Source organism: Streptomyces sp. PKA51 (assembly GCF_057552455.1).
Map to the genome: position 1 here is coordinate 220,727 of NZ_BAAJPZ010000007.1, position 47,432 is coordinate 268,158.

Consider the following 47,432-nt stretch of genomic DNA (forward strand, 5'->3'; position numbering starts at 1 on the left):
CAGCATGGTGGCGGGGCCGCCTTGCGAGAAGCCGCTGACCTGGACCTTCCGCTTCAGCTCGCGGCCGTGGCGGTGGGCGACGGTACGGGCCGCGCGCAGGCCGTCCACCGAGGCGGCGACCGTGGCCCGGGGGTCGCCGTAGGGGTGGAAGCCCTCGCCCGAGCCGAGGCCGACGTAGTCGGGCGCCGAAACGGCGCGTCCGGTCGAGGCGAAGAGCAGCGCGGTGAGCCGGTCGGTCGACTTCGGGTTCTCCGAGGCGACGTCCTTGCGGTAGGCGGTGGTGCCGTGCAGCCAGGAGACGGGGGACAGGTGGCGTGCCCCGTTCTTGGGCAGGACGACGAGCTGGCTCGCGGTCGTGGGGGCGCCCGTGCTGTCGGTGGTGCGGTAGGTGACCCGATAGGCGGTCACGCCGTAGCGGACCGAGGACGTGTCGATCTGTCCCCGGAGTTGCCCGGCCACTTCTTCCGCCGTCAGGTCGGTCGCCCGTTCGACGGAGACGACGGCCCCGCCCTGTGCCGACCCGCCGCGGGAGCCGGCCGCCGACGCCGACGCCGGAGCGACCAGGGCGGACACGCTGCCCAGGACCGCCGCACCAGCCGCAATGCGCCGCATTCTCGTTCGTCGTGAAGTCATGGGTGGATCATGCTCGTTGGCCGCGTCGCCGGGGTATGGAGCGACCCCCCGGGCCGCGAAGGGGGAAAACCCCCGGGGGCCGTGGGCAGGGCCGCGCGGAGGCGGTCGAGCAGGGCGCGGGCTGCAGGGCTCGTGGGGCCGGTGGCGCGCCAGGCGAGGGCGATGCGGGCGCGGATCGCGGGGCGGACGATGGTCAGGGTCCGCAGGGCTCCGTCGCCGTCCGGCGCGGGGCCGTCGTCCTCGCCGGCCGGGAGTACGGCGACGCCCAGGCCCCGGGCGGCGAGCTGGGCGAGCACGGGGGGTGCCGCCGCCTCGAAGGCGACGTGGGGGCGGAAGCCGGCCCGGGTGCAGGCGCGTTCGAGTGCCGCGCGTACCCCGGTGCCGCGTGGCAGGCAGATCAGCGCGCGGTCGCGCAGTTCGGCGAGGGGGACGCTCGTACGGTCGCCGGGGGTGAGGAGCGGGTCCCCGGGTGCGGCGACGACGGCCAGCGGGACGTCGATGACGGTGTGGAGGGACAGGCCGGGCGGGGGCACTTCGTCGGTGGGTCCGAGGAGGGCGATGTCGAGCTCGCCGGCCAGGATTGCGGCCTGCATCCGCTCCGAGGTGTCCTCGGTGAGGGCGACCTCCAGGGCGGGGTGGGCGTCGTGGAAGTCGGCGAGGAGCGAGGCGATGTCGAAGGCGTGGCCCGTGGCTCCGGAGACCAGGCCGAGGGAGACGCGGCCGCGCAGGAGCCCCGTGTACGCGTCGGCGGTCTGCCGTACCGCATCGGCGGCGGCCAGCGCGGCCCGGGCGTACGGCAGGACGGCCCGGCCCGTCTCGGTGAGCGTCACCGAGCGGCGGGAGCGGTCGAGGAGGGGCTGCCCCAGCTCCTGTTCCAGCTGGCGGATCTGGGCGCTCAGGCCGGGCTGGGCGAGGTGCAGACGGGCGGCTGCGCGCGTGAAGCCGCCTTCTTCGACGACGGTCACGAAGTAGCGCAGCTGGCGAAGTTCCATAAGCGGCAATGCTAGGTAGCAGCACAACTGTCTATTGGAAATATGGATCGGCCGCCCGCACGCTTGATCCCATGCACCACAAAGCGACGGGCGGCAATGCGACGGGCCGCAACGCGACGGATGGCGACGCGATGGACGGCACCGCGACGGATGACGACGTGACGGGCCGCAACGCGACGGATGCCTCGGTCGTCAGGGCCGCCATCGCGGCGGAACGCCGGGAACTGGCCGACCTCTTCGACAGCCTGCCGGCCGAGGCGTGGGACGTGCCCAGCCTGTGCGAGGGATGGCGGGTGCGCGAGGTCGTCGCCCACATGTCGATGGGGTTCCGGCTCTCCCTGCCCGTCACCCTGGGCGAACTGGCCAAGGCCCGCGGCAACCTGCACCGCATGACCGACCGCGTCGCCCGCAGGGACGCGGCCGCCCACTCCCCGGCCGAGCTCAGCGCCTTTCTGCGCGACAACGCCCGCCATCCCTGGACGCCGCCGGTCGGCGGGTTCGTGGCGGCGCTCGGCCATGACGTGGTGCACGGCCTGGACGTCACCGTCGCCCTCGGGCTCGGCCGACGGGTCCCTGAAGACCGGTTGCGGGTCCTGCTCGACGACATCAGGCCCCGTGGCCTGAAGTTCTTCGGCGTCGACCTTCGCGGGGTGCGGCTGTGCGCCGAGGACATGGACTGGTCCTACGGTTCCGGGGCCCCCGTGTACGGCGCCGCCCAGGACCTCCTCCTGCTCGCCTTCGGCCGCAGGCTCCCGTACGGCCGTCTCCACGGCGAGCCGAGCGGCCGCTTCACGGCCACCGGCCGGTGAGCGCCATGACGACGAGCGCCATGACGACCAGCGCCATGACGACGGTCACGGCTCGGCGCACCCGGCTCCTGCGGGCGCTCTCGCTGTTCTCCACCGGCCTGTTGGCGGGCGCCTTCGGCTACGGCGCCGCCAATCTCGTCCCGACGTTCGATGTCGTGCCGATCGCCATGAGGCTCGATTTCCACACGGCCCTCATGGCGAAGAACGGCATCACCATGCAGGGCGCAATGGCCGTCTCGGCCCTGAGCACCCTCGCCCTGGCCGTCGTGGAACGCGGCCGGGGCCGCGTCCTCGCCGGCGTGGCGGGAGCCCTGGTGGTCGCGTCGTTCCTGATCACGCGGTTCGGGAACGTCCCCATCAACGGCCGTATCAAGCAGTGGGCCGCGACCGCGCCCCCGGCCGGGTACGCGGACGTCCTGCGGCGTTGGGAGCTGTTCAACGACGCCCGCACGCTGTCCGCGGCCGTCGCCTTCGGGCTGCTGGTCCTTCTCGCCCTCCCGGCGGTGACCGGGCGCCCCGCCGGGGCGCCGGCCGCGTAGCGCCAAGACTGCCCGGACTGCCCGGACTGCCCGGACCATCGGGATCACCCGGATCGCCCGGGTCAGGCGTCCACCGGGCGCCAGGCCGGGCCGGTGCCGTCCTGCCGGACGTGGCCGAAGACCACGTCGGCGAAGTGGACGCCGAAGCCGATCGTGCCGGGCTCCGCCAGTTCGGCGACGAGGCGGTGGCGGTGGTCGGCGGTGCGGGTGGTGTCGTGGTCGAAGGCCACGGACCAGCCGGGGTGGTCGACCTGGATCGGGGTGTGCATGGCGTCGCCGAAGGCGATCAGTCGCCGGCCGCCCCCGGTGATGACGTACTCGGCGTGCCCGACGGTGTGGCCGGGAGCGACCCGCACCTGGACGCCGGGGAAGATCTCCTGCCTGTCGGTGATCGTGCGGACGTGCGGGGCGAGGGCCGCGACCTGCTCGGCCATGCCCTGGGCCGCCAGGGCGTCGCGCCCGGCCCACTCCTGCTCGGAGATCAGGTAGTCGGCGTGGGCGAACGTGGGCTCGCAGGCCCAGCCCAGGTGGTCGGCGTGGAGGTGGGTGAAGGCCACCGCCTCGATGTCCTCGGGGGCGCGGCCGAGCGCGGCCAGGTTCTGCGGGAGCGCGCCGCCGTGGATCGTGTCGAGCGGGCCGTCGGGGGCCGTGAGCGTCCGGGGGCCGAAGCCGGTGTCGATCAGCAGGGCGCGGTCGTCGTGCTCGACGAGCAGGGCGCCGACGCTGCCGACGAGGCGGCCGTCGGCGTCCAGGTACTCGGGGTGCGCGGCCCACACCTCGTCGGTGGTGTCCTGGAGCAGTTCCAGGGGCCGGAGCCGTACGTCGCCGTCCGGGATGTACGACACCTTCGTGTCGCCCAGCCGGATCGAGCGGATTCCGGCGGGGCGGCGCAGTCGTTCGTCCTGAGCCACGGTCACGTCAGCCATGTTTCTCCTTCGTCGGGTCCCTGCGGCGACGTTGATCACGATAAGCATCAAGCTCGAATCATTCAAGCTGTAAATATGTGCGCTTGATGCAGTTGGTAGGCTGGCGGTATGACGACCTCACCGGAGTCGCGGGCGATGGCCGAGCGGCAGCTGTGCTCTCTGGTGAACGGGCTGGCCCAACGGCTCGGGGACCACGTACGCGAGCGCGCCGCCGTCCTCGGCCTCACCGCGCCCCAGGCGACCGCGCTGCGGGAGATGAGCGGGCCGATGACCATGCGCGAGCTCGCCGAGCGCATGTGCTGCGAGCCCTCCAACACCACCTTCGTCGTCGACAAGCTGGAGAAGCAGAAGCTGGTCGAGCGCCACCCGCACCCCGTCGACCGCCGCGCGAAGCACCTCGTCCTCACCGCCGAAGGCACTGCACTGCGCGCACGCCTCCTCGAACTCCTCGCCGTGGACTCCCCGTTGTCCGGCCTCTCCGCGGAGGAGCAGGGCGTCCTGCGCGGCCTGGTGGAGCGGGCCATCGCCGGTCGCGGCTGACCGTTTCGCAGGCCGAAGCGGCAGGGGGCGCGCTCACCCCTTGGCGCGCAGGATGTCGACGGCATCACGTGGCGCCACATGGCGCCACACACGGCCGTCAGGCCGCCGGCTGTCCCAGCAGCATCACCGGTGCCCCCGCGGCGCGGGTGAGGATGATGACGCAGGAGTGGGGGCCGTCGAGCTTGAGCTTCCTGCGGAGTTCCTCGGGCTCGACGGCGGAGCCGCGCTTCTTGATGACGGCGACGCCGATGCCGCGTTCGCGGACGAGGGCCTTGAGCTTCTTGAGGTTGAAGGGCAGGACGTCCGTGATCTCGTACGCCGTGGCGTACGGCGTCGGGCGCAGTTCGTCGCTGGTGACGTAGGCGATGGTGCCGTCGATCAGGCCGGCGTCGTCGGACAGCGCTGCCGCCACGTCCGCGACGAGGTGGGCGCGGATGACGGCGCCGTCGGGTTCGTAGAGGTAGCGGCCCACGGGGCGCACGGCGGGGTCGGGAAGGCCCGCGCCGGTGAGGTGGGCGCCGGCGGGCAGGAGGGTGGCGCGCCGGGTGCCGGGCTCGGTGCCGAACCACAGGACGGCCTCCTTGACGTCGCCGCCGTCGGAGATCCACTCGGCCTCGGCATCGTCCGGGACGGCCTCGTGGGGGACGCCGGGAGCGATCTTCAGGGCGGCGTGCGGGGCGCTGCGGGCGGCGTCGATCGCCCAGGACAGGGGCGGGGAGTACGCCTCCGGGTCGAAGATGCGGCCGCGGCCGCCGCGGCGGGCGGGGTCGACGAAGACGGCGTCGTAGCCGGAGGTGTCGACGTCGGTGACGTCGGCGCAGCGGACCTCGATGAGGTCGGCGAGGCCGAGCGCCTCGGCGTTGGCGCGGGCGACCGCGGCCGTGAGCGGGTCGCGGTCGACGGCCAGGACGGCGATGCCGGCGCGGGCCAGGGCGATGGCGTCTCCGCCGTTGCCGCAGCACAGGTCGGCGAGGCGGCGTACGCCGAGGGCGGCGAAGCGGCGGGCGCGGTGGGCGGCGACGGAGGCGCGGGTGGCCTGTTCGACGCCGTTGGGCGTGAAGAACATGCGGTGCGCGTCGGCCGCGCCGAACTTTGCGACCGCCCGCTGCCGCAGACGCGCCTGTCCGAGGGCGGCGGAGACCAGCTCGGCGGGGTGCTCGCGGCGCAGCCGGGTGGCGGTGGCGAGCTCCCGGGCGGGGTCGTAGTCCCGCAGGTCGTCCAGCAGACGGCGGCCCTCGTCGGTGAGGAGGGCGGCGAAGGCGTCGGCCTCGGGGGTCGTCTCGGGGTTGGTCTCGGCGTTCGGTGCGGGCACGTGCTCCAACGTACCCCGGCGCTCTGTGCAGGTCGCGCGCCTGATCGCGGCCGCGGGAGCGGCGGGGGCCGGTGCCCGGGGACGCCCCGCTCGCAGTGATCGAACTCGTGGACAAGAATCGTCAGCGTGAGCCCCTTCTTTTCCGGCCGCCGACGTGCTGCCGCCGCTGCCGCCGCCGCTGGTTCCGCCGCTTTGATGCTGATAGCCGGGTGTTCCTCGGCGGGGTCGGGGAGTGCGGCGCATTCGTCGGGCTCCCCCTCCTCCCCCTCCTCGGCTCCCTCGGCCGTCGCCGGGACGCCGCACCCGGGGAAGGGCGAGCCGGCGCCCGACGCCGCCGCGTACCGCCGCTGGGGGCTGGACCGGCCGCCGGCCGCGCCCCCGGCGCCGCCCGCGAAGAAGATCACGGACGGGATGAGGGACGGGGACGCGCCGAAGATCGTGCGGCGCGTCCCCACGCAGGACAAGGTCGTCTTCCTGACCTTCGACGACGGGGCCGAGAAGGACCCGCAGTTCGTGAAGATGGCCAAGGACCTGAAGCTGCCGTTCACGATGTTCCTGACGGACAGCGTCGCCCACACGGGTCAGGGCTACGGCTATTTCGAGCAGCTGCGCGACGCGCCGGGCGGGGGCGTGCGCAACGGCGTGGACAACCACACGATCGACCACCCGAACCTGCGCACGCTGTCGGCGGAGGCGCAGAAGAAGGAGATCTGCAGGCAGCAGGAGACGCTGCAGAAACGATTCGGCGAGCGACCCGCGCTGTTCCGGCCGCCGTACGGCAACTACAACGACGCCACGCTCGCGGCGGCGGGGGCGTGCGGGGTGCGGGCGGTCGTCCTGTGGGAGGCCACGATGCAGATCAACGACATGCGCTACGCGGAGGGGGACGGCCTGCGCCCGGGCGACATCGTGCTGGCGCACTTCCGGGGGCCGCAGGAGCTCAAGGGGACGACGATGACGCAGATGGTCACGAACATGCTGCGCAGCATCGAGCGCCAGGGCTACACGGTGGGCCGCCTGGAGGACTACGTCTGAGGCGCGGTCCCCGAGGGACGTACGAGGAGTGCGCCCGCGCCCCGGTGGGTAGGGCCTCGGGCGGCCCCCGTCGTCGCCTGCGCGTGCGGCTCGCCGCGGGTGTGAATTGGCACTCCGCTTGACCGAGTGCTAACCGCGTCATAGTCTCGGCTCCGTTGGCACTCTCCCCCGGTGAGTGCCAAACGCAGCGACGGGCAGGTCCGGCACCCGCGACGACGGATCGACCTGGTCGCCACCTCAGACAGTTAACCCCGTGAGATCTCCGAAGGGGGAGGTCGGATCGTGACGACCGCCAGCTCCAAGGTTGCCATCAAGCCGCTCGAGGACCGCATCGTGGTCCAGCCGCTCGACGCCGAGCAGACCACGGCCTCCGGCCTGGTCATTCCGGACACCGCCAAGGAGAAGCCCCAGGAGGGCGCCGTCCTGGCCGTGGGCCCGGGCCGCTTCGAGAACGGCGAGCGCCTCCCGCTCGACGTGAAGGTCGGCGACGTCGTTCTGTACAGCAAGTACGGCGGCACCGAGGTGAAGTACAACGGCGACGAGTACCTCGTCCTCTCGGCTCGCGACGTGCTCGCGATCATCGAGAAGTAATTCACCGGCAACACGTCTGCGCCCCTGGCTCCCGCGCCCATTCAGCCGGGCGCCCGGGGCGCAGTTCGTTGAGAGATCGCGAGGATACGTAACCCATGGCCAAGACCCTGAAGTTCGACGAGGACGCGCGTCGCGCGCTCGAGCGCGGCGTCAACAAGCTCGCCGACACCGTGAAGGTGACGATCGGCCCCAAGGGCCGCAACGTCGTCATCGACAAGAAGTTCGGCGCCCCGACCATCACCAACGACGGCGTCACCATCGCCCGTGAGGTCGAGCTCGAGGACGCCTACGAGAACCTGGGCGCCCAGCTGGTCAAGGAGGTGGCGACCAAGACCAACGACATCGCGGGCGACGGCACCACCACCGCCACCGTGCTGGCCCAGGCGCTGGTCCGCGAGGGCCTGCGCAACGTCGCCGCCGGCGCCTCCCCGGCCTCCCTGAAGAAGGGCATCGACGCCGCGGTCAAGGCCGTCTCGGACGACCTGCTGGCCACCGCGCGCCCGATCGACGAGAAGTCCGACATCGCCGCCGTCGCCGCGCTGTCCGCCCAGGACAAGCAGGTCGGCGAGCTCATCGCCGAGGCGATGGACAAGGTCGGCAAGGACGGTGTCATCACCGTCGAGGAGTCCAACACCTTCGGCCTGGAGCTCGACTTCACCGAGGGTATGGCGTTCGACAAGGGCTACCTGTCGCCCTACATGGTCACCGACCAGGAGCGCATGGAGGCCGTCCTCGAGGACCCGTACATCCTCATCCACCAGGGCAAGATCTCCTCCATCCAGGACCTGCTCCCGCTGCTGGAGAAGATCATCCAGGGTGGTGGCTCCAAGCCGCTGCTGATCATCGCCGAGGACGTCGAGGGCGAGGCCCTGTCCACGCTGGTCGTCAACAAGATCCGCGGCACGTTCAACGCCGTCGCGGTCAAGGCCCCCGGCTTCGGCGACCGCCGCAAGGCGATGCTGGGCGACATGGCCACCCTCACCGGTGCCACGGTCATCGCCGAGGAGGTCGGCCTCAAGCTCGACCAGGCCGGTCTGGACGTGCTCGGCACGGCCCGCCGCGTGACCGTCACCAAGGACGACACCACCATCGTCGACGGCGGCGGCAACAGCGAGGACGTCGCCGGTCGCGTGGCCCAGATCAAGGCCGAGATCGAGACCACCGACTCCGACTGGGACCGCGAGAAGCTGCAGGAGCGCCTGGCCAAGCTGGCCGGCGGCGTCTGCGTCATCCGCGTGGGCGCGGCCACCGAGGTCGAGCTCAAGGAGAAGAAGCACCGTCTGGAGGACGCCATCTCCGCGACCCGCGCCGCGGTCGAGGAGGGCATCGTCTCCGGTGGTGGCTCCGCCCTGGTCCACGCCGCCAAGGTGCTGGAGGACGGCCTGGGCAAGGAGGGCGACGAGGCCACCGGTGTCGCCGTCGTCCGCCGCGCCGTCGTCGAGCCGCTGCGCTGGATCGCCGAGAACGCCGGCCTCGAGGGCTACGTCATCACCTCGAAGGTGGCCGAGCTGGAGAAGGGCCACGGCTTCAACGCCGCGACCGGCGAGTACGGCGACCTGGTGAAGGCCGGCGTCATCGACCCGGTCAAGGTCACCCGCTCCGCCCTGGAGAACGCCGCCTCCATCGCCTCCCTGCTGCTGACGACCGAGACCCTGGTCGTCGAGAAGAAGGAAGAGGAGAAGGCGGAGGCCGGCCACGGTCACGGCCACGCCCACTGATCCCTGCGGATCGGATCCGCTCGCGCCGGGGCCCGGCCTCCCCTCGGGAGGCCGGGCCCCGGCCGCGTTTCCCGGCCCCCGGCCGGTACGTCTCAGCCCTCGGCCGGTACGTGGCGCTGGAGGTTCACCCCGCCCAGCTGCCGCAGCAGGCCCAGCAGGTCGTAGGTCCACCAGCCCTCGGCGATCTTGCCGTCCTCCAGCCGGAAGACGGTGCTGCCGGTCATCCGCACCTCCTGGCCGGTGGGCTGCAGGCCCATGAAGTCGCCCTGGTGGCTGCCGTGCCAGGTCCAGCGGACGGCGACCCGGTCGCCCTCGGCCAGCTCGTCGTGCAGGTCGAAGCGGAAGTCGAAGGCGTCGCGCCAGTCGGTGACGTTCTGCTTCATCGCCTCGTGGCCCACGATCGGCTCGGCCCTGCCGATGTCGTGGTCGCGGTAGCCGTCGGCGAAGAGCTCGTCCACGAGTGCGAGGTCGCCGCCGACCGCCACCTCCTCGAAGAACCGCCGCACGGTCGACTTGCCCAGCTGCTCGTCGCGGACGACGTCGAGGTCGGTGAAGGACGGCAGGCCCTCGCAGAGGGAGACGATCTCCTGGAAGACCCGGTCGGTCTCCGGGAGGTTCGAGTTCTCCATCGCCTTCTCGAACGAGGGGAACTCGATGATCTCGATGTAGTGATCCCTGTCGGAGTGGTCCCGGCCGACGACGGAGTGGGTGGCGGTGCGCTTTCCCTCGGTGAGCGCGATCCAGTCGTCCATCAGCCGGTTCATCTTGTCGAAGTGACGGGTCCTGCAGTCGACTACTTGCACGAAAGTCATGGCACGCCTCCCCGGTCCCGGGTGATATGTCCAGGTTAGCCCTGGCGGATCACCCGGGAGGAGCGGAGCGGCGGCGCCGGGGTCAGTTCGGCCCGTAGCGGCGGCCCGTCGTGGAGCCGGCGCGCGAGACGGCCCGGCGCGGGGCCAGCTTCAGCAGCCCGGTCAGCGCCTTGTACCGCGGGTCGGGAATGGACAGCGCCTTGCCGCGCGCCAGGTCCTTCAGCGCCGCGTCCACCAGTTTGTCGGCGTCCAGCCAGAGCCAGCCGGGGATGTTCTCCGTGCCCATGCCGGCCCGCTGGTGGAACTCCGTCCGTACGAACCCGGGGCACAGCGCCATCAGCCGCACCCCGCTGCCGGCCAGGTCGCGCGCGGCACCCTGGGTGAACTGCACGACCCACGCCTTGCTCGCCCCGTACGTGCCGCGCGGCACGAAGGCCGCCACCGAGGCCACGTTGATCACGCCACCGCGCCGGCGCTCGCGCATGCTCGCCGTGGCGGCCGAGGTCAGGCGCAGCACCGCCTCGCAGTGCACCTTCAGCATCGTCAGCTCGTCGGCCATGGGCACTTCGAGGTAGCGGCCCTTGTTGCCGAAGCCGGCGTTGTTGACCAGCAGGTCCACCGGGTTCTTGCGGTCGGACAGCCGTGCCTCGACCGCCTCGATGCCCGCGTCCTGCGACAGGTCGGCGCGGAGCACCTCCACCTCGACGCGGTGGCGGTCGTGCAGCTCGGTCGCCTGCTCGCCCAGCCGCTTCTCGTCGCGGGCCACGATGACCAGGTTGTGTCCGTCGGCCGCCAGCCGGCGTGCGAAGGCCGCGCCGATGCCGGCGGTGGCTCCCGTGATCAGTGCAGTCGTCATACAGGAACGTTAGTGCTCGCGCCGCCCTCCCGGCTGCCCGCCCGGGGGCGCCGTCGCCCCTCCGGGCGCCCCGCGGCGGCCGCCTGACGACCCGTGCGTCACATTCGCGCCATTGTTTCCCTTGTTTCCGCGGGCGCGGAAGCCGGCACCGGTGCCGGGCCGTACGCCAGCGCCTTCTCGCGCAGGTGCGGGGGCAGTGCCTCGCCGGCCGCCGGCAGGCCGGGCAGCAGGGACCGCTCCGTGGTCAGGGCGCGGAAGGCGTACGCGATCGTCACCTGGTGGTCGGGGCGGTGCTCGACGGTCACGGGGTCGCCCGCCCGTACCGTGCCGGGCACCAGGACGCGCAGGTACGCCCCCGGCGCGGCCTGCCGGGTGAACCGGCGCACCCAGCCCGCCTCGTTCAACCAGTCGGCGAACTTCCGGCAGGGGATGCGCGGGGCGGAGACCTCCAGCAGCAGATCCGTACCTATGCGCCAACGCTCTCCGATGCGCGCTCCGTTGACGTCCAGCCCCCGGGTCGTCAGGTTCTCCCCGAACGAGCCCGCCGGCAGCGGGCGGCCGAGCTCGCGCTCCCAGCCGTCGAGGTCCTCGCGGGCGAAGGCGTACACCGCCTGGTGGTCGCCGCCGTGGTAGCGCAGGTCGGCGATCGCGTCCCCGGCGAGGCCGCTGCCGCCGACGCCCCGCGGGCCGGGCGCGGCGACGGCCACGGGCCCGTCGATGGGCCGCTTGTCGATGCCGCTGGGCAGGCCGGGGGTGAAGGCGCCCTCGTGGCCGGGGCGGTCGTGCGTGCCGTTCCGGCCGATGTTCACGGAGATCACGTACATGGCCGAAGCCTAGGGGGTGCGGCTCAAAGCGTCGAACGGATATTTCCCACCTGATCCAAGGTGGCCTTATGCTCGAAATATGATCGAGGCTCGTCACCTGAGGGTGCTGCGTGCGGTGGCCACCACCGGTTCCTTCTCCGCCGCCGCCCGTGAGCTCGGCTGCACCCAGCCCGCCGTCAGCCAGCAGATGAAGGCCCTGGAGCAGTCGGCCGGCACCGCGCTGCTGATCCGCACCGGCCGGGAGATGCGCCTGACCGAGGCCGGCCAGGCCCTGGTGCGCCACGCCTCCGGCATCCTGGCCGGGCTGACCGCGGCCGAGGAGGAGATCGCGGCGATCGCGGGGCTGCGGGCCGGCCGGGTGCGCCTGGTGTCCTTCCCCAGCGGCAGTTCCACGCTCGTGCCCACCGCGCTCGCGGAGATGCGCGCCGCCCACCCGGGCACCCGCGTCTCCCTGGTCGAGGCGGAGCCGCCGCGCTCGGTGCAGATGCTCCGGGAGGGCGACTGCGAGATCGCGCTGGCCTTCCGCTACCCCCAGGTGCCCGGGGCCGACCCGGCGGCCGGTGCCGAGTGGGACGACCTCGTCGTACGGCCCCTGCTCAGCGACCGCCTCATCGGCGTGGTGCCCGAGGGGCACCGCCTGGCGGGCGCGGAGCGCATCGGGATGCAGGAGCTGGAGCGCGAGCCGTGGATCGCCGGCTGCCCGCGGTGCCGCCGGCACCTGGTGGAGGTCTGCGAGGAGTCGGGCTTCACGCCGCGCATCGACTTCGCGACGGACGACTACCCGGCGGTCTTCGGGCTGGTGGGCGCCGGCCTGGGCGTGGCGGTCATGCCGGAGCTGGCCCTGGAGTCGGTCCGGCCCAAGGGCATTCGCACGGTGCCGGTCGAGCCCGTCGTGCACCGCGAGATCGTCGCCCTGACGCTGCCGGACCTCGCGCGGGTGCCGGCGGTCGGGGCCATGCTCGACCGTCTGGTGGCCGCGGCGGGGCGCTGAGTCCTACGCCGAGGTGGGCGCCGGGCCGTGCGCCGGGCTGGGCGCCGGGCCGTACGCCGGGCCGGGCGCGCCGGGCCGCGTGCCGCGACGGGTATGTGCGGGGGCGCTCGGAGGGGGCGCTCAGGCGGTCATCGCGCCCGCGCCCGCGCCGCTCGCGTTGATGGGGCGGTGCCGTGCGCGCCCCATGAGCTCCTCGCGCTCGTCCTCCGTCAGGCCGCCCCACACGCCGTAGGGCTCCCGGACCGCCAGCGCGTGCGCCGCGCACTCGGCGCGTACCGGACAGCGCATACAGACCTCCTTGGCGGAGTTCTCCCGGGCGCTGCGGGCTGCTCCCCGCTCGCCTTCGGGATGGAAGAAGAGCGAGCTGTCCACTCCTCGGCAGGCCGCCAGGAGCTGCCAGTCCCACAGGTCGGCGTTGGGGCCGGGGAGGCGGGAGAAATCTGCCATGGCTTGTCCCCTCGAAGCGATCGTCGAATCCGCCGAAGCGATCCGCAGCGAACCGTGCAGGTACCTGCCTCTCCATCTGCCGTGTGAGCAGATGAAAATATGACTCATTGCGAATCTAGCCACAGACGCTGGCAAATGGGAAGAAAAACAGGTCCGACCGGGCAAATGGGGCATAGCTTGGCCCGTGAGCAGGGCGCCCCCCGTGCGCCCTGCTCCGTGTCCGCGCCCTCACGTAGAGTGCCGAACACGGCCGACCGAGCCCGTAACTCTTTCGGGTGACCGTCGTTGAGAGGGCGGAGGCGGTTGACGCATGAAGCAGCCGGGCGGGTGGCAGGGCCCGGCGCCGTCGACCGCACAAGGTGACGACCAATACCAGCCTCTGGAGGCTCAAGGTGACGCGCATCAGCTGCGGAGGGCGGCCATGACATCCGTCCTCGTCTGCGACGACTCCCCGCTTGCCCGTGAAGCGCTCCGGCGCGCGGTGGCGACCGTGCCCGGCGTCGAGCGCGTGACGACGGCGGCCAACGGCGAGGAAGTCCTCCGCCGCTGGGGCGCCGATCGCTCGGACCTCATTCTCATGGACGTACGCATGCCCGGGCTCGGCGGTGTGGAGACCGTGCGCCGGCTGCTGTCCGCCGACCCCGGCGCCCGGATCATCATGCTCACGGTCGCCGAGGACCTCGACGGCGTCGCGCTCGCGGTCGCCGCCGGCGCCCGCGGCTACCTGCACAAGGACGCCTCGCGCGCCGAGCTGCGGGCCACCGTGACCCAGGCGCTCGCCGACCCCACCTGGCGGCTGGCCCCGCGCCGGCTGCGCTCCGCCGAGATGGGCGCCGCGCCCACCCTCACCGCGCGCGAGATCCAGGTGCTGGAGGGCATGAGCCACGGCCGCTCCAACGCCGAGATCGGCCGCGAGCTGTTCCTCTCGGAGGACACCGTCAAGACCCACGCCCGGCGTCTGTTCAAGAAGCTGGGTGCCTCGGACCGTGCGCACGCCGTGGCGCTCGGCTTCCGCTGGGGACTGGTCCGGTAGGCGTGAGCCGGACCGTTCCGGTGGGCGAGCGGGCGGGGCGGGGCGCCGTGCGCTCCGCCCCCGAGGCCCCGGCCACCCGGCCCGCTGCACGTTTCCCGCGCGCTGCCGCATCCTTGAGGTATGGAGTTCCTCGGGGACGGCTCGGGCAGGCGTGATGGGAAGGTGCGGGAGATGACCGCCGGCGCACCCGCTCATAACGCTTCGGTGCACAACTATGGATGCGGTGCCACGGAGAATCCGGCTTCACGGCACCATGGACCGATGCGCGACGACGACACGACAGCCATTGGCGCGCTCGTCGCCCGCGCAGCCGAGGGCGACCGGCGGGCCACGCACGACCTGCTCGCCCTGGTGCACCCGCTCGCGCTGCGCTACTGCCGCACGCGGCTCTCCCGCCTGCCGGGCGACGCCCGGCACTTCGTCGACGACCTGGCCCAGGAGGTCTGCCTCGCGGTGCTGTGCGCCCTGCCGCGCTACCGCGACACGGGCCGCCCCTTCGAGGCGTTCGTGGTGGCCATCGCCGCCCACAAGGTCGCCGACCTGCAGCGCGCCGCGATGCGCCACCCGGGCAGCACGGCCGTGCCCTCCGACGAGATGCCGGAGCAGCCGGACGACTCGCTCGGCCCGGAGGAGAGGGCCCTGCTCAGCAGCGATGCCGAGTGGGCCAAGAAACTGCTCGCCAACCTCCCGGAGAACCAGCGGGAGCTCGTGCTGCTGCGCGTCGCCGTGGGGCTGACGGCCGAGGAGACGGGACAGATGCTGGGCATGTCGCCCGGTGCCGTGCGCGTCGCCCAGCACCGGGCGCTGAGCAGGCTGCGGGCGCTCGCCGAACAGTGAGCCGCCCGCATCACGCGGTGTCTTCGTACGGCATCCTGTACGAAGCTCCAAGTGATGCGGGCCTCACTCCTCGTGGAATGGGACACCCTGCGACGGCCGTTAGCATGGGAGTCCTCGCTGGGGCAAGACCATTTGGGAAGGTGTCATGACTGACAACGTCGACGGACTGCCCGGGAAATTCGCGATGCTCGGTCTGACATACGACGACGTCCTGCTGCTGCCGGGCGCCTCAGAGGTCCTGCCGAACACCGTGGACACCTCCTCCCGGGTCTCGCGCAACGTGCGGGTCAACATCCCGCTGATGTCCGCCGCCATGGACAAGGTCACCGAGGCCCGCATGGCCATCGCCATGGCCCGCCAGGGCGGCGTGGGCGTCCTGCACCGCAACCTCTCCATCGAGGACCAGGCCAACCAGGTCGACCTGGTCAAGCGCTCGGAGTCCGGCATGGTCTCCGACCCGATCACCGTCCGCCCGGACGCCACGCTCGCCGAGGCCGACGCCCTGTGCGCCCGCTTCCGCATCAGCGGCGTCCCGGTGACCGACGAGGCCGGCAAGCTGCTGGGCATCGTCACCAACCGCGACATGGCCTTCGAGACCGACCGCGCCCGCGCCGTGCGCGAGGTCATGACGCCGATGCCGCTGGTCACCGGCAAGGTCGGCATCTCCGGCGAGGACGCCATCGAGCTGCTGCGCCGCCACAAGATCGAGAAGCTGCCGCTGGTCGACGACAACGGCGTGCTCAAGGGCCTGATCACGGTCAAGGACTTCGTCAAGGCCGAGAAGTACCCGAACGCCGCCAAGGACGCGGGCGGCCGCCTGATCGTCGGCGCCGCGGTGGGCGTGGGCGACGAGGCGTACGAGCGCGCCCAGGCGCTGGTCGAGGCCGGCGTGGACTTCCTCGTCGTGGACAGCGCCCACGGCCACAGCCGCGGCATCCTCGACATGATCGCCAAGGTCAAGTCCAACATCAACGTCGACGTCGTCGGCGGCAACGTCGCCACCCGCGACGGCGCCCGGGCGCTCATCGACGCCGGTGCGGACGGCGTCAAGGTCGGCGTCGGCCCCGGCTCGATCTGCACCACCCGCGTCGTCGCCGGCATCGGCGTCCCGCAGGTCACCGCGATCTACGAGGCCGCCCAGGCCTGCCACGCGGCCGGCGTGCCGCTCATCGGCGACGGCGGCCTGCAGTACTCCGGCGACATCGCCAAGGCGATCGCCGCCGGTGCCGACGCCGTGATGCTGGGCTCGCTGCTGGCCGGCTGCGAGGAGTCGCCGGGCGAGATGGTCTTCATCAACGGCAAGCAGTTCAAGTCGTACCGCGGCATGGGCTCGCTGGGCGCGATGCAGTCCCGCGGCCAGGCCCGGTCGTACTCCAAGGACCGCTACTTCCAGGACAACGTCCTCTCCGAGGACAAGCTGGTGCCCGAGGGCATCGAGGGCCAGGTGCCCTACCGCGGCCCGCTGGCCTCGGTGGCCCACCAGCTCGTCGGCGGCCTGCGCGCCTCCATGGGCTACGTCGGCTCCGCCACCGTGCCCGAGCTCAAGGACAAGGGCCGCTTCGTGCGGATCACGTCCGCGGGCCTGAAGGAGAGCCACCCGCACGACATCCAGATGACCGTCGAGGCGCCGAACTACTCCCGCCGGTAGTAGTGCCGTAGCTTCCTACAGTGCCGCAGGAGCCCGCGACCGCCAGGCCGCGGGCTCCGCCGCTTCGGGGATACTGGATGCGGCAGACGGAGCGCCAGAGCAATTGGAAAGGCCACAGACGTGACTGAGATCGAGATCGGGCGCGGCAAGCGCGGGCGCCGGGCGTACGCGTTCGACGACATCGCCGTCGTCCCCAGTCGCCGTACCCGCGACCCGAAGGAGGTCTCGATCGCCTGGCAGATCGACGCCTACCGCTTCGAGCTGCCGTTCATGGCCGCCCCCATGGACTCGGTCGTCTCCCCCGAGACCGCCATCCGCATCGGCGAGCTGGGCGGCCTGGGCGTGCTCAACCTCGAGGGCCTGTGGACCCGCTACGAGGACCCCGAGCCGCTGCTGGCCGAGATCGCCGAGCTGGACGAGCGCACCGCCACCCGCCGCCTGCAGGAGATCTACGCCGCCCCGATCAAGGAGGAGCTGATCGGGCAGCGCATCAAGGAGGTCCGCGACTCCGGCGTCGTGACCGCCGCCGCGCTCTCCCCGCAGCGCACCGCGCAGTTCTCCAAGGCCGTCGTCGACGCCGGCGTGGACATCTTCGTCATCCGCGGCACGACCGTCTCCGCCGAGCACGTCTCGTCCGCCGCCGAGCCGCTGAACCTCAAGCAGTTCATCTACGAGCTCGACGTCCCGGTCATCGTCGGCGGCTGCGCCACCTACACCGCCGCCCTGCACCTGATGCGCACCGGCGCCGCGGGCGTGCTCGTCGGCTTCGGTGGCGGCGCCGCCCACACCACCCGCAACGTCCTGGGCATCCAGGTGCCGATGGCCACCGCCGTCGCGGACGTGGCCGCCGCCCGCCGCGACTACATGGACGAGTCCGGCGGCCGCTACGTGCACGTCATCGCCGACGGCGGCGTGGGCTGGTCCGGCGACCTGCCCAAGGCGATTGCCTGCGGTGCCGACGCCGTGATGATGGGCTCCCCGCTCGCCCGCGCCACCGACGCGCCGGGCCGCGGCCACCACTGGGGCATGGAGGCCGTCCACGAGGACGTGCCGCGCGGCAAGCGCATGAACCTGGGCGTGGTCGGCAGCACCGAGGAGATCCTGCTCGGCCCCTCGCACACCCCCGACGGCTCGATGAACTTCTTCGGTGCCCTGCGCCGCGCGATGGCCACCACCGGCTACAGCGAGCTCAAGGAGTTCCAGCGCGTCGAGGTGACGGTCGCCCCGTCGCAGCACGACAACCGCTGATTGCCCTCCGGCTCCGAACGGGCCCGTACCGCCACGGCGCGGTGCGGGCCCTTCGTCTTGCCTGAACTGTTCGTCAGCCGTTCGTCAGCGCCATATAAAGGTTCGATCATAGGGAATACTGGCGACTTATGGCGCAAAGCAAGTCGTTCAGCGGCAGGGACATGGGCATCGACCTCGGCACCGCGAACACGCTGGTGTATGTGCGGGGCAAGGGAGTGGTGCTCAACGAGCCCTCGGTCGTCGCCGTCAACGCCGAAGACGGCAGTGTGCTCTCCGTCGGCTCGGAAGCCAAGGAGACCATCGGTCGGACCCCCTCCAACATCGTCGCCATACGCCCCCTGCGGGACGGCGTCATAGCCGACTTCGAGGTGGCCGAGCGGATGCTGCGGCACTTCATCAAGAAAGTGATGGGCAACCGCTTCTTCTCGCGGCCGCGGGTCGTGGTGTGCGTGCCCTCCGGCATCACCGGCGTCGAGCGGCGCGCGGTCATCGAGGCCGCCTCCCAGGCCGGGGCCCGGGCGGTGCACCTGGTGGAGGAGCCCATGGCGGCGGCGATCGGCGCGGGACTGCCGGTCAGCGAGCCGACCGGCTGCATGGTCGTCGACATCGGCGGCGGCACCACCGAGGTCGCCGTCATCTCGCTGGGCGGCATCGTCACCGCCCGCTCGGTGCGCACGGCGGGCGACGCGATGGACGCGGCCATCATGTCGTACGTCAAGAAGGAGTACGCCCTCGCGATCGGTGAACGCACCGCCGAGGAGCTCAAGATGACGATCGGCTCGGCCTCGCCGGTCTACTGGGCCCCCGCGAACGGCGCGATCGGCGACTCCGAGGAGACCCAGGGCCTCGCGCCCTCGGACCGCACCACCATCCGCGGCCGCGACCAGGTCAGCGGCCTGCCCAAGACACTGGAACTGACGGCCGACGAGATCCGCCACGCGCTCACCGAGCCGGTGGACGCCATCGTGATGGCCGTGCGCCAGACCCTCGACGAGACGCCGCCGGAGCTCTCCGGCGACATCATGGACCGGGGCATCGTCCTGACCGGCGGCGGTGCGCTGCTGCGCGGGCTGGACGTGCGCCTGAGCCGAGAGCTGGACATCCCGGTGCTCATCGCCGACGACCCGCTGGACTGCGTCGCCGTGGGCACGGGCCGCTGCGTGGAGAACTTCGCCTCCCTGCGGACGGTGCTCGACGCCCAGCCGCGCATGCTCTCCACCGGCCGCCTCTAGGGCCTGCCGGGCGGCCCGGGCCTGGGGGTGGCGCGTTCGACTGCGGGCCGTCGGTGGCCGATCGCGCAGTTCCCCGCGCCCCTGACGGGGCGCCCCGTCAGGGGCGCGGGGAACAGCGCGACAAGCCACGACGCGCCCGCAGGCGGGGGGGCCGTGTCGCACCCACGCGGCGGCAGCCGCATAGGCGCCTGCCGGCGCGGTCGCGCTACAGGCGGTGCGCCGAGCCGGCGGGGCTCGCGCCCCGGGTGTCCAGCAGCAGCTGGGCCTTGACCGCGAGCCCCTGCAGGTCGTACGTGCGGTGGTGCTGCAGAAGCACCGTCAGGTCGGCCTCGGCCGCGGCCTCGTAGAGGCAGTCCGCCCGCGGCACGGGCCGGTCCAGCACGTGCCAGTGGGCGGCGTAGGGGTCGTGGTAGCTCAGCAGGGCGCCCATCTTCATCAGCCGGACCGCGATCTCGTGGGCCGGCGAGCCCTCCTGGTCGGCGACGTCGGGCTTGTAGCTGACGCCCAGCAGCAGGACGCGGGCGCCGCGCACGGACTTGCCGTGCTCGTTGAGGAGCGCGGCGCAGCGCTGGATGACGTAGCGCGGCATGCGCCCGTTGATCTCCTGGGCCATTTCCACCAGGCGCAGCGGGTCGCCGAGGCCGCGGCTGCGGTACGAGGGCAGGGCGCCGGGGTCGATGGGCACGCCGTGGCCGCCGACGCCCGGGCCGGGGCGGAAGGCCTGGAAGCCGAACGGCTTGGTCTCGGCGCAGCGCAGGACGTCCCACAGGTCGACGCCGATGTCGTGGCAGAAGACGGCCATCTCGTTCGCCAGCGCGATGTTGACGTGCCGGTAGTTGCTCTCCAGCATCTTGACGGCCTCCGCCTCGCGCGGGCCGCGGGCCCGGACGACCTTTTCGCAGATCCGCCCGTAGAAGGCGGCGGCGGCCTCGGTGCAGGCGGGGGTCAGGCCGCCGATGACCTTGGGGGTGTTGGCCAGGCCGTGGCGGCGGTTGCCCGGGTCCAGGCGGCCGGGGGAGTAGGCCAGGTGGAAGTCGCGGCCGGCGCGCAGCCCGGAGCCGTTTTCGAGGATGGGACGCAGGTATTCCTCCGTGGCGCCCGGGTAGACGGTGGATTCCAGAACAACAGTGGTGTTCGGCCGCAGCCGGGGCGCCAGGGCGCGGGCGGCGTCGCCGACGGCGCCGAGATCCAGTGCCCGGTCCTCGCCCAGCCGGGTCGGTGCGCAGATCACGGCCGTGCGGACCCTGCCGAGCTCGGCGTCCTCGGTGGTGGCGCGGAAGCCGGCGGCGACCATGCGGCGCACGACACCCGCCGTGAAGCCGTCGGCGCCGCCGGAGGGCACCCGGCCCGCGCGCAGCTCGGCGACCGTGCGGGCGTCGGTGTCGTATCCGACGGTGGGGATGGCGGCGTCGGTCGCGGCCCGGGCGAGCGGGAGGCCGAGGTGGCCTAGGCCGATGACGGCGAGGTCTGCGGGCATGGCGACGGGCATGGGGCGATGCGGTCCTTCCCGGAAGGGGGACGTCCGGCGGGGCTCGGCCGTTACATCAGGTTAGGCGGATATATGACTGATATCCGGTATTGCCCAGGTGTGCCGGGTGTGGTGTCCGGGGCCCCGGCCGGCGGCTCGCGCACGGCCCGGGCGGCCGATCTGGGGCAGCATCGAAGAGAGGACGGGTACTCGCCCGCGCGGCGGGTACGCGGAAGCGGCCAGGCGGGAGGCAGTGGTGAGGACAGCGACACTCGGGCCGGCCGAGCGCGGCGAGGCGCTCGCCCGGATGGCGGAGCGGGAACTGGACATCCTGGTGGTCGGCGGCGGCGTCGTGGGCGCCGGGACCGCGCTGGACGCGGCCACCCGCGGGCTCGCGACCGGCCTCGTCGAGGCGCGGGACTGGGCCGCGGGCACCTCCAGCCGCTCCAGCAAGCTCATCCACGGCGGCCTGCGCTACCTGGAGATGCTCGACTTCGCCCTGGTGCGCGAGGCGCTCAAGGAGCGCGGCCTGCTGCTGCAGCGCCTGGCCCCGCACCTGGTCAAGCCGGTGCCCTTCCTCTACCCGCTGCAGCACAGAGGATGGGAGCGCCTGTACGCCGGCTCGGGCGTGGCGCTGTACGACGCGATGTCGCTGTCGTCCGGGCACGGCCGCGGGCTGCCGGTGCACCGCCACCTCAGCCGCCGCAAGGCGCTGCGGGTGGCGCCCTGCCTGCGCAAGGACGCCCTGGTGGGCGCCCTGCAGTACTACGACGCGCAGATGGACGACGCCCGCTACGTCACCACCCTCGTGCGCACCGCCGCCGCCTACGGCGCCGATGCCGCCAACCGCGCGCGGGTGGTGGGCTTCCTGCGCGAGGGCGAGCGGGTGGTCGGCGCCCGCGTGCGCGACCTCGAACAGGGCGGCGAGTTCGAGATCCGTGCCCGGCAGGTCGTCAACGCCACGGGCGTGTGGACGGACGACACCCAGCAGCTCATCGCCGAGCGCGGGCAGTTCCACGTACGGGCGTCCAAGGGCATCCATCTGGTGGTGCCCAAGGACCGCATCCACTCCACCAGCGGGCTGATCCTGCGTACCGAGAAGAGCGTGCTCTTCGTCATCCCCTGGGGCAGGCACTGGATCATCGGTACGACGGACACCGACTGGGACCTGGACAAGGCCCACCCGGCCGCCTCCAGCGCCGACATCGACTACCTGCTCGAACACGTCAACTCGGTGCTGGGCGTGCCGCTCACCCGCGACGACGTGCAGGGCGTCTACGCGGGCCTGCGCCCGCTACTGGCCGGCGAGTCGGACGCGACGAGCAAGCTCTCGCGCGAGCACACGGTCGCCCACCCGGTGCCGGGGCTGGTGGTCGTGGCGGGCGGCAAGTACACCACGTACCGCGTGATGGCCAAGGACGCCGTGGACGAAGCCGTGCACGGGCTCTCCCAGCGGGTCGCCGACTGCGTCACCGAGGACGTGCCGCTCGTGGGCGCCGAGGGCTACCGGGCCCTGTGGAACGGCCGGGCACGCCTCGCGGTGCGCACGGGCCTGCACGTGGCCCGCGTCGAACACCTGCTCAACCGCTACGGGTCGCTGGTCGACGAGGTGCTCGCCTACGTCACCGCCGATCCGTCGCTGGGCGAACCGCTGACGGGTGCCGACGACTACCTGCGGGCGGAGGTCGTCTACGCGGCCTCGCACGAGGGGGCGCGGCACCTGGACGACGTGCTGACCCGGCGCACGCGGATCTCGATCGAGACCTTCGACCGCGGCACGCGCTGCGCCCGCGAGGTCGCCGAGCTCATCGCGCCGGTGCTGGGCTGGGACGCGTCCCAGGTCGACAGGGAGGTCGAGCACTACGAGAAGCGTGTGGAGGCCGAACGCGAGTCGCAGCGCCAGCCGGACGACCTGACGGCGGACGCGGCCCGGCTGGGGGCGCCGGACATCCAGCCGGTGTGAGTGGCGCGTAAGGGCTGCCGGTGACCGTCTTGTGACAGGGCGGCAGCAACGGGAACCGGACGTTCCGGAAGGAAGTCCTCACAAAGGGAGCCGCGGAGGCGCCACCGTGCCCCTCGGCATGCACTCGTCACCGGGGCTCTCGGACCCTGGCCTTCCACCGGTCCGCGGATGAGAGACAATGGTCGCTCTGCCAGGGTCGGTTGGTCGCAGAGCTGATTGCCAGAGGGGACGCATGTCGGAGGCGGAGCAGACGCAGGGCACGACAGGGCGCCTCCTCGCCGGGCGTTATCGCCTCGGAGGCGTCCTCGGGCGTGGTGGCATGGGCACCGTCTGGCGTGCCACGGACGAGACCCTGGGCCGGGTCGTCGCGGTGAAGGAGCTGCGTTTTCCGGCCAACATCGACGAGGACGAGAAGCGACGCCTCATCACGCGCACGCTGCGCGAGGCCAAGGCCATCGCCCGCATCCGCAGCGCCGGCGCCGTCACGGTCTACGACGTCGTCCACGAGGACGACCGGCCGTGGATCGTCATGGAGCTCATCGAGGGCCGCTCGCTCGCCGACGTCATCCGCGAGGACGGCCCGCTGCACTGGCGCAGAGCCGCCGAAGTCGGCCTCGCCGTCCTCGACGTGCTGCGCGCCGCCCACCGCGAGGGCATCCTGCACCGCGACGTGAAGCCGTCCAACGTGCTCATCGCCGACGACGGCCGGGTCGTCCTCACCGACTTCGGCATCGCCCAGGTCGAGGGCGACCCCTCCGTCACCTCCACCGGCATGCTGGTGGGCGCCCCCTCCTACATCTCCCCCGAGCGCGCCCGCGGCCAGAAGCCGGGCCCGCCGGCCGACCTGTGGTCGCTGGGCGGCCTGCTCTACGCGGCCGTCGAGGGCGCGCCGCCGTACGACAAGGGGTCGGCCATAGCGACCCTGACCGCCGTGATGACCGAGCCGCTGGGCCCGCCGAAGAACGCCGGGCCGCTGGCCGAGGTCATGTACGGCCTGCTGGCCAAGGACGCCCACAAGCGCCTGGACGAGGCCGGTGCCCGCGCCCTGCTGACGGACGCGGTCAACGCCCCCGACGAGTACCTGGCGAAGAAGCCGAAGCGCGACCCGGACCTGGAGGCGACGCAGGCGATCGCCATACCGTCGATACCGGACAAGCCGGCCCGCGCCGCGGGCGGCGCGTCCGCCGCCCCGGTGAAGGCGGGCAAGCGGGAGTCCGGCGGGGAGCGCACGCAGCGCACGCCGTCCTCCGCGCCCTCCCTGCCGCAGGGCGGGGCGGGTTCCTCCACGGCGGCCGGCCCGGCCGGGCGCACGGGCGCCGCCGGCTCCGCCGCGCGCTCCGGCACCGGCACCGGCCAGCGCCACCGCGGCGCCTTCCGGCCCCTGCAGGACATCGACGCGGTGAGCGCGTCGTCCGCCCGCTCGGAGGAGTCCGGGCAGCCCGTGAAGCTGCGCGTGGGCAGCGTCGCCGCCGGCGCCCGGGGCGCCCGTGGCCTGCGCGGCGGCACGACGTACGGCCGGGCCTCCCTCACCGACGTCGTCCCGCGCAAGGTCCTGCTCGCGGCGGCGGTCGTCGTCGTGCTCGTCGTCATCGGCACCGTGCTCGCCATCTCCCTGAGCGGCGGCAAGGACGACGACAAGGGCGGCTCCCCCGCGCCGCACAAGAAGGCCGCGCACGTGCTGACCACCCCGGGCACTCCGGCCGCCGGCGGCCCGGCCGGGACGTACTGAGCCGTACGGGCCCTGAGGGGCCGGTCCGGCACGTATCGTGAAGGACCGGGGACCGTACGCATCCGTACGGGACCGCGAGGCGTCCGTCAAAGCGTTGCGCGCCGAACGCCTTTGACGGTCGTTCGGGGCAGTGCCGGGCCGCACGGTGGGCACGAGGGGATCGCACGATCGGGGAGGCGTCGTGGACGACTACGCGGGCCGGGTGCTCGCCGACCGCTACCGTCTGCCGCAGCCCCCGTCCGATGCGTACGAGTTCGTCGAGACGAGAGCCTTCGACACCTACAGCGGCCAGGAGGTCCTCGTCCGGCAGGTACCGCTGCCGGAGGTCGTCGACGCGGAGGTCGTGGGCGAGGACACCCCGCGCCGTGGCGCGCGCCGGGGCCGGGGCGCCGACGACCCCGCGGTGCGCCGGGCCCTGACGGCCGCCACCGCCGCCGCGCAGATCCCCGACCACCCCCGGCTCGACCAGGTCTTCCACGTCTTCGCCGAGGCCGGCAGCCTCTGGGTCGTCAGCGAACTGGTCTCCGCGCGCCCGCTGGCCGCCGTGCTCGCCGAGCGCACTTTGAGCCCGCACCGGGCGGCCGAGGTGGCCGCAGACGTCCTGACGGCCTTGCGGACCCTGCACAACCAGGGCTGGACACACCGCAACATCACCGCCCGCACCGTCCTCATCTGCGACGACGGCCGCGCCATCCTCACCGGTCTGGCCGCGGGCGCGGCCGAGGAGGCCCTCTGCGGCTACGACCCCGTCCCCCGCCCCCGCACGCCGCAGGCGACCGCGGCACCTCCGAGCCCGGCGGGGAACCATGGCGGGACGGCCGGCGCGACGGCCGGCGGCGGGGCTGCCGCCGTGCCGCGGCAGGGCGGGCCGGCCTACCGCGACCAGGGACCCGCCGGCGGGACCGCGCGCACCGGCGGGCTCGACCCCCGCGCCGTGCGGTCCGGGGCCATCGCCGCCTATCACGCGGCCGCCCGTGCCGCCGCCGCGAAGGCGGCGGCACGGGCCGGAGCCGCACCGGCCACCGGGGCCTCGACCTGGGGCGGCGGCAGCGCCGCCAGCGGCACCGCCCCCGCGCCCGAGAGCACCCCACCGGGCCGGCCGGACGCCCTGCTGCCCGGCCCGGCGCCGGAGCCGGGCCGCAAGGACGCCGCCCCGCAGCCGGGCACGTCGCCCGGGACGGCGGCCCGGGGCGGCTGGGACCTGCCGGCCGGACCGGCCGACGCCCTCGCCGCCGAACGGGCCCGCCAGGCCCGCATGCTGGTCGTGGGCGCCGTCACCGAGCGCTGGGCGCCCGAACAGGCCTGGCCCGTGCAGGAGAACTGGCAGCTCGCCCCGCCCGTCGGTCCCGCCGCCGACCTGTGGGCGCTGGGAGCCCTGCTCTTCCGCGCCGTGCAGGGGCACGCCCCCTACCCGGAGGACAGCACGGCCGAGCTCGTCCAGGTCGTGTGCGCCGAGCCGCCCGCGTACGCCGAGGAGTGCGGCGCACTGCGGCCCGTCGTGGAGTCCCTCATGCGCAAGGACCCGGCGGAGCGCCCCGACTTCGAGGAACTGCGCGGCTGGCTGCGCTCCCTGATCCGCTCGGCCCCCGAGCCCGACCTGGGGAGCCGTACGGTCACGGTGCCCTCGATCGGCGCGCCCGCGGCCGAGGCGCGCCGGCTGCCGGTCGTGCGGCGCCGCGGCGAGCTCGTCCGGCGCCGCCGCGGCCGGGCCCCGGCCGGGACCGCCGGCCGGACCGTGGCGCACGGGCGCCACAAGCGCACCGTGCGCGAGGCGGAGCACGGTCCTGCGGAGACCACCGGTCACCTGCGCCAGGAGGACGTGCGCACCGCCCCGGCCCCCTACCGCCTCGGCCGGCTGCTCGTGGGCCTCATCCTGCTCACGCTCATCGGCGCCGTCGTCTACGCCCTGCTGTTCATGCCGCGCGCGGACGACAGTGCCGACCGGGCGCCGACCGACCGTACGGGCTCGGCCGGTGCCGTGAGCGCGGCGCCGGGGAGCAGCGCCGCGGCGGACACCTTCGACCAGGCGTCCGCGGGCGGCGCGGCGGCCGGCGCCCCGGCCAAGGGCTTCGGCCTGCGCACGGACCCGGAGGGCTTCTCCGTCTCCGTCGCCCGGGACTGGCAGCGCCGCGGCGCCAACGAGCGCGGACAGGTCGTCTACGTCGGCGGCGACTACGAGCTGATCGTGGTGCCGGGCAGGGACAAGGCGGCGGAGTTCGGCCGCGACCCCATGGCCTACCAGCAGGACAAGGAGCCGGAGCTGGCCCCCTACCGCTCGTCCTCGTGGTCGGGAGCCTCGGGCCTCAAGCGCGTCGACGTCGGCACGACGGCGGCGGCCGAGGGCGCGTTCAACTGGAACGACAGCAGTGGCCGTCAGGTGTACGTGCGCAACGCGGCCGTGCTGATGGGGGACCGCTACCACATCATCCAGGTGCGCGGGCCGATCGACGAACAGCGCTCGGTGGACACCTTCTTCGAGCAGGCCCGCTCCAGCTACCGCGCCGGCGGCTGAGCCGAGAACCGCTCGCGCAGCGGCTGCTTGAGCACCTTGCGCAGGGTCTCGCTGCGCGGCAACTCCTCGACGATCTCCAGCTGCTCGGGCAGCTTGTGGACGGCCAGCCCGGCGGCGCGCAGGTGGGCCGTGACGTCCTGGAGGGTCAGCGGCCGGGCCCCGGCCGGCTGCTGGACGACGGCGCACACGCGCTCGCCGCGTTCGGCGTCCGGCAGGCCGATGACGGCGCAGTCCCCGACGCCCGGGTGGCGGTGGAGGAGTTGTTCGACCTCCTGCGCGGAGACGTTCTCTCCTTTGCGGATGATGACGTCCTTCAGGCGCCCGGTCAGAACGAGGAAACCGTCGTCGGTGAGGTGCCCGCGGTCGCCGGTGTGCAGGAAGCCGTCGGCGTCGAACGCCTCGGCCGTGTGGGCGGGGTCGAGGTAGCCCCGGCACACGGCGTCCCCGCGCAGGCACACCTCCCCGTCGGTGCCGGCGGGTGCCGGGGTGCCGTCCGGCGCGGCGATGCGGATCTCCATGCCGGACCGCGGCGGCCGGCCCTCGGTGCCGGCCAGCCGCTCCTGCGGGTCGTCCGGGCGGCCCATGGTGATGGTGGGGGCCTCGGTCATGCCGTAGCCGTGCAGGAGCCGGCACCCCAGCTCGCGGACCACCTCGCCGTACAGCTGCGGCGGCCTGGGCGCTCCGCCGCCCGCCAGCATTCTGAGGGTGGGGATGATCCGGCGGCCGGGTTCCTTGCGCTGCTCGGCAAGGAACATCGAGTAGAACGCGGTGGAGCCGCCGGCCAGCGTCACCCCGTGGCGACGGTAGGCGCCCAGCGACCCGGGCAGCGAGAAATGCTCGAAGAGCACCACCGGGAAGCCGCGCAGCAGCGCCATGACCGTGTAGTCCGGGCCCGCCACGTGGGCGTACGGGAAGGCCATGGACCCGACGTCGGTGGCCGTCGTGCCGAGCGCGTCGGCGAGGTGGGCCCCGGCGGCGATCAGGCTCCGGTCGGAGTGCAGGACGCCTTTGGGGTCGGCCGTGGTGCCGGAGGTCCAGTGGACCCAGCGCACCTCCGTGCCGTCGGCGGGCGGGGGCGGCAGCGGCGCGGGGTCCGCCTCCGGCAGGGCGTCGTAGGCGGTCACGACGAGCGGGGGCACGGGCAGGGTGCGGGCCAGGCGGCGGGCCATCGCCGTGTGGTCGAAGCCGCGCAGCACCCCGGGCACCGCGAGGAAAGCGGCACCCGTCGCCCGCAGCGCGTGCCCGGCCTCGCGGTCGCGGCAGGCGGGGACGAGGGGCGACTGGATCGCCCCGAGCCGCGTCAGCGCGAAGCTGAGGACGACGGTCTCGATGCGGGTGGGCAGCTGCCAGACGAACCGGCTGCCCTCTCGCACGCCCAGCATGTACAGCCAGGCGGCGACCGCCTCGGCCCGGGTGCGCAGGGCGCCGAAGGTGATCCGCCGGTCGCCGGCCGGGCCGTCGGCGGCAGGGGAGTCCGCCTGGACGAAGGCGGGCGCGTCCGGGGTGAGGGCGGCACGCCGGGTCAGGAGTTCCCACAGGGTGGGGGAGCGGTCGAGGTCCCCGGCGGGCTCCCCGGCGGTGATGACGCGCTGCACGGCGACCCCCAAGACGTCGGTCCCGAACCTGATGGAGCGTCAGTAATGTCGTGGAGCGTAGGTCGTCGCGCCTTGCCGGTCCAGGGGGCGCGGGCTAGCCTCCGCATTAACTGACGGAACGTCAGATTTCGAGGTGTGCTCATGGACCTGCCGCGCATCATCAGCGTCGACGACCACGTCATCGAACCGGCGCATCTCTTCGCCACCTGGCTGCCGGCCAAGTACCGCGAGCGGGGGCCGAAACCGCTGACCGCCGGAATCGGCGAGCTCGCATATGTGGGGGGCCGCTACCGCTTCACCACCGACCCGGAGGGCGAGCCCACGGACTGGTGGCAGTACGAGGGGAGCCTGTTCCCGTACAAGCGGGTGATCGCGGCGGTGGGCTTCGACCGGGACGCGATGACGCTGGAGGGCATCACCCGCGCGGACATGCGCCCCGGCTGCTGGGACCCGGGCGAGCGCCTGAAGGACATGGACGTGGGACACGTGGAGGCGTCGTTGTGCTTCCCGACGTTCCCGCGGTTCTGCGGGCAGACCTTCGCCGAGGCCGCGGACAAGGAGGTCGCGCTCGCCTGCGTGCGCGCCTACAACGACTGGATGGTCCAGGAGTGGTGCGGCGACAGCGGCGGCCGGCTGATCCCCCTGTGCCTGATCCCGCTGTGGGACGTCCGCCTGGCGGTGGCGGAGATCGAGCGCAACGCCGCGCGGGGGGTGCGCGCGGTCACCTTCAGCGAGCTGCCCACCCACCTGGGTCTGCCCAGCATCCACACCGGCTACTGGGATCCCTTCTTCGCCGCCTGCCAGGACACCGGCACGGTGGTGTGCATGCACATCGGCTCCTCCTCGCAGATGCCGGCCGCCTCCCCCGACGCACCTCCTGCCGTGCAGGCCACGCTGTCCTTCAACAACGCCATGGCCTCGCTCGCCGACTTCCTCTTCAGCGGCGTCCTCGTCCGCTTCCCCCGCCTCAAGCTCGCCTACAGCGAGGGACAGATGGGCTGGATCCCCTACGCCCTGGAGCGCGCCGACGACGTCTGGCGCGAGCACCGGGCCTGGGGCGGGGTGCGCGACCTGGTGCCCGAACCACCCTCCAGCTACTACTACCGCCAGGTCTTCTGCTGCTTCTTCCGCGACAAGCACGGCGTCGCCTCACTGGATGCCGTCGGACGCGACAACGCCACCTTCGAGACCGACTACCCCCACGTCGACTCCACCTGGCCCCACACCCGCCAGGTCGCCCTCGACCACGTCCGCGGCCTCGACGACGTCACCGTCCACAAGATCCTGCGCGGCAACGCCATCCGCATGCTCGGCCTCGACCTCGACCGCGGCCCCGACGGCGCGGGGACCTGAGTGCCGTGGACCTCACCGGCACCCCACAGGAGGAGGCGTTCCGGGCGCGGCTGCGGCGCTGGCTGCGCGAGACGCTGCCCACCCTGCCCGCCCCGCCGGACCCGGCCGACTGGCCCGCCCGCCGCGCCTACGACTGCGCCTGGCAGCGGACGTTGTACGACGCGGGGTACGCCGGACTGCACTGGCCGGCCGACGCGGGCGGCGGCGGTGCCGGACCCACCCGGCACCTGATCTTCCTGGAGGAGACCGAACGAGCCGGCGCCCCCTATGTCGGAGCGAACTTCGTCGGGCTGCTCCACGCCGGCCCCACCCTCGCCGCCGAGGGCACGGCCGCGCAGAAGGCGCGCTGGCTGCCACCGATCCTGCGCGGCGAGGAGGTGTGGTGCCAGGGCTTCTCCGAACCCGAGGCCGGCTCGGACCTCGCCTCCCTGCGCACGCGAGCGGTGCGCGACGGCGACGCGTACGTCGTCACCGGCAACAAGGTGTGGACCTCCCACGCCCAGGTGGCCGACTGGTGCGAACTGCTGGTGCGCACCGACCCGGACGCCCCCGGTCACAAGGGCCTGTCCTGGCTGGTGATGCCGATGGACGCCCCCGGCATCACCGTCCGCCCGCTGCGCACCCTCACGGGGACGGCCGAGTTCGCCGAGGTCTTCCTCGACGGGGTGCGGGTGCCCGTCGCCAACCGGGTGGGCGCCGAGAACGACGGCTGGCGCGTGTGCATGGTCACCCTCGCCTTCGAGCGCGGCACCGCGTTCGCCGGCGAGGTGGTCGCCTGCCGGCGGACCCTGGCCCGGCTCGCCCGGGAAGCACACGGCAACGGCCGGTGGCAGGACGCCGTCCTGCGGCGCAGGCTGGGCAGGCTCAACGCCGAGTTCTCCGCCCTGTGGCGCCTGGTGCAGTGGAACGTCAGCGAGGCCGAGGCGAGTCTGCGGCAGGGCGGCAGCGGGGCACCGGGAGTGGGCGGCTCCGTCTTCAAGCTGCGCTACTCGCAGGCGCGCCAGGAGCTGTACGACGCGGCTGCCGAGGTGCTCGGTCCCCGGGCGCTGGACGCCGGGCACGAGTGGACGGCGGGACGGCTGTCGTCCCTCTCCTACACCATCGCCGCGGGCACCTCGCAGATCCAGCAGAACATCATCGCCGAGCGCGTCCTCGGCCTGCCCCGGGGACGGTGAGCGGCCTTGCACTTCCGGCTGAACGACGACCAGCGCTCCGTGCAGTCGGCCGCCCGGGCCCTGCTGGCGGCCCGGTTCCCCCGCGAACGGCTGCGCGCAGCCGTGGACACCGCTGCACCGCAGGACGGACCGGACCGGGCCCTGTGGCAGCAGTTGGGCGAGGCCGGCTTCTTCTCCCTGCGGCTGCCGGCGGCTGCTGGCGGGGCCGGCCTGGGGCTTGTGGAGGCCGTCCTCGTCCTGGAGGAGGCGGGGCGCTGCCTTCTGCCCGGCCCCCTGGTGGCCACGCAACTGGCAGCCGGGCTGGTGCCCGGTGCGGCCGAGGGACGAGCCGTCGTGACGGCACCCGACGGCTCCGGAACGGTCGAACACCTTGCCGCAGCCGACGCCGTCCTGCTCCTCGACGACGCCGCGGTCCGGGTGCTGCCGACCGCAGACGGGAGGGGACCGGGGGTGCTTTCCGCGCGGCCGCTGCACTCCGTCGATCCGACGACCCCTTTGCACCTGGTGGAGCGCCCCCTGCCGGGCCCGGGGGCGCCGGCCGTGGAAGTGGCCGGGGATCCGGCCCGTACGAGGGCGGAAGCAGCCCTGCTCACCGCGGCGCTCCAACTGGGCAATGCGGCCAGGACCCTGGAGATGGCGGTCACCCATGTGACGCGCAGGCGACAGTTCGGGCGCCCTGTCGGCGCCTTCCAAGCCGTGCAGCACCTGTGCGCACAGATGCTCGTGCGTACGGAAATCGCACGCAGTAGCGTCTATGCGGCCGCCCTGACCACTACTCATGGTGAGGTTGCTGCAGCCAAATTGCTCGCTGACGAGGCCGCTGTCCGCAATGCCCGTGACTGTTTGCAACTGCATGGCGGTATCGGGTTCACCTGGGAGGCGGACGTCCATCCGTACCTGAAACGGGCCTGGCTGCGGGCCGTCCAATGGCAGTCGGCCCGGGACGCCGAGGAGCGGCTGGCCGGTGAGCTCCTCGCCGAGGCCGGGAATTGCGGGCAGGAAATCGCGAATGACCCAAATGATGCCTTGTGAAGGATGTGAGTGAATTGCCGCTCTTGACCCGATCGCTGGTCACTCAGCGTCGATATCTCGTGGATTTTTTCCAGTAACTCGTCACTGTGTGGAGTCGTTGCACCTCTCGGGTACTCTCCGTGAGGTGCGAGTGGTTCAGAGGCGCAATAAAAACGGTGTCGCCACAGTGGTGACAGTCGGTGCGGGAGTGTCCTTCGCGCAGTGCGTTCCGAGGCGGAGGGCGCCTCGATGTTCGACCCCTCATCATGTGCGCCGCACAGTATGCCGGACGCATACGCCGTTGCGTCGGAATATGCCGGAAGCGCTTGTTGAGGTAACCGTACGTCAACCATGCTGTGTCGACGGGGGGTCACTGACCGTGATCTCGTCGAGGCGTGAGGCGTTGGGTCCGCCGGTTCGGGTGGTGTGAGCGGTGCAGGTGCTTCAGGTGCAGATGGAGGTCGGGGCCGATCCCGCGGAAGTGGGGCGGGCTCGCAGGTGGGCGCGGTCGCGGCTCGCGGGATCGGGCATAGGGGCCGACGAGCCCCTGGCCGAGACGCTGATCCTGCTGATCTCGGAGCTGGTCACCAATGCCGTGGTGCACACGGGGTGTCCGGCGGTCCTGCGGATGCTCCTGCCCGGCGCCGGTCCGGTGCGGGTCGAGGTGGCCGACGCCAGTGCCCGCCCGCCCAGGCGCCGGCACGCCGAGGGCGAGGACACCGGCGGCAGGGGGCTGGAGCTCGTCGACGGTCTCGCCGACCGCTGGGGTTGGCAGCGGGACGGGGCCGGCAAGCGCATCTGGTGCGAGGTGGACCGCCGCGCCGCCTGCTGGACTGGTGCTTTCGAGCCACAACACGCCGCGACAAATCGGGCGTAGTCGACAAAGTCCAGACCAGGTGTTGACGTGAAGTGTTCGGGTGATCACCCTTGGATGCAGCGATTCGCTGCGAGGGGACGTCGAGAGGCCCGGCTGTGCGGGGCTGCCTTGGCGAGTGCGGGTCGCGGCCGGCGCGACGACAGGGCTTAAGGCGCCGGAGCTGGGTGGCGGCGCACAGGTGCCGTGCTCGGGGTGCGCATCGGTGCGCCGCCGCCCGCCCGTCTCTTCGCCTGCCGCGCTCTGATGCCCGTACCGGCTCGGCGTCGCGTGCCCGTGCTCACAGGACGGCGACCGGTGCCACCGGCGTGCCCGTCCCGCCCACGAACGGTTCCGGCATCGCTGCCAGCAGGAACGCGTAACGCCGTTGCTCGGCGCAGGTCTCCGACAGCGCCTCCAGGTTCCAGTTCTGGCCCTGCGGCATGCCCATCTCCACCAGGTCCAGGGCGTGCACCGGCATCCACAGGTTCTCGATCTCCGGCGGGAAGATCTCGAAGGTCAGGGTGTCGTTGGCGACGGCGGCGACGTCGCGGGCGTGGAACCATTGGGGTGCGCGGATCGAAAAGCCGGGCGAGGGATAGGCGTACGCCTGCTTGTCGCCGCCGAGGTAGAGCTGGATCTGGCCAGTGCGCACCAGCACGATGTCGCCGGATCGCACCCGGACCCCGGCAAGCTCCTCCGCGGCTTCCAGATCCTGCGGCGTCACTGCGTGCCCGCCGTCGAGCCGGTCCACCCCCAGGGCGCGGGCCACGTCGAGCAGGACGCCCCGCGAGACGATGTGGCCGGCCTTCTCCACGCCGCTGAACGCGGCGCGGCCTTGGGCGGTCACCGAGTCCGCCGGACGGCCGTTGTACAGCCGCCCGCTGTGGGAGACGTGCGCGAGCCCGTCCCAGTGGGTGCCCGCCTGCAGGCCCATGGTGACGACGTCGTCGCTGGTGGCGACGGTCCCCGGGCCGAAGATCTCGGCATTGATGGCCACCATCGTGTGCAGCGGGTTGACGCGGCCCGGAATGACTCCCGTCTGCACCCCGTCCTGCTGCAGGGGCAGCGCCAGCGGGATGCGGCGCCCGCTGATGACGGTCGCCGCCGCCTCGCGTACGACGGCGTCCGTGATGAGGTTGAGGGTTCCGATCTCGTCCTCCCGGCCCCAGCGCCCCCAGTTGTTCACGCGCTTGGCCAGCTCGTGGAACTCGCTCGGCAGCGGCATGGGTTCCCCTCCCGATCGCGGCCGCGCATCCCCGCGGAGGGTGCGGTGCCGGGTCTTGTGCTCGTGCCCGCGCTGCCCAAAAATCTAACGGACCGTCAGGAACTGCGGGAAGGGGCAGTGCCGTGGCGAACTTCCTCAACGACAAGGTGGTCGCGGTCACCGGCGCCGGGCGGGGCATCGGCAGGGCCGTCGCCCTGGCCTGCGCCGCCGAGGGCGCCAAGGTCGTGGTGAACGACTACGGCGTCTCCGTCGCCGGCGACGAACCCACGAGCGAGATCGCCACCGCCGTGGCCAAGGAGATCGAGGCGGCGGGCGGGGAGGCCACCGCCGTCGCGGACGACGTGTCGACCATGACCGGCGGGCAGCGGATCGTCGACACCGCGCTCGCCCGCTACGGCCGGCTCGACGGCGTCGTGTGCGGCGCCGGCATCCTGCGCGAGCGCATGATCTTCAATATGACCGAGGAGGAGTGGGACTCGGTCCTCGCCACCCACCTCAAGGGCACCTTCACCGTCTTCCGCGCCGCCTCCGGCGTGATGCGCCGGCAGGGCAGCGGCACGCTCATCGGCTTCACCAGCGGCAATCACCAAGGAAGCGTCGCCCAGGCCAACTACGCCGCCGCCAAGGGCGGAGTCATCTCCCTCGTCCGCAGCGCCGCCCTCGGCCTCGCCAAGTACGGCGTCACCGCCAACTGCGTGGCCCCGGTGGCCCGCACCAGGATGTCCGCCAACGTCCCCATGGAGCTCAAGGACCTCGGCGACCCCGAGGACGTGGCCGCCTTCGTGGTCTACCTTCTCAGTGACCACGCCCGCCACGCGGGCATCACCGGGCAGGTCTACACCGTCGCCGGACGGAAGATCGCCCTGTGGGCACAGCCGCGGGAGGTGCGCGCCGCCTACGCCGAGGAGCCCTGGACGCCCCAGCGCATCGCGGATCTCTTCCCGGGCACCGTCGGCACCGACCCCATGCCGCTGCTCGGCCAGGTGCAGGCCATGGCCGACGCTGCCGCCGCCGGCCGGCGGCCCAACGCCTGAAGGACACGGCGCCGCCACGAGGAAAGGCGCACAGCATGGACTTCGCATTCGGTCCCGAGGACGAGGAACTGCGCCACCGCGCCCGCGCCTGGCTGACCGAACACCTCGCGGACGGCACACCCCGGCTCGCCGGCCGTGCCTGGGAACGGGAACTGGGTGCGGACGGCTGGATCGGCCTCGGCTGGAGCACCGCACGCGGCACGTACGGCAACCGCACGGCGAGCCCTACCGGGCAGGTCGTGTGGGCCGAGGAGTACGCCCGGGCGGGCGGCCCGCCGCGCCTGGGGCACATGGGCGAGCACCTCCTCGCGCCGACCCTGCTCGCCCACGGCGACGATGCGCAATGCGCCCGCTTCCTGCCCGCCGTCGCCCGGGGCGAGGAGATCTGGTGCCAGGGCTACAGCGAACCCGGTGCCGGCTCCGACCTCGCCGCCCTGCGCACCACCGCCGTTCCCGCCGACGGCGGCCGCACGTACCGGATCAGCGGGCAGAAGGTGTGGACCTCCCACGCCCACGAGGCCGACTGGTGTTTCCTGCTGGCCCGCACCACCGAGGGTTCCCGGCGCCATCACGGTCTCTCCTTCCTCCTCGTGCCGATGGACCAGCCGGGCCGGATCGAGGTCCGCCCCATCCGGCAACTGACGGGCGCCGCCGAGTTCAACGAGGTCTTCTTCGACGGCGCGAAGGCCCGGGCCGAGCACCTCGTGGGCGGCGAGGGCGCCGGCTGGCGGGTCGCCATGAGCCTGCTCGCCCGGGAACGCGGCGTGGCCACCCTCGCCCTGCAGGCCGGTTTCGCGACCGAGCTGGGCCGGGTGATCCGCCTCGCCCTGCGGACCGGAGCCGCAGCGGAGCCGGTGGTACGGGACCGGCTCGTACGGCAGTGGGCCGACCTTCAGGTCATGCGCTGGAACGCCCTGCGCACCCTGGGGGAAGCCGCGGACCCCGGGGCGCCCAGCGTCGCCAAGCTGCTGTGGGGCACCTGGCACAAGCGGCTCGGTGAACTGGCGATGCAGGTGCGCGGCGCGTCGGCCGCCCTGGGACCGGACGACTGGCGCGCCGGCCGCCCGTACCGGCTCGACGACCTGCAACACCTGTTCCTCTTCAGCCGAGCCGACACCGTCTACGGCGGCTCGGACGAGATCCAGCGCAACCTCATAGCCGAGCGCGTGCTCGGCCTGCCGAAGGAGGCCCGGCCATGACGGCGTACGGCCACTGGATCGCCGGCGCCTGGCGTGCGCCGGAAAAGGGGCATTATCCAGTTGTCAATCCGGCGACCGAAGAGGTCGTCGGGGAGGCCCCGGAGTCGACTCCCGCCGAAGTGGCCGACGCCGTGGCCGCCGCGCGGGCCGCGCAGGACGGCTGGTCCCGTACGGCTCGGCGCGAGCGCGCGGCCGTACTGGACCGGATCGCTGATCTCCTGGTGGAACGCGGGAAGGAGCTCGTGCCCCTTCTCCAGGCCGAGACGGGCGCGACGATGCGCGTCGCCTCGACGATGCAGGTGCCGGTCGCCGCGGACCGCTTCCGGCGCTATGCGCGCGGCGCGGTGGAACCGGACGTCATCCCCCTGGTCCCGCGGGCCGTCGGGGCGAGCGCGCTCGCCCCGGGCGGTCTGCTCGGCGCCGCGGCGGTCCGTCGTCCCGTGGGTGTCGTCGCGTGCATCACCTCCTACAACTTCCCGATCGTCAATCTCGCCGGCAAGGCCGCCCCGGCCCTGGCCATGGGCAACACGGTCGTGGCCAAGCCGGCCCCGCAGGATCCCCTCTGCTGCCTCGAACTGGGCCCGATCCTGCGCGAGGCCGGGCTGCCCGACGGGGTGTTCAACGTGGTGACCGGTTCGGGCCCGGCGGCCGGGGAGGCACTCGTGGCCCACCCCGGTGTGGACATGGTCAGCTTCACCGGGTCCTCTGCCGTGGGAAAGAAGATCGCCGAAACCGCGGGGAGGTCGCTCAAGCGCACCCTCATGGAGCTGGGCGGCAAGGGAGCGGCCGTCATTCTCGAGGACGCCGACGACAAGGTGATCAGGTCGGCGATCGGGGCGGTCGGTTCGGTCTGGTCCTTCCACAGCGGGCAGGTGTGCACGGCTCCGACCCGTGTGCTCGTCCATCGATCGCTGTACGAGCGGGTCGTCGCCGGGTTGAAACACTACGCCGAGTCACTGACGGTCGGGGACCCTGTGGATAACTCCACGATCGTCGGCCCGTTGATCTCGGCGGCGCAGCGCGATCGCGTCGAGGCGTACGTGGCCGCAGCCCGTGCCGAAGGGGCCCGCATCGTCACGGGAGGCATCCGTCCCCCCGTCCGCCCCGGCTTCTACGTCGCCCCCACGCTCATCGCCGACGCCACCCCGTCGATGATCGTCGCGCGCGAGGAGCTGTTCGGCCCGGTCGTGGTGGCCATGCCCTTCGACAGCGACGACGAGGCCGTCCGCATCGCCAACGGCACCGCGTACGGCCTGTACGACTACGTCTTCAGCGGCGACACCGCCCGGGCCTGGGCCCTGGCCGCCCGGCTGCGCAGCGGCAACGTCGGCATCAACACCGCCCAGCGCCACCCCGAGACGCCCTTCGGCGGTTTCAAGGAGAGCGGGACCGGCCGCGACGGCGGTTCCTTCGGCCTCGCCGCGTACAGCGAACTGCAGTCGGTTGTCTGGCCCTCCTGACCGTCGCCCCCACCCGTCGGCCCAACTGCCGCTGCCGAGAGGACAACCACCCCATGAGAGGCGTCATCTTCGACGGCAAGCGCCCGCGGTTCGTGGACGACCTCGCCGTCCGGGACCCGGGGCCCGGCGAGGTGCTGGTCGAGGTCACGGCCGCCGGCCTGTGCCACAGCGACCTCTCGGTCATCGACGGCACCATCGCCCACCCCGTCCCCGTGGTCCTGGGACACGAGGGCACCGGCATCGTCCGCAGTGTGGGCCCCGGCGTCACTCACGTCTCACCAGGCGATCATGTCGCCCTGGCCACCCTGGCGAGCTGTGGCACCTGCCCCGACTGCGCGCTGGGCAGGCCGGCGATGTGCCGGACCTCCATCGGCCGGCCGGGCCGGCCCTTCTCCCTCCGCGGGGAGTCCCTCTTCCAGTTCGCGTCCACCTCGGCCTTCGCCGAGCGGACCGTGGTCACGGCCGTCCAGGCCGTCAGGATCCCGACCGGTATCCCGCCGGCCTCCGCCGCACTTCTGGGGTGCGGCGTCGTCACCGGAGTCGGTGCGGTCCTCAACCGCGCACGCGTCGCCCACGGCGAATCCGTCCTGGTCATCGGAGCCGGCGGCGTCGGGCTCAACGTCCTGCAGGGGGCCCGGCTCGCCGGCGCCTCCGTCGTCGTGGCCGCCGACGCCAACCCGGGGAAGGAGGCCGTGGCGCGCACCTTCGGGGCCACCCACTTCGTCCACGTCTCCGCCGCCGACGAGGTGCCGGCCGCCGTGCGCAGGATCGTTTCTGCAGGGGTCGACCACGCCTTCGAGTGCGTCGGTGACACCGGGCTCGTCCGGCAGGCGGTGGACGCGCTGGGCCGGCACGGCCGAGCCGTACTGCTCGGCGTGCCGCCCGCCGGGGCCGAGGCCGCGATCCCGGTCGCGTCCCTGTACATGGACAAGTCGGTGCTCGGCTGCCGGTACGGCTCCTCGCGGCCCCAGCACGACGTGGCCCTTTACGCGCGGCTGTACGAGGAGGGACGGCTGCTGCTCGACGAGCTGGTCACCGAGGTCTACCCCGTCGAGGACTTCGAGCGGGCCGTGGCCGACGCGAACAACCGTAGGGTCGCGCGCGGCGTCCTTTCCTTCGGCCCGATCGGTCCGCATCGTGAGCCGCTCACGGCCGCCCTGTGATCTGTCGTGCGTTCCGGGCGGGAGGTCTTGCGCGGCCGGGCATGTCCGTGTGAGGTGGGTCCGTCCTTCCTGGTCCCTCCTTGCTGCCTCTGACCGGACCTCGCCCGAGCCTCATGCGGACCAAGCGGGATGAATCGGTGAAATCTTGGGCCGATCCGACGCAACCTCTCGGCCTTCGGGGGAATCTCTCATGGTGAGAGGGGCTGATATGACACAGCAGGCTGAGCCGCACGCGATACCGGACGGGGCGACGGACGCCACGTCCGCGCCGTGCTGTGCCGCGTCGCAGCGTCCGGCGCGCGACGACGGCTTCGGTGCCGCGTTCTGCGCCTCCATGGCGGCGCTGTGCGCGGAGACGGTCGTCGCCCTCACCACCGGGGTCTTCGTCCTGCTCGCGCGCGAGCACGACGGCCTGCCCAAGGCCCCGATGCTCGCCGCCGTGGCCGCGCTGGCCGCCCTGCTTCTCACCGTTCTGATCAGCGGCTTCGTCACCGCGGCCGCCGTGATGCCCGCGCTGACGCTGGGCCGGCGGGCCGCCCGCCGCCGCTACCGCGAGGAGCGCGCCTGGTGGACGGCGGCAGCCGTGCCCGCGGTCTCCGCGGCCGTGGTCCTTCTCTTCGGCGCGGTGGCCGCGCTCGGCAGTCACAACGTCGCGAACCCGCTCAACTACCTCATCTGGTGGGGCGGTCTCACCGTCGTCCTGCTGCCCGCCGCGCTGGCCGGCCGGGCGGCGGCACGCCGCGTGCGCACCGGTCGCGCCGGCAGCGTGACCCGCCGCGTCGTGCGCGACGGCCTGGTCGCCTGGCTCGTCGTCGGTGCCCTCGGCACGGGAGCGTACGCCTCCGGCCTGGTGAGCGTGTACCAGCCGCCGCGGCTGACCAAGCAGGACCTCGCCGGCACCTGGAGCGACGGCCGGGGCGGCACCGTCCGGCTCACCGACGACGGCGCCGCCGTTGCCGACGGCCTGGACAACTTCACCTGGGACGGCACGGGCAAGGACCGGGCCCGGGACTGCGACGGCTCGGGCACTTGGACGCCGGTCAAGGACAGCGGACGCGTCCAGGGCGTCTCCCTGCGCATCAGTGCGTGCGAGCTCTCCCGCGACTGGAGCCTCATCGGCACGAAGCGCGAGCCGCGGATCTACCACGAGATCGGCAAGCCCGGTTCGGGCAAGCGCTATGTGCTCACCAAGGTCGTCAAGCACGGCAAGGGCGGCAGCAGGGACAAGCACGGGAAGCACTAGCGGAAACGGTTATCCGTCGTAGCTGCCGAAGGCGTCGAACGTGCCGAAGGCCCCGCGGTGGAAGAGCAGCGGGCCGGCGCTCGCGGCGGCCTCGTCCGCCCCCAGTGCCACCACGCGCCCCACGACCACCAGATGGTCCCCGGCGGTGTGCACCGCGTGCACCGCGCAGTCGATCCACGCCGGCACCTCCCGCAGCCGCGGCGAGCCGGACACCGGTGCGGGGTCGTAGGCAACCCCGGCGAACTTGTCGGCAGTTCGCGCGCCACTGACGGCGAAACCCCTGCACAGGGTGCCGTGTCCGGACCCCAGGATGTTGACGCAGAAGACGCCCGCACGGGCGATGCGGGGCCACGTCGTGGAGGTACGGGCCACCATGAAGACGACCAGCGGCGGGTCGAGGGAGAGGGACGAGAACGACTGACAGGCGAAGCCGGCCGGAGGCTCCCCTTCCGCGCCGGGGGCCGTGATCACCGTGACGCCGCTGGCGAAGTGACCCAGAACGGAGCGGAACACCTCCGGCGACGGTGGAGGACGCTCGTCCGGTCCGACGGCCCGCAGGACCGGGCGGGCCCGCGGGGCGGGATACGGGGCGACCGGGGCGGTGTTCCCCTCCGACCGCAGGAAGCGTATGGCGACGGCCGCCATACCGGCGTGTCCCATCATGCGCACATTGAATCCGAAGCCCCGTGAGATCGGAAGGCTCACGCGCGGCGCGCGCGGTCAGCACCCCCGGAAGACAGGGTTGCGGCGCTCCCGGAAGGAAGCGATGCCCTCGGCCGCGTCCGCCGTGGTCACGTTGATCTCCTGAGCCGCCGCCTCGGCGGCGAACGCGCCTGCACGAGTGCTCTCCAAGGAGGCGTTGACCAACTGCTTCGTCAGCGCCAGGGCACGGGTCGGACCGTCTGCCAGTCGCGACGCCCACGCCATCGCGGCCGCGGCCAGCTCGGCGTCCGGCACCACACGGTTCACCAGCCCCATCCGGTGCGCCTCCGTCGCGGGCACCGCATCGCCGAAGAACATCAGCTCCTTGGCGCGTTGCGGGCCGACCAGCCGGGCCAGCAGGTACGCGCCGCCGCCGTCGGGCACCAGCCCGCGCCGGACGAACACCTCCAGGAACCGCGCGCTCTGCGCGGCCAGGACCAGGTCGCAGGCCAGCGCCAGGTGCACCCCCAGGCCGGCGGCCGTGCCGTTGACGGCGGCGATCACGGGCTTCTCGCAGTCCAGCACCGCGCCGACCAGTCGCTGCGCCCCCTCCCGTAGCAGGCGCGCCACGTCGCCGGGCACCCGCTCGCGCGGGGGCGCCCCGGCGCCCGTACGCAGGTCGGCACCCGTGCAGAATCCCGTGCCGGCGCCGGTGAGGACGACGGCCCGCACGGCCGGGTCGGCGGAGGCCCGGGCGAAGCCGGAAATCAGCTGTTCGCGCAGGTCAGGTGTGATGGCGTTGAGGGAATCGGGGCGGTTGAGGGTCAGCCGGACCACCCCGTTGTCAGTGGTGTGCGCAACCAATGAACCAGCGGAGGGGTTCTCCTGGGGGGAGGGATTCATGAGCGGACTCCTTGGGGCCGCGGGATCAGCGGCAGACGGCGAGCGCGTCGAGGGCCACGGCGCCCTGGCCGCGTTCCAGCACCACGAGCGGATTGACGTCCAGCTCGGCGAGGCCGCCGAGTTCCAGCGCCATGCGCTGGACGCGCAGGACGGTCTCGACGAGGGCGTCCACGTCGGCCGGGGGAGCCCCGCGGACGCCCTCCAGCAGGGCTCGGCCGCGCAGTTCGCCGAGCATCTGGCGGGCGTGCTCCTCGCGGAACGGCGGTACGCGGACGGCGGTGTCGGCGAGGACCTCCATCAGGACACCGCCCACGCCCACGGTCACGGTGGGGCCGAAGAGGCGGTCGTGGGTGATGCCGACGGCCATCTCGACGCCCTGCGGCACCAGTTGGCCCACGAGGATGCCCTCCAGCGGGAGCCCTTCGTAGCGGGCGATGTCGCACAGCTCCCGGTAGGTGTCGCGCACTTGGCTCGCGGAGCCGAGTCCGAGCCTGACCAGTCCCAGCTCCGTCTTGTGGGCCAGCCGCGGGCCGGACGCCTTCATGACCACCGGGTAGCCGACCTGGCCCGCGGCCCGCACGGCCGCCGCGGCGCTGGTCACCAGCTGCTCGCGCGGCACCCGTATGCCGTACGCGCGCAGGAGCTGTTTCGCCGCGTGCTCGCTGAGCTGCTCGCCCGGGCGCAGCAGTTGCTCGGCCTTGCGCACGGCGGGGGACGGCGAGCGGGGCGCGTCCTCGAAGGGCGAGCGGTAGCCGTCGGTGAAGCGGTGGTGGGCGAAGTAGGCTCGGATCGCGCCGACGCAGTTGGCGAAGGTACGGAAGGTGACCACGCGCGAGGAGCCCAGCAAGGTGGAGCGATAGGCGGCCTCGGTGCCCACGGGCGAGCCCCACACCACGCACACCGGCTTGTCGGTCTTCTCGGCCGCGTCCACCAGGTCCTGCGCGAGCTTGTCGCTCAGGGGAGGGAAGGGGCCGGTGATCGGGCAGACGAGGACGCCGACGGACGGGTCCGCGAGCAGGGCGTCGAGGATTTTGCGGCCCCGCCAGTCGCCGACCGGGTGGCCGCCGTTGTCGACGGGGTTGGCCACGCTCAGGTACGCGGGGATCCACTGATGGAGCTCGGCCTGCTTGGCGGGGGAGAGGGCGGGCAGGTCCAGCCCGGCCGCCGTGGCCAGGTCGGCGAAGTGCGCCCCCGTGCCCCCGGAGATCGAATACACGGCGACGCCGGTGGCCCGCGGGGGGCGGGCCCGGGCGAGGAGCGTCGCGGTGTCCTGCAGTTCGTCGAGGCCGTCCACACGGATGACGCCGAACTGCCGCATGGCGGCGTCCACCACGTCGTCCGCGCCGGTGAGCTTGCCGGTGTGGGTGGCGGCGGTCCGGGCACCCGTCTCCGTGCGGCCGACCTTGACCATCACCAGGGGCACCTTGTGCCGGGCGGCCCGGTCGGCGGCCAGGAGGAAGGAGCGCCCGTCGGCGATCCCTTCCACATAGGCGGCGATGGCCCCGACCTCCGGCCGGGTGGCGAAGTAGGAGACGAAGTCGGCGCACTCCAGGTCGGCCTCGTTGCCGGTCGGGGCCCAGTGCGAGACGCGGATGCCGAGCTCCTGCAGGGCGAAGACCGGCCGCCCCTGGTGGCCTGACTGGGTGATCAGGGCGATGGCGGGGCCCGTGAGGTCGTCGCGGAAGCGCTCGAAGGCGTTGAGGTTGGTGTTCGGGCCGAGCAGGCGCGTGGTGGTGCCGCGGACGGCGTCGGCGAGCCGCTGCTGGGCGGCCGCGCCCTCGGCACCGGTCTCGGCGAACCCGGAGGCGAAGACGACGGCGAACTTCACCCGGAGCCGGGCGAGATCCTCCAGCACCGGTGCCGGGTCGCCGACGAGCACGACGGCGAGGTCGATCGGTTCGGGCAGGTCGCGGACGCCGGGTCGGCAGGGGATGCCGAAGACGGTGGTGCGCGTGGGGTGCACGGGGTGGATGCGTGCGCCGACGCGGCCCGCCCAGTCGACGAGCTGCCGGGTGATGGCGGTGTTGGGGCGTCCCTCGGTGTCGGAGGCGCCGATGACGGCCACGGTCTCGGGCCTGAAGAGCCGGTCCAGGTCGGGGACGTCGCGCGTCAGCGGACGACCGCTGACGTCGAGGTCCTCCGCGGGGTCGGTGGCCGTGCCGTGCACGGCCGGTCCCGGGTGCCGGCCGCAGGCCGCTACGCGGGCGGGACGGGAGGTGGTGGTGAGGCTGCCGTGAGTCGATCCGAGCATCGTTCTCGCCCACTCCTGCTCAGTGCCGGGTATGCCGACGAAGCGTTGGCTAAGGTGGTGTTCAAACTGATGCTCTGTCAGATTAGCGATCCGGGCAGGCTCCGGGGAACGGGGCAGGAGAGGCGCGAGCGACCGGCGACACACACCCGCAGCACCTGGGGAGGGACCGGCGGTGGACCGTCCGGCACGCCACGACGTACCCGAGATCGACGACTTCACGCGCCCCTACTGGGACGCCGCCGCCGCGGGCCGGCTGCTCCTGCGGCGCTGCCGTGCGGCCGCATGCGGCAGGGCTCACCACTACCCCCGCGAGTTCTGTCCTTACTGCTGGAGCGAGGACGTCGTCTGGGAGGAGGCCAGTGGCCTGGCGGAGCTCTACACCTGGTCCGTCGTCCACCGCAACGACCTCGCTCCCTTCGGGGCGCGCCTGCCGTACACGGCGGCCGTGGTGGTGCTCGCGGAGGGCCCGCGCATGATGACCGAGGTGGTCGACTGCCCGGAGGGCCGGTTGGCCGTCGGCATGCGCCTGCGGGTCGCCTTCCGGTGCGGGGCGGAGGTCCCGGTGGCGGTGCCCGTGTTCCGCCCTGCCGTAGTCGACTGAACGGCGGGCTGAGCGGCCGCCCCCTCCTCCCTGCCGTCGCCCCCCGGACTCAATCGCGGCCCAGGACCAGGGTGCCCGCCGAGCAGAACCAGCCGCCCGTCCCCGAGGCGACGGCGAGCCGCGGCGGGCGGCCGTCCGCCCGGCGCACCTGCCGGCCCTCCTCGGCCTCGCCGCGCAGCTGCCGTACCGCCTCCACCAGCAGGAAGAGGCCCCGCATGCCCGGGTGGCAGGCGGACAGCCCGCCGCCGTCGGTGTTGACCGGCAGTGCGCCGCCGGTCGTCAGCCGGCCCCCGGCGGCGAAGGCGCCGCCCTCGCCCTTGGCGCAGAAGCCCAGGTCTTCCAGTGTCACCAGCGTCATGTACGTGAAGGCGTCGTACAGCTCCGCCACCTCGATCTCGTGGGGGCGCACGCCCGCCCGCTCGAAGGCCAGCCGTCCCGCGACGGCCGCCGGCCCGACCGTGAAGTCCTCCCACTGCGACATGGCCGCGTGCGAGACCGCCATACCGCTGCCCAGGACCCACACCGGTGGTTTCGCCGCGTCCGTCGCGTACTCCTCGGCGGCGAGCAGGACCGCGCAGCCGCCGTCGGAACGTATGCAGCAGTGGAGGGAGGTGAAGGGATCGGCGATCATGCGGCTGCCGAGGACGTCGTCGACGGTGATCGGGTCCCGGTGCAGGGCGTGCGGATTGTGGGCGGCGTTGGCGCGGGCCTGCACCGCGATGTCGGCCAGTTGCTCGATCGTCGTGCCGTACTGGTGCATGTGACGGCGGGCGGCCATCGCGTACTTGGCGATGAGCGTATGCCCGTAGGGCACCTCGAACTGCGCCGGACCGCGCGCGCCGAAGGACAGGTCGGAGGTGCGCCGTCCCGCCTTGATGTCGGCGCGCGCCGTCGAGCCGTACACCAGGAGGACGGCGTTCGCGTGCCCTTGGGCGATGGCGTCGGCCGCGTGGGCCGCCATGACCTCCCAGGTCGCGCCGCCGACGGAGGTCGAGTCCACCCACCTGGGGCGCAGTCCCAGGTGCTCCGCCACCTCCACCGGGGCCAGGGTGCCCAGGCCGGCGGAGGCGAAGCCGTCGATCAGCGAGCGGTCCAGGCCGGCGTCGTGCACCGCGCGGCGGGCGGCCTGCGCGTGCAGGGCGTAGGGGGTGACCGCGTCGAGGCGGCCGCAGTCGGACAGAGCGACGCCGGCGACGGCGACCTTGCGCGTGCCCCGAGTCATACAGCTGACGGTACATCAGATGAATGCCTAGCATGGCGTAGTGATATGACGAACCGTCAGGTCGAGCCCGCAGAGGGGTGCTGTCCATGGACGTCGCACTCAGCGAGGAACAACGTCAGATCAAGCGCACCCTGCGCGACCTGCTCGCCGGGCACGCACCCCCGCACAAGGTCAGGGCGGCCGCCGACACCCCGGCCGGATACGACGAGGACCTGTGGCGGCGGCTCGCGAAGGAGGTGGGCCTGGCCGGCCTCGCGGTGGAGCGGCGGCACGGCGGCGCCGGCTGCGGGCCCGTCGAGCTCGCCCTGGCCTTCGAGGAGACGGGACGGGCGCTGCTGCCCTCGCCCCTGCTCGGCACCTGCGCCCTCGCGGCGCCGCTCGTCGCCGCGCTGGGGACGTCCCGGCAGCGGGACGCCCTGCTGCCACGCCTCGCCGGCGGCGAGCTCACGGGGACGCTCGTGGTACCCCGCGGAACGGTGAACGCAGCCCTGGGGCTGACCGGCGCGCAGGACGGCGAGTGGGCCGGAGGCGCCCGCTCCGGCGGGGTACAGGCACGCCGCACCCCCGCCGGCTGGCGGCTGTACGGCGAGGCACCGCAGGTGCTCGACGGCCACAGCGCCGGCCTGCTGCTGGTCGCCGCGCGCGCCGGCGGCCCGGTACGCCCGTGCGTGCTGCTGTTCGCCGTCGACCCGGCGCAGAGCCGGGTACGCCGCACCCGGCTGGTCACCATGGACCAGACGCGGCCCCAGGCGCGGCTGGAGTTCCGCGACGCCGAGGCGGAGCTGCTCGGTCCGGACGCGGCCGACGCCCGGGCCCCGCTGGCGGCACTCGCCGGCGGCGTGACGGCCGCCTTGGCGGCGGAGGCGGTGGGGGCGGCGGAGCGCGTGCTGGAACTGACGGTGGAGTACGCGCGGGTGCGCGAGCAGTTCGGCAGGCCGATCGGCTCGTTCCAGGCGATCAAGCACCGGCTGGCGGATCTGTACGTGGCCGTGTGCGCCGCCCGCTCGGCGGCGTACTACGCGGCGTGGTCCGGGCGGACCGCAGCCGGTGCCCTGGCGCTCGCACAGGCACTGGAGACGGCCCGCACGGTGGCCGCCGAGGGCGTGCAGCTGCACGGTGGTATCGGAGTGACCTGGGAACACGATGTGCAGCTGTACTTCAAACGGGTGAGCTCCGACGAACTCCTCTTCGGTCCCGTTCATCGCCTGCGGGCCCGTGCCGCGGAGCTCGCCGGCCTCTTCGACCCGCACAACGACCGGGAAGCGGTGGTTCCATGACGGCTGTCGTCGAACAACTGGTGCAGAAGGTCTCCTCGACCCGCGCCTTCGCCAAGATCGCCCCGTACGTCGTGCCCGCGGTGGACCGCGCGGTGCACCGCATCACCGGCGGCAGGGTGCTGCTCAGTACCCGCATGCTGCCCGGCTGCGTGCTGACCTCCACCGGCGCGCGCAGCGGCCTGCCCCGCAGGACGCCGCTGGCCTGCATGCCCTGCAAGGACGCGGAAGCCGGACGGCGTGCCTGGGTACTGATCGGCAGCAATTTCGGCCGGCCCGGGCATCCGGCCTGGACGGCGAACCTCCTCGCCCATCCGGAGGCCGAGATCAGCTGGCGGGGCCGGGACGTGCCCGTCCGGGCGCGCCTGCTGCGCGGCGCGGAACGCGAGGAGGTCTGGGCGGCGGTGCTGCGGTTCTGGCCGCCGTACGCGCGCTACCAGGCGCGGGTGGAACGGGAGATCAGGCTCTTCCGCCTGGACGAGCGTGCGGGGAAGGGCGCAAAGGACGCCGGAGACGCGGAACGCAGGTCC

General features: G+C 72.9%; 41 protein-coding genes and 1 pseudogene (1 of these 42 cut by a window edge). 27 read left to right on the forward strand and 15 right to left on the reverse strand.

Features of this window, described 5'->3' with window-relative positions; translation table 11 throughout:
* Positions 1-633 carry the 5' portion of an alpha/beta hydrolase family protein gene (locus AC27L3_RS14195; protein WP_487234361.1) on the reverse strand. 585 nt of this gene lie to the left of the window's left edge, so only the first 633 of its 1,218 coding nucleotides appear in the window; the start codon lies at positions 631-633; its stop codon lies off the left edge, out of view.
* Entirely contained in the window at positions 630-1,625 is a 996-nt protein-coding gene (locus AC27L3_RS14200; RefSeq protein WP_487234362.1) for a LysR family transcriptional regulator, read from the reverse strand. The genes AC27L3_RS14195 and AC27L3_RS14200 overlap by 4 nt, the downstream gene beginning before the upstream one ends.
* Positions 1,626-1,756: 131 nt before the next feature.
* Between AC27L3_RS14200 and AC27L3_RS14205 the strand changes: the two genes are divergently transcribed.
* Positions 1,757-2,434, forward strand: a complete 678-nt coding sequence (locus tag AC27L3_RS14205) for a maleylpyruvate isomerase family mycothiol-dependent enzyme (RefSeq protein WP_487234408.1) — start codon at positions 1,757-1,759, stop codon at positions 2,432-2,434.
* Positions 2,435-2,439: 5 nt separating this feature from the next.
* Positions 2,440-2,973, forward strand: coding sequence for an anthrone oxygenase family protein (locus AC27L3_RS14210; protein ID WP_487234363.1), 534 nt, complete (start codon positions 2,440-2,442; stop codon positions 2,971-2,973).
* Between the two features lie 62 nt (positions 2,974-3,035).
* Here AC27L3_RS14210 and AC27L3_RS14215 read toward each other — a convergent pair whose 3' ends face one another.
* Positions 3,036-3,899, reverse strand: coding sequence for an MBL fold metallo-hydrolase (locus tag AC27L3_RS14215; RefSeq protein WP_487234364.1), 864 nt, complete (start codon positions 3,897-3,899; stop codon positions 3,036-3,038).
* Positions 3,900-4,007: 108 nt separating this feature from the next.
* On the opposite strand from AC27L3_RS14215, the gene AC27L3_RS14220 reads away from it, so the two are divergent.
* The gene (locus AC27L3_RS14220) at positions 4,008-4,439 is read left to right on the forward strand and encodes a MarR family winged helix-turn-helix transcriptional regulator (RefSeq protein WP_487234365.1); all 432 of its coding nucleotides are present in this window, start codon (positions 4,008-4,010) and stop codon (positions 4,437-4,439) included.
* A 97-nt stretch (positions 4,440-4,536) separates the two neighbouring features.
* Here AC27L3_RS14220 and AC27L3_RS14225 read toward each other — a convergent pair whose 3' ends face one another.
* A complete protein-coding gene (locus AC27L3_RS14225; protein WP_487234366.1) occupies positions 4,537-5,751 on the reverse strand; it encodes a class I SAM-dependent methyltransferase in 1,215 nt (404 codons plus the stop codon).
* 411 nt (positions 5,752-6,162) lie between these two features.
* Between AC27L3_RS14225 and AC27L3_RS14230 the strand changes: the two genes are divergently transcribed.
* The 3 genes from AC27L3_RS14230 (at position 6,163) to groL (ending at position 9,095) form a co-directional block, all read left to right on the forward strand.
* Positions 6,163-6,786 (forward strand): polysaccharide deacetylase family protein, encoded by a 624-nt coding sequence (locus AC27L3_RS14230; protein ID WP_487234367.1) that lies wholly within the window; start codon positions 6,163-6,165, stop codon positions 6,784-6,786.
* A 282-nt stretch (positions 6,787-7,068) separates the two neighbouring features.
* Complete coding sequence (gene groES / locus AC27L3_RS14235; RefSeq protein WP_004955293.1) at positions 7,069-7,377, forward strand: co-chaperone GroES; 309 nt, start codon at positions 7,069-7,071, stop codon at positions 7,375-7,377.
* Positions 7,378-7,472: 95 nt separating this feature from the next.
* Positions 7,473-9,095, forward strand: a complete 1,623-nt coding sequence (gene groL, locus AC27L3_RS14240; protein WP_487234368.1) for a chaperonin GroEL — start codon at positions 7,473-7,475, stop codon at positions 9,093-9,095.
* Between the two features lie 92 nt (positions 9,096-9,187).
* On the opposite strand, the gene AC27L3_RS14245 is transcribed toward groL, so the two are convergent.
* The 3 genes from AC27L3_RS14245 to AC27L3_RS14255 all read right to left on the reverse strand — a co-directional run bounded on the left by AC27L3_RS14245 (position 9,188) and on the right by AC27L3_RS14255 (position 11,587).
* Positions 9,188-9,907 carry an ester cyclase gene (locus tag AC27L3_RS14245; RefSeq protein ID WP_487234369.1) on the reverse strand — a complete coding sequence of 240 codons (720 nt, stop codon included), beginning with the start codon at positions 9,905-9,907 and terminating at the stop codon, positions 9,188-9,190.
* 82 nt (positions 9,908-9,989) lie between these two features.
* Entirely contained in the window at positions 9,990-10,763 is a 774-nt protein-coding gene (locus AC27L3_RS14250; protein ID WP_487234370.1) for an SDR family NAD(P)-dependent oxidoreductase, read from the reverse strand.
* A 98-nt stretch (positions 10,764-10,861) separates the two neighbouring features.
* Complete coding sequence (locus AC27L3_RS14255; RefSeq protein ID WP_487234371.1) at positions 10,862-11,587, reverse strand: MOSC domain-containing protein; 726 nt, start codon at positions 11,585-11,587, stop codon at positions 10,862-10,864.
* Positions 11,588-11,666: 79 nt separating this feature from the next.
* On the opposite strand from AC27L3_RS14255, the gene AC27L3_RS14260 reads away from it, so the two are divergent.
* Complete coding sequence (locus AC27L3_RS14260) at positions 11,667-12,578, forward strand: LysR family transcriptional regulator (protein ID WP_487234372.1); 912 nt, start codon at positions 11,667-11,669, stop codon at positions 12,576-12,578.
* Positions 12,579-12,698: 120 nt separating this feature from the next.
* Here the strand turns inward: AC27L3_RS14260 and AC27L3_RS14265 are convergent, their stop codons facing one another.
* On the reverse strand, positions 12,699-13,025 hold the full coding sequence (locus tag AC27L3_RS14265; protein ID WP_344435113.1) for a WhiB family transcriptional regulator: 327 nt from the start codon (positions 13,023-13,025) through the stop codon (positions 12,699-12,701).
* 421 nt (positions 13,026-13,446) lie between these two features.
* On the opposite strand from AC27L3_RS14265, the gene AC27L3_RS14270 reads away from it, so the two are divergent.
* The 5 genes from AC27L3_RS14270 to AC27L3_RS14290 all read left to right on the forward strand — a co-directional run bounded on the left by AC27L3_RS14270 (position 13,447) and on the right by AC27L3_RS14290 (position 19,023).
* Positions 13,447-14,058 (forward strand): response regulator transcription factor, encoded by a 612-nt coding sequence (locus AC27L3_RS14270; protein WP_003948568.1) that lies wholly within the window; start codon positions 13,447-13,449, stop codon positions 14,056-14,058.
* A 261-nt stretch (positions 14,059-14,319) separates the two neighbouring features.
* Positions 14,320-14,895: a sigma-70 family RNA polymerase sigma factor gene (locus AC27L3_RS14275; protein ID WP_344435112.1), complete on the forward strand. Its 576-nt coding sequence runs from the start codon at positions 14,320-14,322 to the stop codon at positions 14,893-14,895.
* Positions 14,896-15,040: 145 nt separating this feature from the next.
* Positions 15,041-16,543 carry an IMP dehydrogenase gene (gene guaB, locus AC27L3_RS14280; RefSeq protein ID WP_487234373.1) on the forward strand — a complete coding sequence of 501 codons (1,503 nt, stop codon included), beginning with the start codon at positions 15,041-15,043 and terminating at the stop codon, positions 16,541-16,543.
* A gap of 120 nt (positions 16,544-16,663) precedes the next feature.
* Positions 16,664-17,791 (forward strand): GuaB3 family IMP dehydrogenase-related protein, encoded by a 1,128-nt coding sequence (locus AC27L3_RS14285; RefSeq protein WP_344435110.1) that lies wholly within the window; start codon positions 16,664-16,666, stop codon positions 17,789-17,791.
* Between the two features lie 128 nt (positions 17,792-17,919).
* Positions 17,920-19,023, forward strand: coding sequence for a rod shape-determining protein (locus tag AC27L3_RS14290; protein ID WP_365965664.1), 1,104 nt, complete (start codon positions 17,920-17,922; stop codon positions 19,021-19,023).
* Positions 19,024-19,228: 205 nt separating this feature from the next.
* On the opposite strand, the gene AC27L3_RS14295 is transcribed toward AC27L3_RS14290, so the two are convergent.
* Positions 19,229-20,500 (reverse strand): nucleotide sugar dehydrogenase, encoded by a 1,272-nt coding sequence (locus AC27L3_RS14295; protein WP_487234409.1) that lies wholly within the window; start codon positions 20,498-20,500, stop codon positions 19,229-19,231.
* Between the two features lie 247 nt (positions 20,501-20,747).
* Between AC27L3_RS14295 and AC27L3_RS14300 the strand changes: the two genes are divergently transcribed.
* The 3 genes and pseudogenes from AC27L3_RS14300 (at position 20,748) to AC27L3_RS14310 (ending at position 26,695) form a co-directional block, all read left to right on the forward strand.
* Positions 20,748-22,454 (forward strand): glycerol-3-phosphate dehydrogenase/oxidase, encoded by a 1,707-nt coding sequence (locus tag AC27L3_RS14300; protein WP_487234374.1) that lies wholly within the window; start codon positions 20,748-20,750, stop codon positions 22,452-22,454.
* Positions 22,455-22,686: 232 nt separating this feature from the next.
* Positions 22,687-24,174 (forward strand): annotated as a pseudogene (locus AC27L3_RS14305) (serine/threonine-protein kinase); the annotation flags it as partial.
* 190 nt (positions 24,175-24,364) lie between these two features.
* Positions 24,365-26,695, forward strand: a complete 2,331-nt coding sequence (locus AC27L3_RS14310) for a protein kinase (RefSeq protein ID WP_487234375.1) — start codon at positions 24,365-24,367, stop codon at positions 26,693-26,695.
* On the opposite strand, the gene AC27L3_RS14315 is transcribed toward AC27L3_RS14310, so the two are convergent.
* Entirely contained in the window at positions 26,677-28,290 is a 1,614-nt protein-coding gene (locus tag AC27L3_RS14315; RefSeq protein ID WP_487234376.1) for a class I adenylate-forming enzyme family protein, read from the reverse strand. The genes AC27L3_RS14310 and AC27L3_RS14315 overlap by 19 nt on opposite strands.
* A gap of 141 nt (positions 28,291-28,431) precedes the next feature.
* Between AC27L3_RS14315 and AC27L3_RS14320 the strand changes: the two genes are divergently transcribed.
* From AC27L3_RS14320 to AC27L3_RS14335, 4 genes are all read left to right on the forward strand, one after another.
* Complete coding sequence (locus AC27L3_RS14320) at positions 28,432-29,643, forward strand: amidohydrolase family protein (protein WP_487234377.1); 1,212 nt, start codon at positions 28,432-28,434, stop codon at positions 29,641-29,643.
* A gap of 5 nt (positions 29,644-29,648) precedes the next feature.
* Positions 29,649-30,818 carry an acyl-CoA dehydrogenase family protein gene (locus AC27L3_RS14325; protein WP_487234378.1) on the forward strand — a complete coding sequence of 390 codons (1,170 nt, stop codon included), beginning with the start codon at positions 29,649-29,651 and terminating at the stop codon, positions 30,816-30,818.
* Between the two features lie 6 nt (positions 30,819-30,824).
* Positions 30,825-31,850, forward strand: coding sequence for an acyl-CoA dehydrogenase family protein (locus tag AC27L3_RS14330; protein WP_487234379.1), 1,026 nt, complete (start codon positions 30,825-30,827; stop codon positions 31,848-31,850).
* Positions 31,851-32,262: 412 nt separating this feature from the next.
* On the forward strand, positions 32,263-32,706 hold the full coding sequence (locus AC27L3_RS14335; RefSeq protein ID WP_487234380.1) for an ATP-binding protein: 444 nt from the start codon (positions 32,263-32,265) through the stop codon (positions 32,704-32,706).
* A 277-nt stretch (positions 32,707-32,983) separates the two neighbouring features.
* On the opposite strand, the gene AC27L3_RS14340 is transcribed toward AC27L3_RS14335, so the two are convergent.
* The gene (locus AC27L3_RS14340; protein ID WP_487234381.1) at positions 32,984-33,910 is read right to left on the reverse strand and encodes a cyclase family protein; all 927 of its coding nucleotides are present in this window, start codon (positions 33,908-33,910) and stop codon (positions 32,984-32,986) included.
* A 122-nt stretch (positions 33,911-34,032) separates the two neighbouring features.
* Between AC27L3_RS14340 and AC27L3_RS14345 the strand changes: the two genes are divergently transcribed.
* The 5 genes from AC27L3_RS14345 to AC27L3_RS14365 all read left to right on the forward strand — a co-directional run bounded on the left by AC27L3_RS14345 (position 34,033) and on the right by AC27L3_RS14365 (position 40,009).
* A complete protein-coding gene (locus AC27L3_RS14345; protein ID WP_487234382.1) occupies positions 34,033-34,944 on the forward strand; it encodes an SDR family oxidoreductase in 912 nt (303 codons plus the stop codon).
* 35 nt (positions 34,945-34,979) lie between these two features.
* Positions 34,980-36,143, forward strand: coding sequence for an acyl-CoA dehydrogenase family protein (locus AC27L3_RS14350; RefSeq protein ID WP_487234383.1), 1,164 nt, complete (start codon positions 34,980-34,982; stop codon positions 36,141-36,143).
* The gene (locus AC27L3_RS14355; RefSeq protein WP_487234384.1) at positions 36,140-37,603 is read left to right on the forward strand and encodes an aldehyde dehydrogenase family protein; all 1,464 of its coding nucleotides are present in this window, start codon (positions 36,140-36,142) and stop codon (positions 37,601-37,603) included. The genes AC27L3_RS14350 and AC27L3_RS14355 overlap by 4 nt, the downstream gene beginning before the upstream one ends.
* A 53-nt stretch (positions 37,604-37,656) precedes the next feature.
* Positions 37,657-38,766: an alcohol dehydrogenase catalytic domain-containing protein gene (locus AC27L3_RS14360; protein ID WP_487234385.1), complete on the forward strand. Its 1,110-nt coding sequence runs from the start codon at positions 37,657-37,659 to the stop codon at positions 38,764-38,766.
* Positions 38,767-38,974: 208 nt separating this feature from the next.
* Positions 38,975-40,009, forward strand: a complete 1,035-nt coding sequence (locus tag AC27L3_RS14365) for a hypothetical protein (RefSeq protein ID WP_487234386.1) — start codon at positions 38,975-38,977, stop codon at positions 40,007-40,009.
* Positions 40,010-40,018: 9 nt separating this feature from the next.
* Here AC27L3_RS14365 and AC27L3_RS14370 read toward each other — a convergent pair whose 3' ends face one another.
* Genes AC27L3_RS14370 through AC27L3_RS14380 form a run of 3 tightly spaced genes read right to left on the reverse strand, consistent with a single transcriptional unit; the run spans position 40,019 to position 43,805 of the window.
* Positions 40,019-40,672, reverse strand: coding sequence for a flavin reductase family protein (locus tag AC27L3_RS14370; protein ID WP_487234387.1), 654 nt, complete (start codon positions 40,670-40,672; stop codon positions 40,019-40,021).
* Positions 40,673-40,729: 57 nt separating this feature from the next.
* Positions 40,730-41,554 carry an enoyl-CoA hydratase/isomerase family protein gene (locus AC27L3_RS14375; protein WP_487234388.1) on the reverse strand — a complete coding sequence of 275 codons (825 nt, stop codon included), beginning with the start codon at positions 41,552-41,554 and terminating at the stop codon, positions 40,730-40,732.
* Between the two features lie 25 nt (positions 41,555-41,579).
* Positions 41,580-43,805, reverse strand: coding sequence for an acetate--CoA ligase family protein (locus tag AC27L3_RS14380; RefSeq protein WP_487234389.1), 2,226 nt, complete (start codon positions 43,803-43,805; stop codon positions 41,580-41,582).
* 172 nt (positions 43,806-43,977) lie between these two features.
* Between AC27L3_RS14380 and AC27L3_RS14385 the strand changes: the two genes are divergently transcribed.
* Positions 43,978-44,406: a Zn-ribbon domain-containing OB-fold protein gene (locus AC27L3_RS14385; protein ID WP_487234390.1), complete on the forward strand. Its 429-nt coding sequence runs from the start codon at positions 43,978-43,980 to the stop codon at positions 44,404-44,406.
* 49 nt (positions 44,407-44,455) lie between these two features.
* Here AC27L3_RS14385 and AC27L3_RS14390 read toward each other — a convergent pair whose 3' ends face one another.
* Positions 44,456-45,628 carry a thiolase C-terminal domain-containing protein gene (locus AC27L3_RS14390; RefSeq protein WP_487234391.1) on the reverse strand — a complete coding sequence of 391 codons (1,173 nt, stop codon included), beginning with the start codon at positions 45,626-45,628 and terminating at the stop codon, positions 44,456-44,458.
* An 86-nt stretch (positions 45,629-45,714) separates the two neighbouring features.
* Between AC27L3_RS14390 and AC27L3_RS14395 the strand changes: the two genes are divergently transcribed.
* Positions 45,715-46,905 carry an acyl-CoA dehydrogenase family protein gene (locus AC27L3_RS14395; RefSeq protein ID WP_487234392.1) on the forward strand — a complete coding sequence of 397 codons (1,191 nt, stop codon included), beginning with the start codon at positions 45,715-45,717 and terminating at the stop codon, positions 46,903-46,905.
* Positions 46,902-47,432 (forward strand): nitroreductase family deazaflavin-dependent oxidoreductase (locus AC27L3_RS14400; RefSeq protein ID WP_487234393.1); only part of this gene is annotated, 531 nt, incomplete at its 3' end. The genes AC27L3_RS14395 and AC27L3_RS14400, both read left to right, overlap by 4 nt.

Coding starts and splice junctions, on each gene's coding strand:
- AC27L3_RS14265 (WP_344435113.1), bottom strand. CDS start 13,025: ATGGCAGATTTCTCCCGCCTCCCCGGCCCCAACGCCGACCTGTGGGAC.
- AC27L3_RS14360 (WP_487234385.1), top strand. CDS start 37,657: ATGAGAGGCGTCATCTTCGACGGCAAGCGCCCGCGGTTCGTGGACGAC.
- AC27L3_RS14350 (WP_487234383.1), top strand. CDS start 34,980: ATGGACTTCGCATTCGGTCCCGAGGACGAGGAACTGCGCCACCGCGCC.
- AC27L3_RS14395 (WP_487234392.1), top strand. CDS start 45,715: ATGGACGTCGCACTCAGCGAGGAACAACGTCAGATCAAGCGCACCCTG.
- AC27L3_RS14275 (WP_344435112.1), top strand. CDS start 14,320: ATGCGCGACGACGACACGACAGCCATTGGCGCGCTCGTCGCCCGCGCA.
- AC27L3_RS14370 (WP_487234387.1), bottom strand. CDS start 40,672: ATGATGGGACACGCCGGTATGGCGGCCGTCGCCATACGCTTCCTGCGG.
- AC27L3_RS14205 (WP_487234408.1), top strand. CDS start 1,757: ATGGACGGCACCGCGACGGATGACGACGTGACGGGCCGCAACGCGACG.
- AC27L3_RS14290 (WP_365965664.1), top strand. CDS start 17,920: ATGGCGCAAAGCAAGTCGTTCAGCGGCAGGGACATGGGCATCGACCTC.
- AC27L3_RS14340 (WP_487234381.1), bottom strand. CDS start 33,910: ATGCCGCTGCCGAGCGAGTTCCACGAGCTGGCCAAGCGCGTGAACAAC.
- AC27L3_RS14355 (WP_487234384.1), top strand. CDS start 36,140: ATGACGGCGTACGGCCACTGGATCGCCGGCGCCTGGCGTGCGCCGGAA.
- AC27L3_RS14295 (WP_487234409.1), bottom strand. CDS start 20,500: ATGCCCGCAGACCTCGCCGTCATCGGCCTAGGCCACCTCGGCCTCCCG.
- AC27L3_RS14255 (WP_487234371.1), bottom strand. CDS start 11,587: ATGTACGTGATCTCCGTGAACATCGGCCGGAACGGCACGCACGACCGC.
- AC27L3_RS14320 (WP_487234377.1), top strand. CDS start 28,432: ATGGACCTGCCGCGCATCATCAGCGTCGACGACCACGTCATCGAACCG.
- AC27L3_RS14230 (WP_487234367.1), top strand. CDS start 6,163: ATGAGGGACGGGGACGCGCCGAAGATCGTGCGGCGCGTCCCCACGCAG.
- AC27L3_RS14375 (WP_487234388.1), bottom strand. CDS start 41,554: ATGAATCCCTCCCCCCAGGAGAACCCCTCCGCTGGTTCATTGGTTGCG.
- guaB (WP_487234373.1), top strand. CDS start 15,041: ATGACTGACAACGTCGACGGACTGCCCGGGAAATTCGCGATGCTCGGT.
- AC27L3_RS14380 (WP_487234389.1), bottom strand. CDS start 43,805: ATGCTCGGATCGACTCACGGCAGCCTCACCACCACCTCCCGTCCCGCC.
- groL (WP_487234368.1), top strand. CDS start 7,473: ATGGCCAAGACCCTGAAGTTCGACGAGGACGCGCGTCGCGCGCTCGAG.
- AC27L3_RS14245 (WP_487234369.1), bottom strand. CDS start 9,907: ATGACTTTCGTGCAAGTAGTCGACTGCAGGACCCGTCACTTCGACAAG.
- AC27L3_RS14260 (WP_487234372.1), top strand. CDS start 11,667: ATGATCGAGGCTCGTCACCTGAGGGTGCTGCGTGCGGTGGCCACCACC.
- AC27L3_RS14365 (WP_487234386.1), top strand. CDS start 38,975: ATGACACAGCAGGCTGAGCCGCACGCGATACCGGACGGGGCGACGGAC.
- AC27L3_RS14200 (WP_487234362.1), bottom strand. CDS start 1,625: ATGGAACTTCGCCAGCTGCGCTACTTCGTGACCGTCGTCGAAGAAGGC.
- AC27L3_RS14215 (WP_487234364.1), bottom strand. CDS start 3,899: ATGGCTGACGTGACCGTGGCTCAGGACGAACGACTGCGCCGCCCCGCC.
- AC27L3_RS14390 (WP_487234391.1), bottom strand. CDS start 45,628: ATGACTCGGGGCACGCGCAAGGTCGCCGTCGCCGGCGTCGCTCTGTCC.
- AC27L3_RS14270 (WP_003948568.1), top strand. CDS start 13,447: ATGACATCCGTCCTCGTCTGCGACGACTCCCCGCTTGCCCGTGAAGCG.
- AC27L3_RS14250 (WP_487234370.1), bottom strand. CDS start 10,763: ATGACGACTGCACTGATCACGGGAGCCACCGCCGGCATCGGCGCGGCC.
- AC27L3_RS14210 (WP_487234363.1), top strand. CDS start 2,440: ATGACGACGAGCGCCATGACGACCAGCGCCATGACGACGGTCACGGCT.
- AC27L3_RS14220 (WP_487234365.1), top strand. CDS start 4,008: ATGACGACCTCACCGGAGTCGCGGGCGATGGCCGAGCGGCAGCTGTGC.